Source organism: Streptomyces sp. YIM S03343, assembly GCF_054729195.1.
The window spans coordinates 517188-573733 of sequence record NZ_JBPUKX010000001.1 but is presented as its reverse complement, the minus strand read 5'-3'; the positions used below and the strand labels follow the sequence as shown (position 1 = coordinate 573733).

52 protein-coding genes, 3 pseudogenes and 1 riboswitch (2 of these 56 cut by a window edge) are annotated in these 56546 nt (G+C 70.6%); of the genes and pseudogenes, 16 read left to right on the top strand and 39 right to left on the bottom strand.

The window, feature by feature from the left end; all coding sequences use genetic code 11:
- The 3 genes from ACSYGN_RS02630 to ACSYGN_RS02620 all read left to right on the top strand — a co-directional run.
- On the top strand, positions 1-578 hold the 3' portion of the coding sequence (locus tag ACSYGN_RS02630) for an NUDIX hydrolase (RefSeq protein ID WP_460391366.1). Its footprint begins 91 nt before the window's first position; 578 of the gene's 669 nt are visible here — the last part of the coding sequence; the start codon falls outside the window, past its left edge; the stop codon is at positions 576-578.
- A gap of 261 nt (positions 579-839) precedes the next feature.
- Complete coding sequence (locus ACSYGN_RS02625; protein WP_460391364.1) at positions 840-1370, top strand: ParH-like protein; 531 nt, start codon at positions 840-842, stop codon at positions 1368-1370.
- On the top strand, positions 1363-2598 hold the full coding sequence (locus tag ACSYGN_RS02620) for an MAB_1171c family putative transporter (protein ID WP_460391362.1): 1236 nt from the start codon (positions 1363-1365) through the stop codon (positions 2596-2598). Before ACSYGN_RS02625 ends, ACSYGN_RS02620 begins: the two co-directional genes overlap by 8 nt.
- Positions 2599-2872: 274 nt before the next feature.
- Here ACSYGN_RS02620 and ACSYGN_RS02615 read toward each other — a convergent pair whose 3' ends face one another.
- Positions 2873-4138, bottom strand: a complete 1266-nt coding sequence (locus ACSYGN_RS02615) for an IS701 family transposase (protein WP_460390556.1) — start codon at positions 4136-4138, stop codon at positions 2873-2875.
- Between the two features lie 182 nt (positions 4139-4320).
- The gene (locus ACSYGN_RS02610; protein ID WP_460391360.1) at positions 4321-6711 is read right to left on the bottom strand and encodes a LuxR C-terminal-related transcriptional regulator; all 2391 of its coding nucleotides are present in this window, start codon (positions 6709-6711) and stop codon (positions 4321-4323) included.
- Positions 6712-6916: 205 nt separating this feature from the next.
- Between ACSYGN_RS02610 and ACSYGN_RS02605 the strand changes: the two genes are divergently transcribed.
- Positions 6917-7393, top strand: a complete 477-nt coding sequence (locus ACSYGN_RS02605) for a helix-turn-helix domain-containing protein (protein ID WP_460391359.1) — start codon at positions 6917-6919, stop codon at positions 7391-7393.
- A gap of 65 nt (positions 7394-7458) precedes the next feature.
- On the opposite strand, the gene ACSYGN_RS02600 is transcribed toward ACSYGN_RS02605, so the two are convergent.
- The 9 genes from ACSYGN_RS02600 to ACSYGN_RS02560 form a co-directional block, all read right to left on the bottom strand.
- A complete protein-coding gene (locus ACSYGN_RS02600; protein WP_460391357.1) occupies positions 7459-8145 on the bottom strand; it encodes a 2OG-Fe(II) oxygenase in 687 nt (228 codons plus the stop codon).
- 70 nt (positions 8146-8215) lie between these two features.
- Positions 8216-9889, bottom strand: coding sequence for a B12-binding domain-containing radical SAM protein (locus ACSYGN_RS02595; protein WP_460391355.1), 1674 nt, complete (start codon positions 9887-9889; stop codon positions 8216-8218).
- Between the two features lie 64 nt (positions 9890-9953).
- Positions 9954-13064 carry an adenylate/guanylate cyclase domain-containing protein gene (locus ACSYGN_RS02590; RefSeq protein WP_460391353.1) on the bottom strand — a complete coding sequence of 1037 codons (3111 nt, stop codon included), beginning with the start codon at positions 13062-13064 and terminating at the stop codon, positions 9954-9956.
- A 145-nt stretch (positions 13065-13209) separates the two neighbouring features.
- Positions 13210-14760 (bottom strand): MFS transporter, encoded by a 1551-nt coding sequence (locus ACSYGN_RS02585; protein WP_460391351.1) that lies wholly within the window; start codon positions 14758-14760, stop codon positions 13210-13212.
- Positions 14757-15461 (bottom strand): iron-containing redox enzyme family protein, encoded by a 705-nt coding sequence (locus ACSYGN_RS02580; protein WP_460391349.1) that lies wholly within the window; start codon positions 15459-15461, stop codon positions 14757-14759. The genes ACSYGN_RS02585 and ACSYGN_RS02580 overlap by 4 nt, the downstream gene beginning before the upstream one ends.
- A complete protein-coding gene (locus ACSYGN_RS02575; protein ID WP_460391347.1) occupies positions 15458-16492 on the bottom strand; it encodes a hypothetical protein in 1035 nt (344 codons plus the stop codon). Before ACSYGN_RS02575 ends, ACSYGN_RS02580 begins: the two co-directional genes overlap by 4 nt.
- Positions 16467-17567, bottom strand: a complete 1101-nt coding sequence (locus tag ACSYGN_RS02570) for a radical SAM/SPASM domain-containing protein (RefSeq protein WP_460391345.1) — start codon at positions 17565-17567, stop codon at positions 16467-16469. Before ACSYGN_RS02570 ends, ACSYGN_RS02575 begins: the two co-directional genes overlap by 26 nt.
- A 3-nt stretch (positions 17568-17570) precedes the next feature.
- Positions 17571-18203, bottom strand: coding sequence for a GAF domain-containing protein (locus ACSYGN_RS02565; RefSeq protein WP_460391343.1), 633 nt, complete (start codon positions 18201-18203; stop codon positions 17571-17573).
- Positions 18184-19143: a S8 family serine peptidase gene (locus ACSYGN_RS02560; protein WP_460391341.1), complete on the bottom strand. Its 960-nt coding sequence runs from the start codon at positions 19141-19143 to the stop codon at positions 18184-18186. The genes ACSYGN_RS02565 and ACSYGN_RS02560 overlap by 20 nt, the downstream gene beginning before the upstream one ends.
- Positions 19144-19632: 489 nt before the next feature.
- Here ACSYGN_RS02560 and ACSYGN_RS02555 point away from each other — a divergent pair, with 489 nt between their 5' ends.
- Positions 19633-20052: a hypothetical protein gene (locus tag ACSYGN_RS02555; protein WP_460391339.1), complete on the top strand. Its 420-nt coding sequence runs from the start codon at positions 19633-19635 to the stop codon at positions 20050-20052.
- An 89-nt stretch (positions 20053-20141) separates the two neighbouring features.
- On the opposite strand, the gene ACSYGN_RS02550 is transcribed toward ACSYGN_RS02555, so the two are convergent.
- From ACSYGN_RS02550 to ACSYGN_RS02525, 6 genes are all read right to left on the bottom strand, one after another.
- On the bottom strand, positions 20142-21965 hold the full coding sequence (locus ACSYGN_RS02550) for an ABC transporter ATP-binding protein (protein WP_460391337.1): 1824 nt from the start codon (positions 21963-21965) through the stop codon (positions 20142-20144).
- Positions 21962-22399 (bottom strand): lasso peptide biosynthesis B2 protein, encoded by a 438-nt coding sequence (locus ACSYGN_RS02545; protein ID WP_460391335.1) that lies wholly within the window; start codon positions 22397-22399, stop codon positions 21962-21964. Before ACSYGN_RS02545 ends, ACSYGN_RS02550 begins: the two co-directional genes overlap by 4 nt.
- Positions 22396-22650: a lasso peptide biosynthesis PqqD family chaperone gene (locus ACSYGN_RS02540; RefSeq protein ID WP_460391333.1), complete on the bottom strand. Its 255-nt coding sequence runs from the start codon at positions 22648-22650 to the stop codon at positions 22396-22398. The genes ACSYGN_RS02545 and ACSYGN_RS02540 overlap by 4 nt, the downstream gene beginning before the upstream one ends.
- A gap of 46 nt (positions 22651-22696) precedes the next feature.
- Positions 22697-24547 carry a lasso peptide isopeptide bond-forming cyclase gene (locus ACSYGN_RS02535; protein ID WP_460391331.1) on the bottom strand — a complete coding sequence of 617 codons (1851 nt, stop codon included), beginning with the start codon at positions 24545-24547 and terminating at the stop codon, positions 22697-22699.
- Between the two features lie 26 nt (positions 24548-24573).
- Positions 24574-24684, bottom strand: coding sequence for a keywimysin-related RiPP (locus tag ACSYGN_RS02530; protein ID WP_107102704.1), 111 nt, complete (start codon positions 24682-24684; stop codon positions 24574-24576).
- A 559-nt stretch (positions 24685-25243) separates the two neighbouring features.
- Positions 25244-25816 carry a dihydrofolate reductase family protein gene (locus ACSYGN_RS02525; protein ID WP_460391329.1) on the bottom strand — a complete coding sequence of 191 codons (573 nt, stop codon included), beginning with the start codon at positions 25814-25816 and terminating at the stop codon, positions 25244-25246.
- 597 nt (positions 25817-26413) lie between these two features.
- Between ACSYGN_RS02525 and ACSYGN_RS02520 the strand changes: the two genes are divergently transcribed.
- Positions 26414-27967, top strand: coding sequence for a YjjI family glycine radical enzyme (locus ACSYGN_RS02520; RefSeq protein ID WP_460391327.1), 1554 nt, complete (start codon positions 26414-26416; stop codon positions 27965-27967).
- A gap of 1 nt (position 27968) precedes the next feature.
- Complete coding sequence (locus ACSYGN_RS02515) at positions 27969-28736, top strand: radical SAM protein (protein ID WP_460391325.1); 768 nt, start codon at positions 27969-27971, stop codon at positions 28734-28736.
- A gap of 229 nt (positions 28737-28965) precedes the next feature.
- On the opposite strand, the gene ACSYGN_RS02510 is transcribed toward ACSYGN_RS02515, so the two are convergent.
- The gene (locus ACSYGN_RS02510; RefSeq protein WP_460391323.1) at positions 28966-30693 is read right to left on the bottom strand and encodes an MDR family MFS transporter; all 1728 of its coding nucleotides are present in this window, start codon (positions 30691-30693) and stop codon (positions 28966-28968) included.
- Between the two features lie 38 nt (positions 30694-30731).
- Positions 30732-31349: a TetR family transcriptional regulator gene (locus ACSYGN_RS02505; protein WP_460391321.1), complete on the bottom strand. Its 618-nt coding sequence runs from the start codon at positions 31347-31349 to the stop codon at positions 30732-30734.
- A 291-nt stretch (positions 31350-31640) separates the two neighbouring features.
- On the opposite strand from ACSYGN_RS02505, the gene ACSYGN_RS02500 reads away from it, so the two are divergent.
- From ACSYGN_RS02500 to ACSYGN_RS02480, 5 genes are all read left to right on the top strand, one after another.
- Positions 31641-32798: a LacI family DNA-binding transcriptional regulator gene (locus ACSYGN_RS02500; protein WP_460391319.1), complete on the top strand. Its 1158-nt coding sequence runs from the start codon at positions 31641-31643 to the stop codon at positions 32796-32798.
- A gap of 362 nt (positions 32799-33160) precedes the next feature.
- Positions 33161-34555: an ABC transporter substrate-binding protein gene (locus ACSYGN_RS02495; RefSeq protein WP_460391317.1), complete on the top strand. Its 1395-nt coding sequence runs from the start codon at positions 33161-33163 to the stop codon at positions 34553-34555.
- A 104-nt stretch (positions 34556-34659) separates the two neighbouring features.
- Positions 34660-35574 carry a carbohydrate ABC transporter permease gene (locus tag ACSYGN_RS02490; protein WP_460391315.1) on the top strand — a complete coding sequence of 305 codons (915 nt, stop codon included), beginning with the start codon at positions 34660-34662 and terminating at the stop codon, positions 35572-35574.
- Entirely contained in the window at positions 35571-36515 is a 945-nt protein-coding gene (locus tag ACSYGN_RS02485) for a carbohydrate ABC transporter permease (RefSeq protein WP_460391313.1), read from the top strand. Before ACSYGN_RS02490 ends, ACSYGN_RS02485 begins: the two co-directional genes overlap by 4 nt.
- Before the next feature lie 28 nt (positions 36516-36543).
- On the top strand, positions 36544-38709 hold the full coding sequence (locus ACSYGN_RS02480) for a beta-galactosidase (RefSeq protein WP_460391311.1): 2166 nt from the start codon (positions 36544-36546) through the stop codon (positions 38707-38709).
- An 836-nt stretch (positions 38710-39545) separates the two neighbouring features.
- Here ACSYGN_RS02480 and ACSYGN_RS02475 read toward each other — a convergent pair.
- The 7 genes from ACSYGN_RS02475 to ACSYGN_RS02445 form a co-directional block, all read right to left on the bottom strand.
- On the bottom strand, positions 39546-40202 hold the full coding sequence (locus tag ACSYGN_RS02475) for a DUF3105 domain-containing protein (protein WP_460391309.1): 657 nt from the start codon (positions 40200-40202) through the stop codon (positions 39546-39548).
- A gap of 105 nt (positions 40203-40307) precedes the next feature.
- Positions 40308-40739, bottom strand: a complete 432-nt coding sequence (locus tag ACSYGN_RS02470) for a hypothetical protein (protein WP_460391307.1) — start codon at positions 40737-40739, stop codon at positions 40308-40310.
- 516 nt (positions 40740-41255) lie between these two features.
- Positions 41256-41429, bottom strand: coding sequence for a hypothetical protein (locus ACSYGN_RS02465; RefSeq protein WP_460391305.1), 174 nt, complete (start codon positions 41427-41429; stop codon positions 41256-41258).
- 64 nt (positions 41430-41493) lie between these two features.
- Positions 41494-43143 carry an ABC transporter permease subunit gene (locus ACSYGN_RS02460; protein ID WP_460391303.1) on the bottom strand — a complete coding sequence of 550 codons (1650 nt, stop codon included), beginning with the start codon at positions 43141-43143 and terminating at the stop codon, positions 41494-41496.
- Positions 43133-44053, bottom strand: a complete 921-nt coding sequence (locus ACSYGN_RS02455) for an ABC transporter ATP-binding protein (protein ID WP_460391301.1) — start codon at positions 44051-44053, stop codon at positions 43133-43135. The genes ACSYGN_RS02460 and ACSYGN_RS02455 overlap by 11 nt, the downstream gene beginning before the upstream one ends.
- Before the next feature lie 238 nt (positions 44054-44291).
- On the bottom strand, positions 44292-44987 hold the full coding sequence (locus ACSYGN_RS02450; protein WP_460391299.1) for a methyltransferase family protein: 696 nt from the start codon (positions 44985-44987) through the stop codon (positions 44292-44294).
- Positions 44988-45170: 183 nt separating this feature from the next.
- Positions 45171-45449 (bottom strand): hypothetical protein, encoded by a 279-nt coding sequence (locus tag ACSYGN_RS02445; RefSeq protein WP_460391297.1) that lies wholly within the window; start codon positions 45447-45449, stop codon positions 45171-45173.
- Between the two features lie 713 nt (positions 45450-46162).
- Here ACSYGN_RS02445 and ACSYGN_RS02440 point away from each other — a divergent pair.
- Genes ACSYGN_RS02440 through ACSYGN_RS02430 form a run of 3 tightly spaced genes read left to right on the top strand, consistent with a single transcriptional unit; the run spans position 46163 to position 46961 of the window.
- Entirely contained in the window at positions 46163-46456 is a 294-nt protein-coding gene (locus ACSYGN_RS02440) for an SHOCT domain-containing protein (RefSeq protein WP_460391295.1), read from the top strand.
- On the top strand, positions 46453-46812 hold the full coding sequence (locus ACSYGN_RS02435; RefSeq protein WP_460391293.1) for a hypothetical protein: 360 nt from the start codon (positions 46453-46455) through the stop codon (positions 46810-46812). Before ACSYGN_RS02440 ends, ACSYGN_RS02435 begins: the two co-directional genes overlap by 4 nt.
- The gene (locus tag ACSYGN_RS02430) at positions 46809-46961 is read left to right on the top strand and encodes a hypothetical protein (RefSeq protein WP_460391291.1); all 153 of its coding nucleotides are present in this window, start codon (positions 46809-46811) and stop codon (positions 46959-46961) included. The genes ACSYGN_RS02435 and ACSYGN_RS02430 overlap by 4 nt, the downstream gene beginning before the upstream one ends.
- 200 nt (positions 46962-47161) lie before the next feature.
- On the opposite strand, the gene ACSYGN_RS02425 is transcribed toward ACSYGN_RS02430, so the two are convergent.
- The 3 genes from ACSYGN_RS02425 to ACSYGN_RS02415 all read right to left on the bottom strand — a co-directional run bounded on the left by ACSYGN_RS02425 (position 47162) and on the right by ACSYGN_RS02415 (position 49412).
- Positions 47162-47908 (bottom strand): TIGR03943 family putative permease subunit, encoded by a 747-nt coding sequence (locus ACSYGN_RS02425; RefSeq protein ID WP_460391289.1) that lies wholly within the window; start codon positions 47906-47908, stop codon positions 47162-47164.
- Positions 47905-48942 (bottom strand): permease, encoded by a 1038-nt coding sequence (locus ACSYGN_RS02420; RefSeq protein WP_460391287.1) that lies wholly within the window; start codon positions 48940-48942, stop codon positions 47905-47907. Before ACSYGN_RS02420 ends, ACSYGN_RS02425 begins: the two co-directional genes overlap by 4 nt.
- Positions 48943-49187: 245 nt before the next feature.
- Positions 49188-49412 (bottom strand): HoxN/HupN/NixA family nickel/cobalt transporter, encoded by a 225-nt coding sequence (locus ACSYGN_RS02415; protein ID WP_460403179.1) that lies wholly within the window; start codon positions 49410-49412, stop codon positions 49188-49190.
- A 364-nt stretch (positions 49413-49776) separates the two neighbouring features.
- Here ACSYGN_RS02415 and ACSYGN_RS02410 point away from each other — a divergent pair, with 364 nt between their 5' ends.
- Positions 49777-50097, top strand: coding sequence for a metal-sensitive transcriptional regulator (locus ACSYGN_RS02410; protein ID WP_460391285.1), 321 nt, complete (start codon positions 49777-49779; stop codon positions 50095-50097).
- Positions 50098-50361: 264 nt separating this feature from the next.
- On the opposite strand, the gene ACSYGN_RS02405 is transcribed toward ACSYGN_RS02410, so the two are convergent.
- The 10 genes and pseudogenes from ACSYGN_RS02405 to ACSYGN_RS02360 form a co-directional block, all read right to left on the bottom strand.
- Positions 50362-50991, bottom strand: a complete 630-nt coding sequence (locus tag ACSYGN_RS02405; protein WP_460391283.1) for an LLM class flavin-dependent oxidoreductase — start codon at positions 50989-50991, stop codon at positions 50362-50364.
- Positions 50992-51039: 48 nt separating this feature from the next.
- On the bottom strand, positions 51040-51864 hold the full coding sequence (locus ACSYGN_RS02400; RefSeq protein ID WP_460391281.1) for a DUF1684 domain-containing protein: 825 nt from the start codon (positions 51862-51864) through the stop codon (positions 51040-51042).
- Positions 51861-52247, bottom strand: a pseudogene (locus ACSYGN_RS02395) (ATP-binding cassette domain-containing protein); the annotation flags it as partial. The pseudogene ACSYGN_RS02395 and the gene ACSYGN_RS02400, both read right to left, overlap by 4 nt.
- Positions 52248-52310: 63 nt before the next feature.
- Positions 52311-52625 (bottom strand): ABC transporter permease, encoded by a 315-nt coding sequence (locus ACSYGN_RS02390; RefSeq protein ID WP_460403177.1) that lies wholly within the window; start codon positions 52623-52625, stop codon positions 52311-52313.
- Positions 52622-52909, bottom strand: a complete 288-nt coding sequence (locus tag ACSYGN_RS02385; RefSeq protein ID WP_460403951.1) for a hypothetical protein — start codon at positions 52907-52909, stop codon at positions 52622-52624. The genes ACSYGN_RS02390 and ACSYGN_RS02385 overlap by 4 nt, the downstream gene beginning before the upstream one ends.
- Positions 52854-53345: pseudogene (locus ACSYGN_RS02380) on the bottom strand (ABC transporter substrate-binding protein); the annotation flags it as partial. The pseudogene ACSYGN_RS02380 and the gene ACSYGN_RS02385, both read right to left, overlap by 56 nt.
- Before the next feature lie 182 nt (positions 53346-53527).
- Positions 53528-53647: a putative leader peptide gene (locus tag ACSYGN_RS02375; protein WP_460391279.1), complete on the bottom strand. Its 120-nt coding sequence runs from the start codon at positions 53645-53647 to the stop codon at positions 53528-53530.
- 29 nt (positions 53648-53676) lie between these two features.
- Positions 53677-53786, bottom strand: a riboswitch (SAM riboswitch).
- A 181-nt stretch (positions 53787-53967) separates the two neighbouring features.
- A pseudogene (locus tag ACSYGN_RS02370) lies at positions 53968-54893 on the bottom strand (ABC transporter permease).
- Positions 54880-55677 (bottom strand): ABC transporter ATP-binding protein, encoded by a 798-nt coding sequence (locus ACSYGN_RS02365; RefSeq protein WP_460391277.1) that lies wholly within the window; start codon positions 55675-55677, stop codon positions 54880-54882. Before ACSYGN_RS02365 ends, ACSYGN_RS02370 begins: the two are co-directional and overlap by 14 nt.
- A gap of 39 nt (positions 55678-55716) precedes the next feature.
- Positions 55717-56546: the 3' portion of an aliphatic sulfonate ABC transporter substrate-binding protein gene (locus tag ACSYGN_RS02360; RefSeq protein WP_460391275.1), read on the bottom strand. The gene runs 277 nt beyond the window's last position; 830 of the gene's 1107 nt are visible here — the last part of the coding sequence; its start codon lies off the right edge, out of view; it ends in the stop codon at positions 55717-55719.

Sequence of the window (56546 nt, the reverse complement as noted above, 5' to 3'; positions counted from 1 at the left end):
ACGGAAGGAAATGGTGCATCTGCGGTTCGTGCGGCAGCGAGGCCGGAAGAGCCATCGTTGTCGATCCCCGCATCGCATGGTGGACCGACTCGGACGGCGAATACTGGCATGAGAGTGCCGGTGTATTCGTAAGGGACCCGCGGGGGAGATTTCTCTTCTTCCAGAGAACTGCCTTTCCCTACCGTCTGACTGTACCCGCAGGCCATGTCGAACGCGGAGAGGACCCCGAGCGCGCGGCAGCGCGGGAACTCTGGGAGGAAGTAGGAATCCGCGCCGCGCAAGGGGACCTCCGGCTCATTGCGAACGAGGATCTCGACGGAGACATGTGCAGGAGGGGCTCCGACGCCCATCGCTGGCACGCCTATCTGCTGGACGTCGACGACCGCATGGCAGCCGGAACTCAGGGGGAATTGACCGTGAACGAAGAGGGCGAGGCGCCCCTCTGGCTCACTCTTGCCCAAGCGCTCTCCTCCCAGCCGACGTTCGCCGTGGAACACATGATCGATCGGTATTCCACGACACTCCTGCACGCCGTCGGGCGCCCTCCTCGGGAGGGGACCGCGAAGCGAACGGTGTGACTCCTGGCCGTGAAGCGTGTCCGTTGGCCGGATCTCGTGGGGCGCACGCGGTGTCGTTCGGGCGGGCCGGAGGCGCGTAAGGGGAGCGCGATATGCGCCCTGTCGGCACACGACGGGATGGTTGTACAGTCCAAAAATATGCTCTGATCGTTGAGGTGATCCTTCAGAGCGGATGTCGGGGCGGTCCGGGGGAGGGACGCCAGGCCGCTGGAGGCCAGCAGACGCGGAGCGGCGGTGCCGTTCCAGTGGGAGGGGCCCCTGATGCTCACCGATCGGTCGCACAGACGCCTGTGGCGGAGGGTTCGCTCCCTCTCGGAGGGGCTCGAACTGCCCGACCCCTTCGACGCCGAGACCTTCCTGGCCCTCCTGGCCGAACGGCGTGGCCGCCCGATCGAGGTACTGCCGGTCGCGGTGGACGCGGGGATCCCGTGCGGTCTGCTGGTGACGACCGACCGTGCCGACTACATCCTGTGCACCCCAGGGACCAGCGCACTGCACCGGCAGCACATCCTCGTGCACGAGGCGGCCCACCTGCTCTGCGGGCACGACCGGTCGCCCGTTCTCGAGGCACCGGGCGTACGCGTGCTGCTCCCCGGGCTCTCCCCAAGCCTGGTGCGCCGGGTCATGGGGCGCACCGTGTACGCCGAGCCCGCCGAGCAGGAGGCGGAACTGCTCGCCTCTCTCATCCTGCACCGTGTGCTGAGGGAGGGGCCCGTGGCGGGACGGGACCACGGACGGGCCGGAACCCTCGTCGGGGCACCCTCCCGCCGCCCCCAGCGCCCACGTGTCTGACCTGCTCGCGTACCTCCCGGCCGTCGCCGCGCTGTGGCTGGGCTGCTACGAACTGCGTCTGCTGCACACCGGAAGCGACTCGCCCCTCGCGGTGCGCTGCCTGTGCCGCTTCGGATTCTGCATGGCCGCGGCGATGGTCCTGCTGGCCGCTCCGACGACAGACCTGGAGGGGCTGTGGCCGTGGTTCCCGCGGCTGACCCACCTCCTGGGCCGCGAGATGGAGATGGCCGCCCTCACCTTCCTCCCGCTGGCCGTCATCGAGATCGGCCTGCCCCGACCCCGCCTGCTGACCGGACGGCTGCACATCGGCGTCACCCTCGCGGCCACCGCGCTGTACGCGGTGCTGTTCCTCTCCTCCGGTGTACGCACCCGGCACGGCTCGCTTCTCGCGGAGGGGACCGGAGCGGTGCTCCTCGCCTCCTGCGACACGGTCTTCACCGGCTACAGCCTGTGGTGCCTGGCCGTGTTCCTGGTCCCGGTGCACCGGTTCACCCGGGGGCTCGGTCCGGGCGTGCTTCGCACGGGCCTGCGGCTGATCACGGCCAGTGCCACGGTGGGCCTCCTCTGGGCGCTGTGGGGTGTGTCGTCGATCGTCATCATGGCCGCGGACCACCGGCAGGGCGCGGGGCTCCACCCGGTTGGCCAGGCGCTCGGTCTGTGCTGTCTGGTGCTGGGCGTCCTGGGCGGCACCGCCGCCGGCTGGGTCTCCGTCACCACCGCGGTCGGGCGGCGGCTCTGGGCCTACCGGACCTACCGGGCCCTGGAGCCGCTGTGGTCGGCGTTGTGGGCCGTCTCCCCCGGGACGGCCCTGGACGTGGGCTGGCCGACGGTACGTCTGTTCTCCCTGCACCGCTCCGAGTTCGCGCTGTATCGCCGGGTGATCGAGATCCGGGACGGCTACCTGGAACTCCGCTCCTTCGTTCCCCCCGACGCCCGCGCACTGTCGGCCGCGGCGCTGGACCGGTTCCCCGTACCGCCCGCGTGCCGCGCGGCCATGGCCGAGGCCGCCGTCATCGCCGCCGCACTGGAGTCCGCCAGGATCGGCGCCGTCGGCCCCGGTGGCCCCGATGTCCCCGGCGGCCCCGGTGACCCCGGCGACCAGGACGTCGCGCTCGCCTACCCGGCCGACTGCTCGGTCGAGGAGGAGGCGGCGTGGCTGGTCCAGGTGGCCGAGGCACTCACCGTGGCCGGGCTTGTGGAGCACATGCGCCACCGGGTGGTTCGCTAGGGCCTGTCCGGCGGATCATGACGGACAGGCGGGGGCCGGCTCCCCCGAGCTCTGCGAGCAGGGGGCACCTCCACCCTCGAACCCTCCCGCACGAGCGAAGCCGGGCGTGGAGGAGCCGTGCCAGGCGTCGCGCGCCCGGCGGGAATTGTCAGACCCGCCCTAGTAGTGCTTGGTCAGGTTGGTATCGCCGTGGGTATGTCGCGGTGGCAGGTGGGGCAGGCGCCGGTCCAGAGGGCGAGGAGTGTCTGCAGCTCGCGGACGACTTGGTAGAGGCTCAGGCCGGCGCCGTGTCTTTTGGGGATCGGTTCAGCCGCTGCAGGGTGCAGAAGGCGTGCGCGACGGAGACGAGGGTGACGTGGTGGTGCCAGCCGTTCCAGGTCCGGCCCTCGAAGTGGGCCAGGCCCAGGGCCTGCTTCATCTCGCGGTAGTCGTGCTCGATGCGCCAGCGCAGTTTGGCGAGCCGGACCAGCGTGGTGAGCGGGGTGTCGGCGGGCAGGTCGGACAGCCAGAACTGCACCGGCTCCGGTTCGGTGGCGGGCCATTCGGCCAGCAGCCAGGACTCGGGCAGTTCCGGGCCGTCGGTGGCCTGCCGGATCTCGCGCCCGGCAGGCCGGATCCGCAGGGCCACGAAACGGGAGTACATGCGCCTGCGGCCGGAGCGGCCGGTGCCGGGACGGGATCCCTCCCGCCACTGCACCGGCCGTGCGGCCTTCCGGCCCGCGGCGAGGACCAGCTCTTTCACCGACCGGGCCGGGTCGGGGTACTTCGCAACCGGCGGGCGTCCGTGCCCCGAGTACGGCTCGCACACCGGGACCGCGTCGTCGGGTTGCGCCGACATGGTGGTGGAGATCCCCACCACGTAGCGAAGACCCCGGGCCTGCAGGCCGAGCCGGAAGGCCGCGGCGTCGCCGTATCCAGCGTCCGCGACGGCCAGCGGCACCTCGATCCCCCAGGAGCGGACCTCGTCGAGCATGTCCAGGGCCAGCTGCCACTTCTCCACGTGCCCGACGTCCGGCGGGATGCCGCAGGCGGTGCGGCGGGCGATCTTGCACGGGTCGGCCTTCGGTGAGGCCGGGTCCCAGGTCTCGGGCAGGAACAGCCGCCAGTCGACCGCAGCCGAGGCATGGTCGGAGGCGAGGTGGAGCGAGACGCCCACCTGGCAGTTGGTGACCTTGCCCGCAGTGCCGGTGTACTGCCGCGACACACACGCCGAGGCACTCCCGTCCTTCAGGAACCCGGTGTCGTCGAAGACCAGGGCCCTGGGCTTGATCGCCGCCTCCATCCGCCAGGCGAGCCGGGCCCGGACGTGAGCCGGGTTCCAGGGGCTGGTGGTGATGAAGTTGGCGAGAGCCTGACGGTTGCCGTCAGCCCCGAGCCGGGCGGCCATCGGCTCGATGGACTTGCGTTTGCCGTCGGTCAGCAGTCCCCGAAGGTAGACCTGCCCCCACCGGCGCTGGTCCTTGCGCGCGAACGGCTCGAACACCTCCTCCGCGAACGCCTCCAGCTCACCACGCACCACAGCAATCTCGTCCGGAGTCACACCCCCTCAACACCACACCGGACCCGAAGGACACGCACCAGCCCCATCAACCTGACCAAGCACTACTAGGAGTGTCCTGAAGATCTTGGAATCACGCCCGGTGTGCACCGCTTTATAGCGATTGACATTTACCGGCAATCTCGGGCGAGCCGGGCGGCCAGAGCAAGATCTTCAGCGTTCTTCTAGGACGGAATGAGCGTCGGCCCGGCCAGGGCGGAGGCGGACGGTGGAAGGGCCGTGCGGAGGAACAGGGGCGGTTCCGGTGACGGGCGCAGCCCGGAGTGGTGCATCCAGCCCGCTATCTCCACTCGGGAGGAACAGCCCAGCTTCTTCATCGTGTCCCGGATGTGATTGACCACGGTCCACTCCGAGATCGCCAGCCGGTGGGCGATCTGCCGGTTGCTCAGACCGGCCGCCACCAGGCGCGAGACCTCGGTCTGGCGCGGTGTCAGCGGCCCGATCCGGGTTCGGGTGTCCGGGGGTAAGGGGTCCGCCGGCGGGGCGGCGGGAGGGGCGGGTGCCGGGACGAGTGAGGCCAGGAGGTCCGGGAGCGATGCTCTGGAGCCCTCGATCAGGGCGCGGGCGAAGGCGGCCTCGCCCAGCAGCTCCCGCACCGGTTCCTCCAGCCGGGCCATGGCGAAGTCGGGTGTGCCCGCGTCATCGGGGAACGCGCCGCGCCAGGTGTGGAAGGCACCCAGGCCGCGGGCGGTGCCGGTGGCGCGTTCGACGACGTCGGGCAGGGCGGGGCTGCCCAGCGTGGTGGCGATGGCGCTCAGGACGGCCGTCGGGCCCAGGGCGCGCAGCGCCGACAGGGCCCGCTCGCAGTAGTGGGCCGTGGCCTGCGCGCGTCCCTCCGCGGCCGCGAAGACGGCCAGGTGGAGCAGAGCGGCACCGGCGACGAGCGTGTCGCGCCCCTGCTGGGCCGCAGCCAGCACCTGCAGTGCGGTGGCCGCGGCGGCCGCCGTGTCGCCGAGACGGAATCCCGCGAATGCGGCCTCCAGCGACACGTAGCGGGCCTCGTGGTGGTCGCCGTCGGACCGGTGCCGGCCGGCCGCCCCGACGAGCAGGGCAGTGCCGCGGCCCGGGTCGGCGGCCAGCGCGCACAGGGCCCGCAGTCGTGTCACCCGCGCGGACAGCCCCGCGGCCTCGGCGGCATCCGCGGTGATCCGGTCCAGCAGGTCCGTGGCAGCCTCGGGCTGGCCCGCCAGGATGCCCGCCTCCGCCAGCAGCAGGTCTCTGCGGATCCGGTCGCGGTGGCCGGCCGGAGTCCACGACGACTCGGGGAGAAGGCGCCCCTCGGTCCAGGTGCTCCAGCCGCCCGTGGCCCGCCAGTAGACCCGGATGCCGTCGACGAGGTCGAGCGCCTCGCCGGTTCGCCCGTGGCGGACCAGCGTCTCCAGTGCCGTGCGGAGGTTGCGCTCCTCGCTCCAGAAGGCGGTCAGGCCCGAGCACTGGTGCCCCGAGACGATCCGGTCGGCGGCGGCGTGGGCCAGGTCCGCGTAGTAGCGGGCGTGTGCCAGCCGGGCCGCGGTGTCCTCGGCCGGCGGGAGGCGGCGCGCGGGTCCGTCCGGCGGCAGCCGCAGCCGGAACCGGGCCGTGCCGTCCAGGCGGCCGGACGGCACGGTGGAGGCGGTGAGCTGATGGCCGCGCAGCAGGGTCTCCAGCGCCGAGGAGAACTCCTCCGGCGCGACGGCCGTGATGTGGCGCAGTGCCTCGGGGCCGAAGCCGCCGCTGAAGACCTGGCAGTGTGCCAGCAGCCGGATCGGCGCCCCGTCGGCGTCCCAGGGAGGGGTGCCGCGCGGATCGCCACCCGGTGCCGTCGTGGGGTCGCCCTCCTCGGCGTGGAGCGGCCGCGGGACGGTCCGGGCGCCCAGCGAGGCCCACGCCACCTCGGGGCTCTCCAGTGCGGCGACCCGCGCGATGCGGCAGAGTGCGCCGGGGTTGCCGCCCAGTTCGACGCAGGTCCGGGCGATCACCTGCTGATTGTGCAGTTGCAGGGAGAATGCGGGGTTGATCGTTCGCAGGCAGGCCAGGTACACCTGCACCGAGGGAACGCGCGCCAGCGCGCCGAGATCCAGCGCCGAGCAGTCGAGCGGCACGGGCAGCGGGTCCACCGGGAAGGGGACGAGGCCGTGGGCCGCGGGGGGCTGGCGGGCCGTGCCGAGGACCACGACGGACGCCACCGCGCAGGCCCGCAGCAGTCGGTGGTGGTCCGAGCGGTCGAGGTCGTCGACGAGCAGGAGCGGCCGGGCCCCTCCCGCGTCCCGGTCGGCGGTGAGGGCGGCGATGAGGCCGAACACGCTGTCCGCGTACGGCTCGGCCGAGGCCTCCACGCGCACGGTGGTGGCGCCGGTCGACGCGCTGTACGCGGCGGCCGTCTCGGCCGCGAGCCGCGTCTTGCCCGCACCGGGGACACCGGTCAGCAGCACTCCAGGGGTCGACGGATCCGTCAGCAGCTCCGACAGCGCGGCGGTCTCGTTCTCCCGTCCGACCATGTCGGCGGGGAACGCGGCGGGCGGGCGCGGAGCGGGTGGGCGGGCGTTCTGCACAGGTGAGGGCACGGGGATCGTCAAGGACGGCTCCGGGAGGTGGACCCAGGCGGGCAGGGAGAACCAGGCGGTTCAGCTGGGATGAAAAACTGTTGCGCAGTTTTCATATCCGTTGACCATCTCAGCATGGCCGCGGACTCCGGGGGTGTCAACTAAAGTGAAAATCAACGGACTTGCTTTCACCTGTGCGGGTAGGCGTACTGGAGGCGGCGACAGAAGGGAGTAGGTGGTGACCGACGCGGAACCCACGCCGTCGTCACTGGGCTGGAAGATCGACAGACTCTTCCGGCTCACCCGCAGGGCCGACGGCCAGCCGTTCAGCAATGAGGAGGTCGCCGCCGCGTGCCGGGAGGCCACCGGGGTGTCCTTCTCGACCACGTACCTGTGGCAGCTGCGCACCGGGCGCAGGAACAACCCGACCAAGCGCCATCTGGAGGCCCTGGCCGACTACTTCGAGGTCCCGGTCGCCTATTTCTTCGACGACGAGCACGCCGCGAAGATCGCCGCGGAGATCGAACTCCTCGGCGCCCTGCGGGACGCCGGGGTGCGCAGTGTGGCACTGCGCGCGGTGGGGCTCTCCTCCGAGGCGCTCGGCACCGTCAGTGACCTCATCGATGTGATCGCCGTCCGCGAGGCGGCCGCCCGGCGTGCCCGGGGCGCGGGGGAGGACCTGCCCGCTGCGGCACTCGGCGACGACCGGGTCTGAGGGACGACCGTACGGTGCGGGAGGCCCGTACCGGCGGCGGACGGGTGCGGGAGCCGGGGGCCCGGTCAGTGAGACCGTTCGGCGGGGCGGCGCAGGAAGAAACCCGCGACGGAGCCCCGGACATGGTCCCCGGCGTGCGGCTCCACCTTCTTGATCATGTGCGGTACGCCCGACCGCAGGACGACCAGCCGGTTGGGGCGCGGGGCGACGTAGTGTCCGACCCGTGAGGTGAGGTGGGCGTTCTGGTCGGCCGGCCGCGCCCCGGGCGTTCCGCCGGCGACGAGCAGTTCGGCGCCCCAGGACGCCTGCCACTCGGGGTGCGCGTACAGCACGAACGAGGCGGCCCGGTCGCCGGAGTCGTCGTGCCAGGCCAGTCCGGAGCCCTGCGGGTAGAGGAAGGGGCGGCAGGTGAAGGCGTGCCAGTCCGTTCCGAACCGCCCGGTCCACGGCTCGATGCGGGTCGCCTCCTCGGCCAGCTGTTTCACGACGGCATCGGTCGGCCCGCCGGACGGGTGCCGAGCGTGGTCGGCGAAACGTCCCGTGAAATGGCCTTCCGGGTCGTTCAGCATGCCGGGCCCGCTGAGGGGACTGCCGTCCAGCAGTCCGTAGATCTTGTTCCACGACCCGTCCCGGCGGCCGTGCACGAAGTGGTAGTCCTCGGTGCGCAGTTGCTCCCACAGCGAGGCCGCGGCCTCGGGGGCGAGGAAGTCGTCGAAGACGGCGAAGTCGTCCGTGCTCAAGGTGAGTTCCATGGTGTCCTCCGTGGATGGGAAGGCGGTACGGCGGGGGAGGGGGCGGGGTGTGAAGGCGGGTCGGGACCGGTCAGGCGGTGGCGGTCCGTACGCTCCCGGTGCCCACCGGGACGGGTGGCCGTGCGGCCGCCTCCCTCAGAAGCCGCTGCGTCATGCCCACCGCTCGCCTGTCGCCCGAGCCCAGCACCAGCCGCAGCATCTCGGCCGCGGGCCCCGGACGCCCGTGCGCCAGGTGCACGGTGGCCACGTTGAGGGGGCGCAGCCAGTCCGGCTGCCGGGCCTCCTTCACCGGCCCCTCGTCGATGAAGGTCACTCCGGGGCAGTCCGACAGCCGGTCGGCGAGGTGGGACGCCAGCTCCCGGGGCGGCATCGGTTCGCAGTACACCAGCGGTGTCAGCAGGTCGGCCGCAGGGACGGTACGGGGTTCGGCGGCACCGCTTGCACAGAGCGGCCCGTTAGCCCGGTACAGGTGCCTGGGGTCGAGGGGGGTGCGGGCCAGCGGGGTGTGCGGATAGACCCGCAGCCCGCAGGAGTAGCCCACCGACACGCCCCGGTCGGCCAGCCTGCGGATGTGGCGGATCGCGTTCTCCAGGGTGCCGGCCGTCTCACCGGGCTGGCCGAACAGCACCCCGATCTGCACGTCCATCCACTCCGGTCGGCGGCGCAGCAGCAGACCGAAGGTGTCCTCGACGTCGGACATCCGGTAGTTCTTGCGGTGCCCGCGCAGCATCCGGTCGTCGAAGGCGTCCACCGAGAAACTCGGACGTACGCAGCGGGACCGGATCAGGGCGTCCAACAGCCGTTCGGAGAACGGCCTGACGTTGAAGTAGCCGTGCCAGCTGATCCTTTCGCCGTGGCGGCTTCCGGCCAGTGCCTCGCACACCTCGGTCAGCGCCCCTTCGTAGGGCAGATTGACCTCCGGGGCGGCCAGGTGGAAGTGGGTCAGCCCGTACCGCTCGACATAGTGCTCCGCCTCGGCGGCGACGGCCTGGGCGGGGCGCGCGTCCACCCTGCCGACGTTCAGCGGATCGACGCAGTACGAGCAGCGCAGCGGGCAGCCCGCGTGGCTGCGCAGCGCGGTGGGGATGCCCCGGGCCTTGGCGAACAGCACGTACTCCGGTGCGATCTGCGGCAGTGCGGTGGTGGGCCGGGACACCACGCCGGGCCGCGGCCCCGGGCCGGGCCGCAGGACTCCGTCGGCGGTGCGCACCAGCCCGCCGGGGAGCGTGCCCAGCGTCTCGGCGACCACCTGCCGCACGCCCCGGGCGCCGCCGTCGGCGACCACGCGCGCCAGCAGGGCGGTGAACGCCGCCTCACCGGGACCGGCGAGGCCGAGGTCCAGGCCGAGCCGGTCCATCACCTCCACCGGGCAGGAAGTGAACGCCGCACCGCCCGCCACCACCGGCAGCCCGGGGTCCCAGGCGCGCAGCGTCCCGGTCAGCTCGGCGATCGGCGCCAGATAGTCCACCACGTCGATCCACCGGCCGTCCGCGCCGGGCGACGTGTCGCAGGCGACCACGGCGTTGTCGATGTTGCGGATCGACAGGGCGACGAGGTCGGGCCGGGTCCGGTCGAGCACGTCGGTCAACAGGCCGGTGTGGTCGAGCGATTCGAGGAACGGGTTGCACACGGACAGCTCGACCGGGAGCCCGCTTTCGGTGATCGCGGCCCGCAGGATCTCCAGGCCGTACGGGCCGACCGGCAGGACCTGGTGGGGGTTGGCGTAGAGCAGGAGGACGCGCACGGGTGGCTGCTTTCTCGGAGTTCGCTCGCGGGGGACGGGTCGTGCGGTGGGACGGTGCGCACCGCTATGCCTGCGGGGCGCGCACGCCCAGGTCCTGTTTGGCTTCGATCGCCCGCCGGAGCGTGCTCAGCGCCCGCCCGGCCACCGGGAGGCCGGTACGGCGGGCGAGGACGGCGCTGCAGAGCAGCGGTGTGATCACCGCGCCGCTGCCGCGCACCGTGCCCAGATGACGGACCACGTCGTCCAGGTGGGTCGCGGCCAGCTCCGGGTCGTCCACCCGCAACGCCCGTACGGCGCGGGCCTGCAGGGCGACGGTGTACTCCGCCCAGGCCTCGGGGGGCGGAACGGCCACCTCGTCGAGCGCTGATCGGCCCGGCGCGCCGCCGGACCGCGCTTCGCCGGACGCCTCCCGGGCCAGCTCGGCCTGGAGGCCGGACAGCGACGCCTGGCGGACCATGCCGAGGGTGGCGCAGCGGTCGCCCTGGGCGGTCCACCAGTCGGCCGCGGCACCCCAGTCGCCGGACCGGGCCGCCAGGACGGCACGCCAGCCCGCGATGGTCGCGGCCCCGGTGCCCTGCCCCAGATCGCGCAGCACCCCCTCGGCCTCGCCCATCGCGGAGTCGGCCGCCGCCCGGTCGCCGGACATGTGGCGCACCAGCGCCAGCGCGACGCCGGTGGCCGAGCTCAGCAGCCGGGAACCGGCGACCTCCTGGTGCAGCCGCTCGCAGTCGGCGAGTGCGGCGGGGACCGGGGTGTCGCCGTTGACCAGGGCCATCGCCAGGTTGGCGTAGACCTCGGTCAGGCCCAGGCAGGTTCCGGCGCCGTCGGCCGACCGCAGCGCGGAGCGCAGCGCCCGCTCGGCGGCGGGGTGGTCACCCGCCCGCAGGGACTGGAGCCCGGCGTACAGGTGCGCTCCGACCCGGGCCTCGGGATCCGGGGAGGCGACCGCGGCGAGGTAGTGCGGATCGTCCGGTACGGCGGGCGCGTCGCCGGTCACATAGGTGCGGGAATACAGCGAGTTGAGGCGGGCGTGGATCCGGGCGGCCGGGGCGGCCCGGCCCGGGTCCGACAGCACACGCTCGACGCGTTCGAGGGCGGCCTGCGGCATTCCCTGGCTGCCGAGGGCGTACGCCTCCAGGACGTCCAGGTCGTGGCCCTGCGCGCGGTCCGCCTCCGCCAGTGCGCGGGCGCGTCCGGTGTGCGTCAGCGCCAGTTCGGGTCGCCCACGGGAGAGGGCGAAGCGGGCGGCGACGCCGAATGCGGTCACGGCGGACTCGGCGGCCCGGGCCGTCCGGTCGGAGCCGGGCTCCACCCCGCGCAACGCGGTGTGCGCCGCCTCCCAGTGCCCGGCCAGCAACTCGGCGACGGCGGGGCGCCGTTCGGCCAGCGGTTCCAGGGAGCGCGCGAGCCTGGTGTGCGCGTCGGCGGTCTCGGAGCGCGTCAGCCGCCGCAGTGCCACCTCGGCCACCACCGGGAAGGCGGGGGCCAGGCGGCCCTTGTGGGCGTCGGCGGACTCCACCAGTCCGGCTTGGAGGAGGTCGGCCGCGGCCACGGCGACCCTGTCCGGGGCCATCAGGGCGCCCAAGTCCTCCAGGGACAGGTCCCGGCCTGCGGCGGCGAGCAGCACCAGGAGTTCCCGCGAGCCGGTGTCCAGCCGGTCCAGCCGGGCACCGAGCGCGGCGTGCGCGCTGGGTGGCGCCCAGTCGTCGCCGGGCTGGGCGAAGCTCCGTAGCACGACCATCTGTTCGATGTAGCGGGGGATGCCGCCGGCCCGCGAGGCGATCTCCTCGGCGGCGGAGCCGGGGTCGGGCGGGGCCGAGTCGTGCCCAGGGGCGCCGGTGGGCCGGAACCGGTAGTGGTCGGCGGTGGACGGGTCGTGCTGCGCCGTGAGCAGCCGGTGGGCCAGCCGCCGCGCGTCGGGGCGTCCGAGCGGCGGCACCGTGAGCCGGTGGTCCCCGCGGCCGGCCAGCGCCTCGGGGGCGGAGACCCCGACCAGCAGCACCACGACCGGCCGCCCCGGTGCGGCGGTCAGCTCGTCGAGCAGGTCGGCCAGTGCCCCGGGGGTCCACTCGCTGTGCTCGACGACCAGAAGCAGGGGCCGCGAGCCCCGCAGACGGTCCAGTGCCGCGGTGAGCGCGCGGCCCAGCTCGCCGCGGTCCTGGGCCAGGGCCTGCTCGGCGCGGGTGGAGGCGCCGGTCAGCTGCACCGTCACGTCCACCTTGTCGCTGCCCTGCCGTGCGGCGTTCTCGATCTCTTCCAGGAACAGACAGCAGGCCAGCAGGCCGAGTCCGGTCCCGGCGGGTGGGCAGCGCAGGACTGCTGTGGCCAGGCCGGTGCAGCGGTCGAGCGCCTCGGCGACCAGCCGGGACTTGCCCACCCCGGAGGGGCCCGCGATCAGGATCAGCGTCGGGCCGGCGGCGGTGGCGGCCGCGCTGATACGGGCGGTCAGTTCGCCGACCAGGTCGGTCCGTCCGACGGTGCCCGTCCCGGGCGCCGGGGCGCCGGCCGGACCGACGATCCAGGCCGGGACGGACCGGGCGAAGCCCTTGGCCGTGATCGGTTCGATCGCCCGCAGCGGAAAGTGGTCCGGCAGTTGGAGCCGGGTGGCCAGGTCCACGATCACCCCGTCGTCGGGGGCGTACTGCTGGAGCCGGGCGGCCCGGTTGAGCACCGAGCCGATGACGAAGCTCGACGTCCGCCCGCTGACCGCGACATGGCCGGAGGCGACCGCGCATCGCACCGGGAAGTCGCCCAGCAGGAGTTCGCCCAGGCCCTGCGCGTACTCGCCGGTGCGGTGCGCGATGGCGGTGGCGGCGGAGACGGCGGTGGTGGCGGCCGACTCGCCGTGCCCCTCGACGCCGAACACGGCGACGACCGCGTCGCCGATGAACTTCTCGACCTTGCCGCCGTACTGTTCCACCAGCGAGCCGACCAGGGAGAAGTAGCCGTCCAGGACGGCCGCCCACCGGTCGGGTTCGAGCGAGGTGGCCAGTTTGGTGGAGCCGACCACGTCGCAGAAGATGACGGAGACGAAGCGCAGACCGCTGCCGGGAGTGGCGGGCGGGCCGATCTCGGCCCCGCAGGCCATGCAGAAGCGGGCCGCCGACGGGTTGTCGACACCGCAGCCGGTGCACAGGCCCGCTGTGGTTACGATGGGACCGGTGGGCTTGCTCATGCTGTTCTCCCCGTTCACTGAGCGGCAACCGGGTGGTTCACGACGTCTGCCCCGTCGTGAGCCACCCGGTCTGTGCTACGGCCCAGACGTCACCGGTCCGGGTGGGTGACCCGGCCCGGGTCCGATCCCTGGACGAGGGTCGGCACTACCAGAGGTAGCCGCCGCTGGGGTCGGAGACCGAGTGGCCCTCCAGGTCCGAACCCGCGGCCTCCACCCGGGACTTGACGCTCAGCAGGACGTTGACCTCGTCCTCGGTGAGGGCCTTGAGCACCGCCTGCTGGGCTTCGGTGGCGTCGGTCAGGGAGAAACCGGCCTCGGCCAGCTTGTCGATCTTGTCCGCCATGGTGATCTCCTCGGTTGACGAGCCCGCGCGATTCCCGCACGAGGTTCTGCTTTCCCGGTGCGGCGCACCGGAGTTCAGGGGGGCCGGGCCGGGCGTCGGCTCCTCGGCCCGTCCGGCACCGTCGTCCGCGGCGGACGACGGATCGGTGTGCGGTACGCGGCCGAGCCGGACGGCGACCACGACAGCGGTGAGCAGCAGGGCGGCACCCGCCATCAGCAGCAGGCTCCCGAGCCCGGTCCACACGACCAGGGCTGCCGCCAGCGCGGGGGCCAGTACGTTCAGGACGGCGGGCACGGAATTCATGAGCGCCCATACCCGGCCGGTCAGTTCGACCGGCGTCTCGGAATGTACGACGCTGGGGAAAGTGACAAGAATTCCGGCACTTGCGATTCCCAGAAGGAAAATAACACACAGCCATATGGTGGAGTCAATATGTATTTCCTGGACAATGGCGATCCCGATGACGACGATGATGCAGCCGATCACCAGGACCGACCCGGCTATGGTGAGGAAAGGTCGCAGCCGCGCCGCGAAACGCCCCATGAGCAGCGAGCCCGCAACCCCTCCCAGTCCGACGGCGGACACCATGTAGCCGATGTAGGACGTGCCCATTCCGAGTGCCGGCACGATCAGAGCGGACATCGAATCGTAAAGGAAGACGACGAACATCAGGCTGCACATGACGAACAGCAGGGAACGCAGAAGGCGTGATCCGAAAACGTGCTGGAATCCTTCTCTCAGCTCTTTGAAATAGTGCAGATCTGTATTCCGGGAAGGTGACGACGTGGTGCGCAGGGCGCGGGCGGTGATCACCCCGACGAGAAACGTGCACGCGTTGGCCGCGAACACAGCCCGGGGCGACATGAAGGCGACCAGCAGACCACCGAGCGCGGGCCCGAGGATCTTGACCGACTGCATCGCGGTCTGGAGCAGCACGGTGGCGGCCTGGACACCGTCGGGCGGCACCGAGACCCGTAGCTGGATCTGGCTCGCGAGCCCGCCGACCGAGCCCAGCGCCGAGCGGACCAGCACCAGCCCGGCCGCCCAGTACACCCCGGGGGCGACCACCAGACCCAGGGTGAGCCCCGCCTGCGCGAGGTCGGTGAGGAACAGCACCCGGCGCGACTGCCGGCGGTCCACCAGCACCGCCAGGAACGGGGTGGCCAGCAGCGGCAGCATGCCCGCGGCCACCACCAGGGCCAGGTCGCCCGCGCCGCCGTGCCAGGCCGTGGTGACAAGCACCAGCAGCGCCACCTGGTCCAGCCAGTCGCCCAGACCGGAGACCACCGTGCTGGTGTACAGCAGCCGGAAGTCGTGGCCCGCCAGCGGGCCCGGAACCCGCGCGCGGCTCATCCGGACAGGGCCGCCGGGGAGCGCCGGTGGACCCGGTCGAGGACGTCCTCCATCACCTCGATCAGCCCCCTCAGGGAGTGCAGCGCGCTCACACCGAGCAGTTCCTCCTGTGCCGGGTCCAGCGGCAGCCGGTCGATCAGCCGGTGCACGTCGTCGCGGTGCTGCACGTCCAGCTGGGCGTGCCGGGCTATGGTGCGGAACGACTCGTCCGGCAGCCCGGTCCGGACCGCCAGGTCACCGGCCAGCCCGGGACCGGGCGGGTGGCCCTCCAGCACCGCGATGTGTCCCATGAGCGCCACCGGATGCACATGGCGCACCCAGTAGTACTGCGAGCCGACCAGCGAGGCGATGGCCGCCCCCGGTAGCGTCGTGCGCAGCGCCTCGGCATCACCCCCGGCCACCACGTAGTCGTCGGCCACCCACTGGTCGTGCCCGTACTCCTCACGGATGTGCTTGGCCAGATAACGGCCCAGCAGATCGGCCACCGGGTCGCCCTGACGGGCCGTGCACTGCTCAACGGCCGCCAACATCAGCGGCACCGTGGCCCGGATCGTCCCGTGCAGCGCCTTGAGCCACTCCAGGTACACCTGGTCGCTGTGCGGATGGGCCCACATCTGCCGGGACGCGGCGTCCACCGCCGGCATCAGCAGCCCGATCTTGTGGCGCAGCGCCTGCGACCTCGTCTGCTCCTCCACCGTCATCCGCCTTCCCTCAGGGCCACGCCCAGTGCTGTCACGGAGTCCGCGGCCCGCCCCGGGCGTCCCGCGATGTCGTACGCCTTCCAGCAGCCGCCGCAGACGTTCTCGAAACGTTCCTCGCGCAGGGCCTCGAAGCCGGGCAGGCCGGCCGCCGCCCCCGGGCCGAGCTGTCCCACCACCCTCAGCAGCGGGTCGTCCCGGAACCCGGTCAGCGCCCGCGCCACGCCCTCGGGCCGCCGGGTCGGGGCACGCAGCGCGGACGGCCCGTGACCGGTGATCAGCCCCTCGTTGCAGCAGGGGATCACCACCCCGTCGTAGCGGACCGTGGGTGAGCCGAGCAGGGTGCACGCCGCCAGTTCCCCCACCTCGTGCCGGCTCTGGAGGGCGAAGACCCCCGAGCCCCGCCCGTACCGCAGGGGGGTGATCAGCTTGGTCTCCGCCTCGTCGGCCCACCGCGGGCCGAGCGCGTCCAGCAGCAGCCCCTCGGCCACCCGCGTGCCGTCGCCCGTGTCCAGTTCCTGGACGACGATGCGGCAGCCCGCCCGGTGGGCCGCGCGCAGCGCGCCGACGAACCGCCCGCTCGACACACCGCCCTGGTGGAAACCGTCCGTGCTCAGGAAGAGCGTGGAGATCCGCGGCAGCAGCCGCCGCACCCAGCCGGGCGCGGAGCCGCTCTCGCGCGCCCAGTACCCGCTGGTGAAGACGATGGTGTCCAGCCCGGCGTCGGCGAACGCGCCGATCGCGTACGGCAGCGCCCGCTGCTCGGCGAAGGGCTCGCCGCCGGAGACCGCCACCGACCGCAGGCCGGGCAGCGCGACGATGCCGGAGACGACGTCGTGGAACGCCTCCCAGTCGGTGACCTTGCCGCCGTCCGCGCGAGCGTCCACGGAGCAGTGGGCGCAGCCGACCGGGCACTGGTCGGTGATGTACAGCAGGACCGACTCGCCGCGGCGGCGGCGCATCGCCTCGGTGTCGGCCAGTGTGGGGCGGTTGCGCACCGCCCCGGTGTCAGCGGGCGTAGGACGGCTGTTCACGGTCCGCCTCCCGTCCCAGGGACACCAGGCCCCCGTAGCGGCCGGAGCGGCGGTCCGAGAAGGCGGTCCCGTCCACCTGCTCGACCATGCGGCGGGCGGCGGCCTCCACGTGCCGCCCGGAGTCGGTCCGCAGGTACTCCGTCACCCGCCGCTCGGCCGCGGCGTCACCGGACAGCGCGACGCAGTTGCCGCACATGCCCTTGTCGCACGGTCCGTCCGAGAACCGGCTCGCCACAAAGCTGGGTCCGAGCACACGCAGTGCCCGGTACAGCTCCCGGCGCAGGAACTCCTCGCGCAGCTCGGGCCACGACTGGCGGGACGCATGGCCGAGGATCAGGTGCTCCGGTACGCGCCGCTCCACCAGGTCCTGGTTGCAGCAGGCGTAGACGGTCCCGTCGTAGGTGACCAGCGGCCAGGTGATCCGGTCGCACGGGTCGACGGGCGCGACCGGGACGCCGGAGGAGGGCGTGGCAGTCAGCCCGCCGAGCTGGCGGCCGCGGCCGATCGGACTCAAGGTGCCTACCAGGATGGGCACTTGGTCGTCGAACTCGCGGCGCACGTCGTCGATCAGGCCCCGGAGGTAGGGATCGTCGTCCCCGCGCCCGGTGAGCTGGAAGCTGACCTGCGGCACCAGTCGGCGTATGCGGTGCATCGCCCGGAAGACGTCGGCCCGGGCCACTTCGCGTTCGTGGAACTCGTCGAGGCTGGCTGCGAAGTGGTCCACCTCGCGGATCGCCGCGGACACCGGGGCGGGCAGCCGCCGGTTCTCCCGGGCGAACCACATGCCCGACAGCACATACGAACGGCAGCCCACGGACCGGGCGGTGCGCGCCAGATCGGCGACGAGCGCGGCCCGCAGCAGCGCTTCACCGCCGGACATCAGCAGCAGGTCCGGGCGGGTCTCGCGGTCGAAGGACTCCACGAGCCGGCGGAACGGCGTCTCGGGATGCTGTTCGCTGGTGCTGGAGGAGTCGGTGGAGCAGTGGGCGCACGACAGCGGGCAGCGGCGGGTCAGGGCCAGATAGAGGCCGGCGGCGGGCTTGTTGCGGATGGCGCCGATGTCCAGCAGGTGCATGGATCACTCCCTCCTCGAGGACAGGGCGTTGGCGATCTCCTCGAGCGAGGCGAGTGTCCGCGAGGCCTTCGGGTCGTCGGTGCTGGCCAGGTCGGCCACCAGGGTGGTCAGCCGTTCGGCGGCAGCCGCGTGCCGTCCGGCAGGGCCGGGCAGCGGGCCCGCCAGCGCCAGGGCCGCCGCGCACTGGCGCGCCAGCTCCGAGACCAGTTCCAGGCCGGAGGTCGTGCTGCGCGGGCCCAGCACCGGGTCGAGCACCTCCAGAACGCCGAAGACGGACCCGCCGGTGTCCAGCGGCGCGGCGATGATGGCTTTGGGTATCCGGCCGGTGGCGGCCGCGAAGTCCCGGTTGAACTGGGCGTGGTTGTCGAGGTCGTCGGCGATCACCGCCTCCCCGCTCTGGAAGACCCACCCGGCTATGCCGCTGTAGTCGGGGATGGTCCAGCCCACCAGGCTGTCCTCCCGCGGGTCGGAGATCGCCTCCAGGACGAGTGCCTCGCCCGCCGCGTCGTGCAGGAAGACCGACGAGGCGGGAGCGCTGAAGATCAGTCGGGCCAGCCGTACGGTCGAGCGCAACACCTCGTCGCGCCGGGACAACGGAGGGCCGCTGAGGGGGGCGTCATGCGCCGGATTCGTCATGGCCGGCTCCTTCGGCGGACGGGGTGGATGTGGCGGACGGGACGGGTACGGCGGATACGCCGGACCGGGCGGGTTCGACGGGCGGGTGCGGTACGGCGGAAGCGGTGACGGGGGTGGGGGCACGGGGCGGGTCGGACACGTCGGTGACGTTGTCCGAGAGGGAGGCGAGAACATGCTTGACCTCGCTCACCGGAAGACATGGATGCTTTCCGAGGATGCGGGCCACGAATCCGGTGACATGCGGGGTCGCGAAACTGTTCCCGGAGAGGAACGAACGGCCGCCGCCCACCCAGGGGACCTCGATGCCGACACCGGCCGCGAAGAACTCGACCGGGGGCTGCGGACTGACCTCGATGCGCTCCTCGTCGGCAATCTCGTGCGACCCGACGGAAATCACCGAGGGAAAGATCCAGGGATAGCTGCGGACCGGGCTGTTGTGCGCCGAGGCCACGATCGCCACCCGGTTGAAGTACGCCTCGTCCGCGATGTCGTGCAGTGAGGCCTTGAAGTCGCCCTTGCGTGAGGAGAGGCTCAGGTTGACGACATGGAAGCGCTTCGCCACCGCCCAGCGCAGGGCTGCCAGCAGCGCGTTGCCGTCGCCCGCGAGCCGCGGCCCCAGGATCCGTACGCTGGTCAGGCTCACGTCCGGTGCGATCCGCCGGATGATCGCGGCGCACGCGGTGCCGTGACCGGCGGCGTCGCCCTGGTCGTCCGCGACGATCCGGTGGCTCGGCCGGCCGTCGCCCGCGGGGTCCTGCTCGACGCGTTCCACCGCGTACGCCCCCTCCAGGGGGCCGATCTCGGGATGTTCCGGCGTGACTCCGCTGTCGATGACGCAGACCCGGATTCCCGCACCGCGCGACCCACCCCAGGCCCATTCCCGGTCCACCGCCGTGGAGGCCGCGAGGCAGGACCGGTCGACGAGTTCCCCGGCATTCATATGGGCGAATCGGATCGTTGCTCGACGAAACCCTGTGGTGGTCAATGGAGCCTTCCGGTCACTGGTGGCTCTCTCGGACGGCGTGATGCCGAACCGTCGGACTGCCGGACCGTCCCGCTGTCGAACAGCTGAGCGGCGCCCGCGGACCGATTCTGTACGAGGTTCCCGGCCCTCGGACATCCCAGTTGTCTGGGGTGCTTTCCAGCCGGTCCTGCCCCTGGCGGCACGGAAACTGACAGTTCTCTGCGTTGTCGGCCGGCTCGGGTGGGGAGAGGGGGGAGGAGGGGGCCGTGGGTTCGAGCAGCCGGCCTTGTAGGACTGCTGGAGAGCCGTGACGGCGAGGCCCGTCGTGACCATCGTGAGGATGCGCAGGGAGATGCTCACCGACCGGCGCCCGGTGTCCCAGGAGAGCAGGAAGCCCGCGGGCACGGCCAGGCCCGGTTACGGGCTTGGAATCCGCCCGTCCCGGCTTGGTCCGCGCCGTCGCCGGTGTCGAAGGGACTGAGTTCCGCGCCCTCGGCGAGGATCTACGCTCTGCTCGACCCCGGCCGCTTCCACGCCCGCGCCGGGCACCCCTATCAGCTCCGCACCACCTTCGCCTGGGCGGGCTTCGTTTCACCGTTCACCGGCAGACTCGCCGGCTACCGCGGGCTTGAACGCGTTCGTTCCCTGGAGAGCTTCCGTGACATGACGGTGTCGGCCGCGCCGGGAGCCCGCATCACCGCCACCGTCGACGACGCGGGGTATCCGGTGAGGGCCACGCTGTCCCACCGGGTCGGGGACATCGTGCTGCGCGACCTCAACACCGTGCGTTATCTCGACGGCGCCGGGTTCTATGTCATGGCGGTTCCGGGCATCGAGGAACCGCAGGTACCACCCGGACGGGTCCGGCCTGATCCTCTGAGCTGAGCTGAGCAGGGCGTCGGTGATGTCGCCGCGCCGGCGTTCGACCGCCAGTACGGCACGCTTCAACCGCCCGCCCGTCCCGGGCTGTCGCCTCAGAGCTCACCGCCCGGCCGGAGCATCTGGCTCGCGGCCAGCTCGCGATAGAGGGCACTGCCGGCAAGCAACTCCTCGTGGCGTCCGCCGGCGGCGGCGCGGCCGTCCTGCAGCACCACGATGTGGTCCGCGTGCTGCACGGTGGACAGACGGTGGGCGATGACCAGCAGGGCGCACTCCTGGGCGATGTCCTTCATGACGGTGGTGAGCGCCGATTCATTGATCGCGTCGAGGTGGGAGGTGGGCTCGTCCAGCAGGAGCAGCGCGGGGCGGGCCAGCAACGCCCGGGCGAGGGCGACGCGCTGCCGTTCGCCGCCGGACAGTGTGCTGCCGCGTTCGCCGATGACGGCGGACAGGCCGCCGGGCAGCCGGTCGACGACTTCTTCCAGTCTGGCCAGTTCGATGACGCGCCGGATATCCGCTTCGGTGGCGTCGGGCACGGCGTAGGCGATGTTGTCGTGCAGGGTGCCGTGGATGACGTGGGTGTTCTGGTCGACGACGGCGATGCCTCGGCGGCATGCCTCACGGGTGAGTCCGGTCGCGGGCCGCCCGTCGAAGAGCACGGCCCCCGCGTCGGGCTCGTAGAACCTCGCCACCAGGGCGAACACCGTGCTCTTGCCGGCTCCGGACCGGCCCACCAGTGCCACGTACCGCCGGTGCGGGACGGCGAATGAAACACCACACAGGACAGGCCGCCGCGGGTCGTAGGAGAAGTGGACGTCGTGCAGGGCGAGGGCGGGGTGCTCGCGGGTGAGAGGCGGCCCGGTCGGCAGCGGTGTGGGTGCGCGGTCCGCCGGGATCCGGGGTGCGGTGGGCTCGACAGCCAGGTGGAGCGCCTCGTCGATGCGCCGGTAGGCGCCCATCCCGCGTTGGACGAGGCCCACCGCGCGGAAGACGGAGGACAGCGGCAGGACGAGGTACGAGGCGTACAGCAGGAAGGCGACGAGGTCGCCGAGGGAGCCGGCGTGGCCGCTGACCCGCAGGCCGCCGACGACCAGCACGATGAGGAACGAGCCCTGGACGGCGAGTTCGACGGCGGAGCTCATGACGGCGGCGAGCTTCGCCGTGTGCACCCCCGCGCCGTAGGCCTCGTCGACGCGGACGCCGATGCCCGCCGCCTCGCGTTCTTCGGCGCGGTGCACACGGACCATAGGCAGGGAACCGAGGGCGCGTTCCAGGTCGGCGGCCATGGCACCGACCGAGTCCTGCATGTGCTCGGACGCGCATCTGATACCCGTGAGCAGTGAGGCGACGACCACGGCCGCCGCTGCCACGGTCACGGCGACCAGGAGCAGCAGCAGGAGGTCGAGCCACGCCATGAGGATGATCGCGCCGGCGGCGACGAGGCTTCCCGTCACCAGATCCACCAGGGCCTGTGACACGACCTCCCGGAGCAGGGTGGTGTCGGCCGTCACCCGGGAGATGAGGTCGCCGCCGCGGTGCCGGTCGTACTCCCTCATCTCCAGCCGGAGCAGCCGCCCCACCAGCCCGTGACGCAGTTGCCGTACGACACCTTCGCCCATCTGCTCCAGAATGAAGCGCCCTGTGGCCCCAGCCGCCGCCTCGACGAGGAACAGCGCGCCGAGGAGCACCAGCAGCGGCCAGACGACCTGGCCGCGGCCGGTCGCGTCCACGACGTCCTTGGCGACGAGTGGCTGGGCCAGTCCCAGCGCGGAGCCCACGAGGGTCAGTACGGTGGCGACGGCGATGGCGCTCCGGTGCCCGGCGGTGAGCCGATACATCGTGGCCACCGCCGCCCGGGTCGACGTGTCGCCCTCGCCGGCCTCGGCCCGGCCGCCGGGCGGGATCGTCGTGCCGGTCATCGGTCCGTCGGCCGTGGCAGCGGGCCGACGGCCACCAGCCGGGCGAAGTAGCCCTCCGGCACGCCCTCGCCGACGGGACGGCCCTCCGCCTCGATCCAGGCATGCGCGGTGAAGGGCGGGACGACGCGTACGCCGGTGCACCAGGTCGGCCAGGTTCCGCCGAGACGGCACATCAATGCCGCCCCCAGGGAGCGCGGCAGGCACCCCTTCGGTCCGGCGCAGCGCAGGCTGGCGGCGCACATGGCGTCGCGCGCGTCCTGGGCCTGTGCGGTGGAAGCGGGCGCGGCGCCGCGCCGCAGAACGCCGAGCACGGTGCGGATGCGGTGGGGCGGCAGCAGGGCGAGGGCGACGGCGGGGAGCAGGACGAGGCGGGCGGTCAGACGCCGGGACAGGGGCACGCCGCTGGGACGCTCCAGCGCGCTGGGCGTCGTCATGAGGCGAGCCCCGAGCCGCGCAGCTGTCGTACGAGCGCCTCGACGTCCCGCAGGGCCTGTGCCTGGTCGATGTCGAACTCCTGGACCAGGGCGGCGGCCGCGTCCGCCTCCTCGCCCCCGCCCAGCAGCGTCCGCACCACCAAGGTGGCCGTCGGGTTCAACTCCCAGTAGGTGCCGACTCGTTCGTCCAGCAGCACGGTGCCGTAGTCGGTCTCGGCCGTGGAGACCTTGTCGCCGAACCGCAGGGGCATGTGAGGACCTTTCTGACGTGTCTGACGTGTCTGACGGAGGATGCGGTCAGGGTTGCGGGATACGGGTACGGCCGCGGGCGCGTCCCCGCAGCCACACCTCGGCGGCGATCGTGGAGTAGAGGATGGCTTCGGTGAGCCCACGGGAGGCGGGCCGCAGGGCGAGGCGGCGGAGTTCGGCACCGTCCACCAGGCCCAGCTCCGCCAACCGTGAGTCCTCCCACAGGGCCAGCAGGTCGGCGCGGTGTTCGCGCAGTCCGTTGGCGGCGTCCATGGAGGCCGTGGCCTTGTTGCTCCGCCGCAGGCACTCCTCGGGCACGATCCCGCGCATGGCTGTGCTCAGGACGGGCTTGTACCGCCAGGGCGAGACGCGCTCGCCCGGATGCACGGCGAGACATGTCTCGATGACGCGGTCGTCGAGGAAGGGAGAGGCCATCGGCAGACCGGCGCGGGCCGCCATCCGGTCCCACTGCCGGATGACGCGGGTGCAGGAGCGGATCTGCTCGAGGTCCGAGTGCAGTCCACGGTCCGGATGCAGCGGCGAGGCCGTCGCCGCTGCATCGAGCAACGCCCGGCGGGCCATCCGTTCGGCCTCCGGAGTCACCCAGTCGAACAGACGCGGGCCCATGCCCCAGCCGAGACCAGTCGCGACGGGCGAGGGCGAGGGGCCACGCAGGTGGCCGGCAGCGTCGGCGAGCCACTTCCCGTACGGCCGTGCGTCGGCGAGAGCGCGGACCGTGCCGCCGAGCGGCCACTGCCACAGCGCCCGGAACCCACGCACCTGACGCAGGGAGAACAGCGGACGGGTACGCAGCAGCCGGTGGTAGTACGCCTCGGAGCACCATGCCACGTGGTCGCCGCCGATGCCGGTGAGGTGCAACCGGCTGCCGCGTGCGGCGAGGCCAGGCAGGTGGTGCAGGACCCGGGATCGGTCCATGACGCCGATGGTGGGCTCGTCGAGGAGGTCGTCGATGCCGAGCAGGTCCTCGTAGACCAGCGGCGAGGCGTCGGCGTCCCAGACGACGTGTTCGACGTCGGGGAGGTGCCCGATCGCCCGCTCCGCCCATTCCAGGTCGGTGTCCGCCGGATCGCGTCCCGGCCATGTACTGGCCACCACGCGGGCGGGGGAGCGGTCGGCCAGGAAGCAGACGGAGGTCGAGTCCAGGCCGCCGGACAGGTCGCAGCTCACCACGCCGCCCCGACGGGTACGCGCGTCGACGGCCTCCTCCAGTGCCTTCCGGATCAGCGGCGCCGATGCGGCGAGCGGCCGGACCGGCTCCGGCGGCGTCCACCACCGGGTGTGCCGTACGGTGCGCCCGTCCGCGGCGACCACCATGGCGTCCTGCGGAGGAACGGCGGTGATCCGACGCCACATCGATGTCTCGAACAGCGGATACGGGGCCGGCCACAGCAGCCTTACGGCCAGTTCCTCCACGTCGGGGTCGAGGCCCAGGACGGTGGCGAGCGTGTCGGCCCGGGTCGCGGCCACCCGCACGCCGTCGATCTCCGCGTGGAAGACGAGGCGCAGTCCGGAGGCGGTGCCCTGCACTCTGATCCGTCCGTCGAGGGCGCCGACGAGATGGAAGCTGCCGGGCAGGGAGCGGGCCAGTGTGTCGAGCTCCGCGAGATCACGCAGCCGTGCGGCCCGGCGCCGCAGTTCGTGGGCGTCGATCGGGCAGCAGCCGACCACGGCGACGGAAGCGCCGCCGGCGTGTGCCGCGAGGACCTGGTCGTGGTGCCAGTGGCCGATCAGCCAGGGCCGGCCCGACGCATGCGCGAGGATCCGGCTTCCGGGGTGGGCGAAGGAGCGGGCCACGGCGGCCGCGTCCGCACGGTCTGGGAAGACCGCGAAGTGCGCGTCGCCGGAGCCCGTCCCCGCACTGTCGTGCAGTTCAGTCATGACGTCGGGTCAAGGACCGCCGGTCGTCAGTTCTTGCTCAGGATCAGGCGGTCGTTGCCGGAGCGCCCCAGGAGCCCGGTCTCCTTCCGGAACGTGCCGAGCCGGACGAGCGTCGGTGCCTCGTAAGCCTTCTTCATGCCCACTCCTCACATGCAGGTCTCCGACCACTTCCCTTGTCGGACGGCCCAGGCTCGTCTGGAGCCCGGGCCGGGAAGCGGCCGCAGCACATAGCTAGCTGGGCAGCGTGAGGCCGGGGCAAGAGTGCCAAGGAAGGTCGGATAATGTGAAAAATCCGAATCACTCGGGTTGTGCACCCCTCTCGTCCCGACCGTTTCCAGTGCCGCATTCGCGTGCGATCCGGGTGTGCGCATGCTCAAAGAAACGTTTTGACCTGCTGCCCGGTAGCTGATTGCCGCACTTGTCGGACACACCTGCCGGTGGCCGCGGGCAGGCGCCGCCGGGCGCTCTCCCCGCCCCTGGGTGTGCTCCCCTCCTGTCACTTCACTCCGAGAAGCGCCCCGGACATTTCACCGGCGGCCATCCGCATGAGAAGCCCGCGAATCGGGCTCCGCTGCGAGCGGACCCGCGGTAGGCGCCTTCTCTGATCCGCCCGATGATCCAACGTCCGCCGAGCAGGTCCGTCCGACGAGTCCCACGTCGGGGGGACGCGACGGCAGGGCGAATGCGTGAACCGTGTCAGCGGACGACGTCGAAGACGTTCTTCTGCAGACCGTTGGCGTAGACCTCGTGCTCGACGAGCTTGAGCTTCTGGGTGTCCTTGTCCGTGGCGCTGAAGAGCCGCTTGCCCGCCCCGAGCAGAAGCGGGAAGACGAGCAGGTGATAACGGTCGATCAGGCCCGCGTCCGAAAGGGCCTGGTTCAGGGAGGCGCTGCCGTGGACGATGATCGGGCCGCCCTCGGTCTCCTTCAGCGCGGCAACGTCGTCGAGCGAGCGCAGGATCGTCGTCTCGCCCCAGTTCGACACCAGGTCGCCCTCGGCGAGGGTGGTGGAGACGACGTACTTCGGCATCACCTTGTAGTCGGCGAAGTCCTCCATGTCGGGCCACACCAGGCTGAACGCCTCGTAGCTGATCCGGCCCAGCAGCATCGCGGTGGCTTCCCTCTGCTCCCGGCCTTTGATCTCGTACGCCTCGGGGAGGAACTCGATGTCCTTGAAGGTCCACCCGGTGTTCCGGTAACCGGGCTCGCCGCCCGGGGCCTCCACGACGCCGTCGAGCGAGATGAAAGCGGTGCTGATCAGGGTACGCATCTCTGGTTCCTCGGTGTCTCGTGTCCGGTTCTCGGCGGATTCGGTCGGTGCACGCTTCGATCACACTCGCGGCTGCAGCGCACCAACCATGACTTACGACTGCGGATCACGCAGAAACTCATTGCCCGTCGCATGCCCCTCCGGGCGGCCTCGGCCATCTGGATCATCTAGGGCGTGTTTCGAAAGTCCCGCCTGCCCTGCGACGCCTGGCACGCACTCCCCCAAGCTCTGACGAGCAGGGGGTGCCCCCGGCTGTGTTGTCGGGATCGCCCACGTACGCCCAGTACGAGGGCGACCCTCCGCCTTGCGATCGCACGCACCAGACGCCGCAGGGCCCGCCCTTCGGGCGGCCGGCGCTACTTTCGAAACACGCCCTAGGGGGGCCACACATGTGCCCGACTGCGGGACCTAGCAACAGCGCAACAGCGACGAGCGGTGCATGATCCGCCTCAACCGATGACACGGCATCTTGATGTGGTCGGGCTCGGTGATCCAAACACCCGACCATCCTGCCGTGCCATCCACGGTCAGTGGTGTGAGACACGAGGCTTTCCCTGGCGGCGACAAGAGACGTTGCACGGTATTACCGTTCCCTATATGCAGATGTCGCAGTTCACCACCCGTGCCCGGCTGCTCGTGGACAGCCCGGCGCTCACCTACCGCCAGCGGGTCCAGGCGCTCGCCGGCCTGGCCGAGGAGGCGCTCGACGCGCCGAAGGTGTCGGCCGCCTGTGCCGAGGCGCTCGAGTCCGGGCTGATCTGCGATATGGCGGAGGGGCACGCGCCGTACCGCCCGCGCTATCTGCTGCCGGACTACCGCCGCGCCCTGACGCAGGGGTCGGAGTTCCTGCAGCTCGAGCCGCCGAGCGACCTGTTCGAGGCGGTCGCCTTCCTGCTGTCGATGTACTCGCAGGTGCCGTCGATCACCGGCTACCCCGTCTACCTGGGCGACGTCGACCGGCTGCTCGAGCCGTACGCGGCCGACGTCGACGACGAGACTCTCACGCGGCTGATGCGCCTCATGTGGGTGACGATCGACCGCTCGCTGCCGGACGCGTTCACGCACGCCAACCTCGGCCCGGACGACACGCGCGTCGGGCGCACGGTGCTCGCGCTGGAGCGCGAGCTGCTGCAGACGGTCCCCAACCTCACCCTGCGCGTCGACGTCGACCGCACACCGGACTCGCTGCTGCTCGACGCGGTCCGCACCGTCTTCGCCTGCGGCAAGCCGCACTTCGTCAACGACGCGATGATGCGCGACGACCTCGGCTCGGACTACGGCGTCGTCAGCTGCTACAACTCGCTCAAGGTCGGCGGTGGGTCGCACACACTCGTGCGGCTCAACCTCGCCGAGTCGGCACGCCGGCACCACGGTGACGTGGAGTCGTACCTGGCGGCGACGCTGCCCCAGCACGTCGCGCTCAACGCCGAGCTGATGGCGGCGCGCATCACGTCCCTGGTCGAGGAGGCGCGCTTCTTCGAGCACTCGTGGCTCGTCGACGAGGGCTTGCTGTCGCTCGACCGGTTCTCGGCGATGTTCGGCGTCTACGGTCTCGCGGAGTGCGTCAACTCTCTTGTCGCCGCCGCCGGCGGCAGTGGCACGTACGGGCACGACACCGACGCCACGGCCCTCGGGTGGAGCATCGTGGAGCGGGTCGCCGACCTCGTCGCCGGCTCGCCGCTCCCCTACTGCGAGGGCAACGACGGCGTCGCCTTCCTCCACTCGCAGTCGGGCATCGACTCCGACGTCGACGTCACGGCAGGATCGCGCATCCCGATCGGCACCGAGCCGCCGCTGCACGAGCACCTGCTCGCCGTCGCGCCGAACCACAAGTTCTTCACTTCCGGCGTGAGCGACATCCTGCACTTCGACGACACGGCCGTGCGCAACCCGCAAGCGGTGGTCGACGTGATCCGCGGCGCGATGGCGGTCGGCATGCGTGACGTCACGTTCAACCTCGACAGCAACGACTTCATCCGCATCACCGGCTACCTCGTGCGCAAGTCCGACCTGGCCAAACTCGAGGCCACGGGCGTCGCGCGGCACGGCAGCGACGTGCTCGCGGCAGGCTCGGTCGCCGGCTCGCACGTGACCCAGCGCGTGGTCAAGCGCGTCGTCAGCGCAGAGTCGTCGCCCGGCCTCGGTGTCTGACATGCCGGCTGTCCCGTCCGCCGCACCCGGCGCCGTCCCGACCGCGGCGCCGAGCGGACTGCTCGCCGACGTCGTCCGCTTCTCGTGGGTCGACGGGCCGGGCAACCGCTACGTGGTGTTCCTGCAGGGCTGCAACCTCGACTGTCTGGCCTGTCACAACCCGCACACCATCCCGCGTGCGACGCCGCGGGCGCGGGTCGTCACCGTCGAGGAGACCGTGGCCGACGTGCGCACCTACGCGCCGTTCCTGTCCGGCATCACCGTGTCCGGCGGGGAGTCGACCCTGCAGGCGCCGTTCGTCGCCGCACTGTTCGAGGCGCTGCGCGACGACGCGGCCACCTCGTCGCTCACCCGTCTCGTCGACAGCAACGGCTGCGCGTCCGACGACGACTGGGACCTCCTGCTGCCCCTGTCCGACGGCGTCATGCTCGACCTCAAGGCGCTCGACGTCGACGTCCACCGCGAGCTCACCGGCACGGACAACACACCGGTGCTCCGGTCGATGGACCGCATCGCCCGCGAGGACAAGCTCACCGAGGTCCGGCTGCTCGTGGTGCCCGGGCACAACGACAGCGAGGACCAGCTGCGGCGCACCGGCGACTACCTCGCGACGCACGCACCGGGAGTGCCGGTCAAGGTCATCGGCTTCCGCCCGCACGGCGTGCGCGCCGCCGCGCGCCACATCCCGGCACCGAGCGACGACCAGAGAGCCGAGTACGGACGCTGGGTCGCCGCCCGGGTCGGTGCCGAACTCGTCACAGTCGTCTGACCACTCGGCCACGCCGGTCCGGGCCGCCGCGAGGCGTCACGGGGCTGGCAACAGGGGCAGGCCATCGCGCAAGTCTCTCTGGCGAACTGGCAGTTCGACCGGAGAACCACGCGATGGCCTTGTCCGACCATGGGCACGGCACGCACGTGAAGGCCCGTCCCTGCCGGGGGCTGACGAGGACGGGGAAGCCTCGTTCGGTCGTGCCCGGCAGGGACGGGAGTCGGGTGGGTCAGCGAGGTGCAGAGCCTGGGTGGCCAGTGCGGATCACGTCTGCCGCCAGGCACGCCAAGGCCGGGACGGGCGCGAAGGGGGCGGCCACATCGGGCCCGCCCCTTCCGCTTGCCGGCGATCCGGTCAGGTCAGCGCGGTCACTTCGGTGTCCGTTCGTCCCGTTCCCTGGTCCGGGGCGGGCGGAGTGTCGGGGGCCTTTCCGTCGGCGAGCTTCTTCTCCGGGAGGAGCAGGGCCAGGACGAGGCCGACGGCGAACACGGGTGCGAGGTAGCGGAACACCGGTGTCAGGGCGTGCTGGTAGGCGAGGATCACCGCGTTCTGGAGCGCGTCCGGGAGGGAGTGGACCAGGGCGGGGGTGAGGGAGTGGGTGTCGCCGACCGTGCCGGCCGTGTCGGCGGGCAGGCGGGCGGCGAGCTGTTCGGTGAGACGGTGGGTGAACACCGAGCCGACGGCCGCGGTGCCGAGGGTGGCGCCGATCTCGCGGAAGAAGTTGTTCGCGGAGGTGGCGGTGCCTACGTCGGCGGCGGGGAAGTCGTTCTGCACGGCCAGGACGAGGGGCTGCATTGGCGAGGCCCAGTCCTGAGCCGAGCAGGAAGACGTAGACGCCGACCAGGACGAGGGAGGTCTCGGTGTCCAGGGTGGACATCAGCATCGCTGCGCCGGCGACCAGGAGGGTGCCGATGATCGGGAAGATCTTGTACCGGCCGGTGCTGCTCATCAGCCGTCCGGAGGGGATGGCCGTGGCCATGATGCCGACGACCATGGGGATGAGCAGCAATCCGGACTCGGTGGCGCTGACGCCGTAGACCATCTGCAGGTAGGTCGGCAGATAGCCGAGGACGGCGAACATGCCGATGCCGATGACGAGCAGGCCGGTCAGCGTGGCGGTGTTGAAGATACGGCTGCGGAACAGCCACAGCGGGATGATCGGCTCCTCGGCCCGGCGCTGGGAGAGGAAGAAGAGCACCCAGGCCAGCAGGCCGCCGCCGGCCATGCCGAGGATGACCGGGTCGGACCAGGCGTAGTCGGTGCCGCCCCATTCGGCGACGAGGACCGTGCAGGCGACGGCTGTCGCCATGAGGGCGAAGCCGAGATAGTCGAAGGTGACCCTGGCTGCCTTGCGCGGTAGGCGCAGGGCGAAGGTGCCGATGGCGAGGGCTACGGCGCCGACGGGCAGGTTGACCCAGAAGGCCCAGCGCCATCCGATGCTGTCGGTGAACCAGCCGCCCAGCAGCGGCCCGGCGACGGAGGAGAGACCGAAGACGGCGCCGATCGGGGCCATGTAATTGGCGCGCTGCCGGGGCGGCACGAGGTCCGCGATGATCGCCTGCGACGTGATCATCAGTCCGCCACCGCCCAAGCCCTGCACGGCCCGTCCGATGATCAGCATGGTCATGTTCTGTGCCGCTCCCGCGACGACGGAGCCGGCGAGGAAGACGCCGATGCCGCCGAGGAACAGGGCCTTGCGGCCGATCAGGTCGCCGAGGCGGCCGTAGACGGGCATGGCGATGGTGGCCGCGAGGATGTACGCGGTGGTCACCCAGGCCATGCGGTTGACGCCGTTCAGCTCGCCGACGACGGTCGGCAGCGCGGTGCTGACGATCGTCTGGTCGAGAGAGGACAGCAGCATCGCGGCCATGAGAGAGGCGAATATCAGGCCGAAGTGGCGGGGAATACCGGAAGGGTTCTCCTCCCCCGGTTCCATGGCGGGGGTCGAGTCGCTCAACGGGGGCTCCTTGCAGGGGTGATGAGGCGGGGGAGGCGTCACGAGGTCAGCAGGGTGCGCAGGAGTTCGGCGGACCGTTCTACGTACGGGACCGGGGAGTCCTCGCCGTCTCCGGGGTCTTCGTCGCCGGCCCAGCGCTCCAGGCCGGTGCGCACGGCGGTCAGGGCCAGTGCGGCGATCAGGGTCGGGATCTCGCCCGTGGACTCCTGCCCGAGGCGCCTGGCGACGGCCTCGGCGACCGACTGCTGGAAGCCGTCGAAGCGCGCCAGCATCACGGCGAGCAGCGGAGGATGGTCGCGCGTCAGCGCGAAGGTGGCGTGCATCTCCTCGCGGACGGGCGCGTTCTCGGCCAGGTTCCGGACGAGCAGCCGGGTCAGGTCCGTGAGCACCTCGCGGGGGTGTGCGTCGCCCAGCGCGGCGAACTCCTCGGCCAGCGCGGGCGGCAGTTCGGCCGGCGGCGCTGCCAGGACGGCCTCTTCCTTGCTGGGGAAGTAGTTGAAGAACGTGCGCGGCGAGACACCGGCCGCCGCGCTGATCATGTCGACAGTGACCTTGTCGAAGCCATGCTCCTGGGCCAGTCGCAGCGCGGCGACATGGATCTCTCGACGGGTCTGACGGCGTCGCCGGTCGCGCAGACCCTCACTCGCGGAAACCATGGAGCCGATTATTGCACTCTGTGCAAGTTTTGCGCATCCTGCAAAATTGGCGGACAGTGCACGTGGCCCGGGAGTGGGGCCTGAAGCCTCAGGCGTCCATCTCTCACGGGGCCTTCGCGGTGGTGCCGTCCAGTGGCATCCGGGGTGGTCGGTCATGTGACCGTGTCATCACGAATGTGGTCCAGGCTCTTGACGGCCACCGTCTGACTGCGTAGACATGTCTGCGTAGTCAGAGGGGACTACGAGGGGACGAGTCCTCCGTCGAGGGCTTGCGGCCGATCGGGAGACATCATGAAGCCATCGCAAGGACGGGCCGGCAGTTCCGGTGCGCCCCGGAGCGTGGATGTGGCACGGTTGGCCGGAGTCTCGCAGAAGACGGTGTCACGGGTCTTCAACGACGAGGCGTACGTCTCCGCCGAAGTGCGGCGGCGCGTTCTCGAAGCTGCTGAGGAACTCGGTTTCCGGCTGAATCACGCCGCTCGGGCGCTCGCCTCCGGACGCAGCCGTTCCATCGGTGTGGTGACGCTCGGAACGGCTCTCTACGGGCCCGCGTCACTGCTGATCGGCATCGAGCGGGCCGCCCGGAACACGGGGTACGCGCTCCACGTCGTCAACACCTTGGAAGGCGATCCGGGCGGCGTCGGCGGGGCCATCGACTCTCTCCTCAAGCAGGGAGTGGACGGCATCGTCATCTCCGAGCCGATCGATGAGGGAGACGAGGGAGACGAGGGAGGAGACGGCGGACCGGTCTCCATCGGCGTCGACGTGCCCATCCTCGTCCTCGGCTCGCCCGCGGCTTTCGCTGCCGCCCGCACCGTGGTCTCGGGGGTCGGCGCCGACCTGCTGGCCCGGGCAGCCACTGAGCATCTCCTGGATCTCGGGCATACGACGGTCCATCACCTCGCCGGCCCTCAGCGGTGGTACGCAGCGCGGGAACGCCTGGAGGCGTGGAGAGCCACACTCGCCGCTCACGGCAGGGACGTACCAGCGGTCGTCGAGGGCGACTGGTCGGCCGCGTCCGGCTACCGGGCGGGACATGAACTGGCTGAGGACGGTGCCGTCACCGCGGTCTTCGCGGCCAACGACGACATGGCGATCGGCCTGGTCCGAGCACTGACGGAGGCGGGACGACGGGTTCCGGACGACGTCAGTGTCGTCGGCTTCGACGACATTCCCGTCGCCGCCTATGTGACTCCTCCCTTGACCACCGTGCGCCAGCCGTTCGACGCCGTGGCGCAGGACGGGCTCATGCGTCTCGTGCACGCCATCGAGAATCCGGACGCCGATCTCCTGCCACGGAGCGACCCACCGGTCGACCTGGTCGTCCGCGCCTCGACAGCGCCGCCGCCGAGCCGGACGATCCCGGCTCCCGGGCGGCGTACCGCCTCCGGTGCCGAAGGCAGCTCCCATCGGCCGCTCTCGAACGGAGGCCCGGCCACGCACCACTGAACACCACCGATCCACCCGGGCCGCACCTTGCACAGCCGTGCGGGTGATCCCGAGCCGAGCCGCTGAGCGCGTCACGCCCACGCGCTGTCCCCGCAAAGCTTGTCCCGGGTGCCGCCGCCCTGATACGCGGCACCCGGGACAGGGCTCCGCCCCTGCCTCCGCGCTGCTCCTTCAGGCCGTGACTTTCGAGGCCACGGCACCAGCAGACACGCCAGTGCCCTGTTCACGAAGACGTGCGTCCACTCCACGTCCGCGTTCGGGCCCGAGTCCGTGTCCGTGTCCGCGCATCCCCTCCCTTCTCCTCACCATGCTGCGCGCCCACTCAGGCGTGCCACGCTCTGCACTTCCGGCGGGAGTTCACCATGCCCAGAAACACCACCACACCCAGCGCAAACCCGATGAGCCGACGGCTGTTCCTCGCCGCCACGGGAGCCGTTTCTCTGGGGGCCGCCCTCACCGCCTGCGGTGGCGGTGACTCCGGCGGCTCCTCCTCCGCCTCGGCCAAGCGCGTGAGCCAGGCCGACATCGACAAGGCCATGAAGACCCCGACCGAGCTGACGTTCTGGACCTGGGTCCCGAACGTCGACAAGGAGGTCGCGCTCTTCGAGAAGAAGTACCCGGCCGTCAAGGTCAAGGTTGTCAACGCCGGTCAGGGCACGCCCCAGTACACCAAGCTGCGTACGGCGCTGAAGGCCGGCAGCGGGGCGCCGGACATGGTCCAGATCGAGTACCAGGCCATCCCGACCTTCACGATCACCGACAGCCTGCTGGATCTGCGGCCGTACGGGGCCTCGGCGCTCAAGCCGACGTTCGTGGACTGGACCTGGGGCCAGATCAGCGGCAGCAACGGTGAGGTCTGGGCGATCCCGCAGGACACCGGTCCGATGGGCATGCTGTACCGGCACGACATCTTCGAGAAGCACGGCATCGACGTCCCGGGCACCTGGGACGAGTTCGCGGCCGCCGCACGCAAGCTCCACAAGGCCGACCCGGACGTCTTTCTCACGAACCTCGCGGCCAACCAGGTCGCCGCCTGGCACGGGCTGCTCTGGCAGGCGGGCGCCAAGCCCTATGTCACCTCGGGCAAGAGCGACATCACCATCAGCGTGGACGACTCCGTCTCGCAGAAGCTCGGCGCCTACTGGGGCGGGCTCGCGAAGGAGGGGGTCATCGGTGTCGAGCCTGACTTCACCGACTCCTGGTACGCCGCCCTCAACAAGGGCAAGTACGCCACCTGGATCACCGCCGCCTGGGGTCCGGTGTTCCTGTCCGGCTCCGCCAAGGCCACGGCCGGCAAGTGGCGGGCGGCCCCGCTGCCGCAGTGGGACGCCGCCAAGCCCAGCTCCGGCAACTGGGGCGGCTCCACCACCGCGGTGATCCGCTCCACCAAGAACCCCGTCGCCGCGGCGATGTTCGCGCAGTTTCTCAACAGCGACCCGGCCAGCGCGAAGATGTTCGCCACCGAGCAGTTCTTCTTCCCCGCCACCAAGGCCCTGCTCACGGACGCGTCGTTCACCGGGGACGCCCCCTCCTTCTACGGCGGACAGAAGGTCAACCAGGTCTTCGCCGACATCAGCTCCACGGTCAACTCCTCCTTCCAGTGGCCCCCGTTCCTCGACCAGGCGGCGACCGACTGGACCGAGACGGTCGGCAAGTCCCTCGCGGACCAGACCGACACCGTGCGGGCGCTGGGCAGTTGGCAGTCGCGGCTGACGACGTACGCCAAGAACCAGGGCTTCACCGTCAAGACGTCGTAACGCCCCACCGGGTCCCACGCCCGCGGCTCCATGCGCGCCGCACACGGTGCGGGACCCGTCATCCATCCCCACTGACCAGTCCTCGCCTTCAGAAAGGGCCGACGATGACTGCCACAACCACGGCCTCGCCCAAGGGCCGACGCCGAGACGGGCCGACACGGCGGGCGGCAGGGCCCCTGTTCATCGCACCGTTCATGGTGCTGTTCCTTCTGCTCTTCCTCCTCCCGCTCGGCTACGCCGCCTACCTCAGCCTCTTCCGGAGCCGCTTGATCGGCGGCACCGTCTTCGTCGGCCTCGACAACTACACGCAGGCCCTGGAAGACCCGCAACTCCTGCACGGCGTCGGCCGGGTGGCCCTGTTCTTCGTGATCCAGGTGCCGGTGATGCTGCTGCTCGCGCTGCTTTTCGCCCTCGCGCTCGACAGTGGTCTGCTGCGGCTCGGCCGCGTGATCCGGCTCGGCATCTTCGTGCCGTACGCCGTGCCGAGTGTGATCGCCGCGCTCATGTGGGGTTACCTGTACGGTCCGGACTTCGGTCCGTTCGCCCAACTGAGCCGGAAGATGCACCTGCCCGTCCCGGACTTCCTCAGCGACGGCTGGATGCTCGGCAGCCTGGCGAACATCGTGACCTGGGAGTTCGTCGGCTACAACATGATCATCCTGTACGCCGCCCTGCGTACGATCCCGAGCGAACTGTATGAGGCCGCCGCGATGGACGGCGCCGGCGCCTTCCGTATCGCCTGGTCCATCAAACTTCCCGCGCTCAGGCCCGCGCTGACCCTGACGCTGTTGTTCTCCGTGATCGGCAGCTTCCAGCTGTTCAACGAGCCCAACCTGCTGATGAAGGTGGCCCCGGACGTCATCAGCAGCTCCTACACCGCCAACCTGTACGCCTACTCCCTCGCGTTCACCGGCCAGCAGGTCAACTACGCGGCCACGGTGTCCTTCCTCCTCGGCCTGGTCATCGTGATCGTGTCCTACGGCTTCCTGCTCACCGCCAACCGCAGGAGGACCCCATGACGACCACGGTCACCCCGCGAGCCTCGGCGGCCGAGGCACCCGGCCGTACTCCTCGCTCGATCAGGCGCGTGCCCGGCAGGACCCGTTCCGCCCAGCGCCGCAGTACCCCGCTCACCATCGCCATGCTGGCGGTGCTCGCGTACTTCCTCCTGCCGTTGTTCTGGCTTCTCGTCGCCTCGACGAAGAGCACCCAGGACCTGTTCAACAGTTTCGGCCTGTGGTTCTCGCACAGCCCGCAGTTCCTGGCGAACATCAAGGCGACGTTCAGCCAGGACGACGGGGTGTTCGGGCGCTGGCTGCTCAACACGATCCTGTACGCGGGGGTGAGTGCGTTCGGCGCCGCTCTGCTCGCGGCCGCCGCGGGCTACGGCTTCGCCAAGTACCGCTTCCGCGGACACCGCGCCGGGTTCAACCTGGTCCTCGGCGCCATCATGATCCCGACCACCGCCCTGGCGATCCCCACCTATCTGCTCTTCGCCAAGGCCGGCCTGGTCAACACCCCGTGGGCGGTCGTCCTGCCCTCGCTCGTCAGCCCCTTCGGCCTCTACCTCATGCGCATCTACGCCGAGGACGCCGTCCCCGACAGCCTCATCGAGGCCGCCCGCATGGACGGGGCCGGGGAGGCCCGGATCTTCTTCACCATCGCGCTGCGGCTGCTGGCACCGGGTCTGGTGACCGTCGTGCTGTTCACGCTCGTCGCGACCTGGAACAACTACTTCCTGCCGCTGATCATGCTCAACGACCCGAAGCTGTACCCCATCACGGTCGGGCTGTCCACCTGGGCCGCCCAGGCACAGAACGGCGGGGCCGGCGCCAGCAGCGACATGCTGGCCCTGGTGGTGACCGGGTCGCTGGTCTCGATCGTCCCGCTCGTCCTGGCCTTCCTCATGCTCCAGCGGTACTGGCAGAGCGGCCTGGCCACCGGAAGCGTCAAGCAATAGCCCCCCTCACCCTCCCGGAGGTTCCATCATGGCGGTTCTGCCCGCCCGCGTCCTGTTCGGTGCTGCCTACTACCACGAGTACCAGCCCGTCCATGACCCCGAGTTCCGCCCGGCCGAGCGCCTCAAGACCGACCTCGACCTCATGACCGAGGCACGCTTCACTGTGATCCGGGTCGGCGAGTCGGTCTGGTCGACCTGGGAGCCGGAGAACGGCCGCTTCGACCTCGACTGGCTCGGGCCGGTCCTCGACGGCGCCCACGAGCGCGGCATCTCCGTCATCCTGGGCACCCCCACGTACGCCGTCCCGCCGTGGCTGGCCCGGCAGTACCCGGAGATCACCGGCGAGCGCAGGACGGGTGAACGGATCGGCTGGGGCGCCCGGCAGGAGGTGGACTTCACACACCCGGCGTTCCGGTTCCACGCCGAGCGGATCATCCGGAAGATCGTCGCCCGGTACGCGGATCACCCCGCGGTCATCGGTTTCCAGGTCGACAACGAACCGGGTCTGGAACTGTTCCACAATCGAGGCGTCTTCCAGCGGTTCGTGGACCATCTGCGGGCGAAGTACGGGGACGTCGAGACCCTGAACCGCGAGTGGGGGCTGGTGTACTGGTCGCACCGGCTGTCGACCTGGGCCGATCTGTGGACCCCGGACGGCAACGCGCAGCCCCAGTACGACGTCGCCTGGCGGGAGTTCCAGGCCCGTCAGGTCACCGAGTTCATCGGCTGGCAGGCGGACATCGTGCGTGAGTACGCCCGCCCCGAGCAGTTCGTCACCACCTGCATCTCCTACACCCGCCCTGCGGTCGAGGACGACGAACTCACCGACCGTCTCGACATCGCCACCGGGAATCCCTACTACACGATGCAGGACGGCCTGCTCCTGCCGGACCCCACCCCCGACGGCCACGAGCAGCAGTGGAAGACCACCGGCACCTGGGCCATGTACCAGACCGCCGACTGGATGTTCTCCTCCCGGCAGGCGCCGTTCCTGGTCACCGAGACCAACGCCGGCTCGATCGGGTTCCCCTGGGACAACCGGCCCGCCTACGACGGCCAGTGGCGCCAGGCGGCCTGGGCGCTGGTCGGGCGCGGGGCCCGCATGATCGAGTACTGGCACTGGCACACCCTGCACTTCGGCGCGGAGACCTACTGGGGCGGGATCCTCCCGCACACCGGCCGCCCCGGGCGCACCTACGCCGAACTCAGCCGTCTCGGCGCGGAGTTCGAGACCGCGGGAGTGCTGGTAGCCGGTCTCGAACCCGATGCCGACATCACGATGCTGTACTCGACGCCGAGCAAGTGGCTGATGCAGAAGTACCCGCCACTGGCCAAGCCCGACGGTGAACCCGACACCGCTGCATACCACCGCATCTTCGACCCCTTCTACCGGGGCGCCTTCGACGCCGGCCGCCAGGTGCGCATCGTCCACGAACGGCAGTTGCACGACCCGCGAGGGGAGCGCGAGGGGCTGACGCCCGAGGAAGCCGCCCGGCGTCACCCCGTGCTCGTCGTGCCGGCGTTCTACATCGCCGCCGACTCGACCCTCGACTGGCTCGCCGCCTATGCCCACGCAGGCGGCCATCTGGTCCTCGGCCCCCGCACCGGCTACGCCGACCACGAGGCTCGCGCCCGCACCGAACCGGTCCCCGGCCGGCTGACGGACGCGGCCGGAGTCTCGTACGACGAATTCAGCAACCTCGTCCAGGAGGTCCCCGTGCGGTCCCTGCCCGGTGGATATCTCGATCTCCCGGACGGCGCCACGGCGACCCTGTGGGCCGACGGGCTCATCCCGGCAGATGCGGAGGTGCTTGTCACCTACGACCACCCGCACTTCGGCCGCTGGCCCGCGGTCACCACCCGTCGCCACGGGGCGGGCCGGGTCACCCATGTCGGCACGGTCCCGGGCCGCGGCTTCGCCAGGGGACTCGCCCAGTGGCTGACGCCCGTCGCACGCAGTGGGTGGGAGGACCTGCCGCAGTCCGTCACGGCCACCACCGGCACGTCCGCGGACGGCCGCCGGGTCCATATGATCCACAACTGGAGCTGGGCGTCCGTCACGGTCACGCCCCCGGAGGAGCTGACCGACGTCCTCAGCGGTGATTCCGTCGCCGCCGGCGCGGCACTGGACCTGGGCGCCTGGGACGTCCGGGTGTTCACCACCGGCGGCAGCGCAACGGCCGCCATGGGCTGAGGTGCCCCGGCCGAGGGGCAGGCCCGGGCAGGCAGTCGGTCCACCGGGGCCTGGCGACGTCCTCACTCTCAGGTGGGCCCGACCACATCGTGGGGTGCAGATAAGGGCGCCTGACCGGTATATGGCCAGGTCAGGCGCCTAGTTCTGGGCCTGGAAGAAGCCCGGCTTCTCTCAGTCCGCGTCTCGACGTCGTGGTCAAGCCCCTCCAACTGCCGTCGGAGTTCGCGGCCCGCAGCCGCGGTCACGAACGACCAGGGAAACCCGCCCCTCGCGGCCTTCGGGGGGCGCGCAGTGGTCGGCTGGCTCCGCTCGTATCCCGCGGGTCGCCGAACGCTGGTGGCCCGACCTCTTCGCGAAGCGAGAGGGCGGTCGATGAAGGGCGACGGCAGCAGGTGGGAGTTCGAGACGCGTCGGGTGCACACGGGCGCCGTACCGGACCCCACCACCAGCGCACGCGCCGTGCCGGTCCACCAGACCTGAGATGGGAGATGGCCGGATTGGACGCCACCGGGCTGAAGACGGCCTACATCTGGGCCAGGGCGAGCGCGCGATCGTACTGCTGCGGGGGCCGGCCGTCTGCGGACCCACTGGAAGATCCGCAGACGGCGTCCACGAGGCACAATTCGCGCTCGCCCGCATGCACATCTGCCGGCCGCCCGCGAGCCGCTTTCTGCCAAAAGCTCTGATCTGATCTAAGTGGCGGTCCATAGAGGCTCTCGCGACCCTGCGCGATCCGCGCACGCCGGCTTTCCAGCGTGACGCAGCCCGGTCCGGGCTTCTATGCCGCGACGCGGCCTCCTCCTGTCGACGGCTTCATAGCCAACCGTTCAATTGCTTCATGGGGTTGTCTGTCCGCCGCTGCAGGCGGCGCCCGGCTCGGGAGTCTGTGCGCCCTGGACGTACTTGTTCAGGAACTGCTCGACCCGGGAGTCGGAGGCCTTTGAGACGCTGAGCTGGTGGCCCCAGGCGGAAAGCATGACAGGGCCGGACTGCGTCTTGTACGGGCTCATCAAGGTGTAAGAGGTCTGGGAGACCCTGTCGCTGAGGGTCTTGATGTCGGCTGCGCTGGCCTTGGCGTTGTACGTGACCCAGACCGCGCCGTGCTCCATCGAGTGCACGGCCTTGTCGCTGGCGACCGGCTGGGTGTAGACGGTGCCGTCGCAGTTCATCCACGTCTCGCTGTGGTCGCCGCCGACCGGCGGGTTGGTCGTGTCATCGGCGTTGCCGGTCACGTGCGAACGGCCGAGCTTCTTGGCGTCCGAGATCTCCTCGCCGCGGATCGGCTTTTTGGCCGCGGCGGCCTTTTGGTCCTCCTTCTCGTTGGCGCTGTTGACGGCGTACGTGCCCCAGCCGATCAGGCCGGCGGTGATGACCGAGCTGATCGTGATGATGAGGATGCGGTTGCGGCGATCCCGGGCCTTTTGGGCGCGGCGCATCTCCTCGATTTTGGCCTGGCGCGCGGTGGTGGCCTGCTTCTTACTGGTCTTGCTCATGATCGTGTCATCCTCGTCCCCGCCCTGTGTCGTCGGGCGGCGGTGGCTGCAGGGTGTGGATGCGCGGATGCCGGGCGCGTGAGCGCACGGCAGCGTGGCATCCGTCTAGGTCCGTTGCACCTGGAGGACGTGGAGATCGGGAGCGGGGTCGGTCGGCAGTGGTGGAGCGGCCCGGGAGGACGCGTCCGGCGGCCCTGGCAGGTCCGGCGGCCGGGGCAGGACGGCGGGCAGCGGCGGGATGGGCGCGGCGAGCACGGCTCGTTCGCCCTCGGCAGCCGGTTCGCAGCACACGTCCTGGGAAGGGCAGTCAGCCGGGTGTGTGACCGGGGCCATGTGGTGCCCGTCCGGGACATCCGCCGGGACCACGGGGGCGGACATGGCGGTCATGGAGGCGGTGGTCGGGTCGCCATGCCCGTGGGAGAAGTACCCGAGACTCATCACCATCACGGCGAGCACCAGCAGCAGAGCAGTGCGGAACGCCGCGGTATGCGTGGTCCACCGCGATCCGCGGACTGTGTGCTGGGTCCGGTTCTCCATCACAGTTGATTTTAGGCGGTTCCTGTGGCTCGCTCGGACGCTCAGTGGCCGTGGCCGTCCTCGTTCGCCGCTGACACCGAGGGTCCGGCGGGTGACGTTGTGGTGGTCGAGAGCCGTCAGGGTCTCGTGCAGGGTGGGGCCGGTCTCGTCGAGGGTGATGTCGAGTCAGGTGGCACGCTCTGGTTCCTGTGGGAGGAACTGGTCAAGAACTTCAAGGACTCACCCCGGGCGTCCCCATCCGGCTGGGGTGAGTCCTCACCCGCAGCCCCGGCCGCACCGGTCGGCACGGCTGGGCATCATCGTGGAGGTGACCGTCGCTGCTCCGCTGCTTCCCCTCCTGGTGGCGTGCGGGCCCTGACTCCTGCAGGACCCGCACCATCCCCAATCAATTGCGCTTTCGCGCGGACGGCACCTCATGCCGGGAGCCCAAGTCCTTCCTGAGAACGCCGGGGAGCCCAACGCTCGAACAGGGAAACCCGCTTCGAAGTGCCATGCAAAAGGTTACTACTAATTTCCTTAGCTGAAGGATGATCCTGTCCTGAACCGCAGGGCCGCCGCACGCGTCACCTCCGGGCCGAGATCGCGCAGAGCGGGGACGAGGGCGGCAAGGGTGAGCGGGCCGCCTACCCGGACAGTGGCGGCGAGAACGTACAGGAACATGCGGACGCTGCTCCAACTGGCGGCGAACACAGGAAGATTGTGCCGTGGTTGACAAGGCGGCCCGCACGCCGGACGGCTTTTGGCGTGCAGGTTCTCAGGCACCTTTGAGATCGCGGCGGGCGAACGCCGCCATTCCGGCAGCCGCCGCGACGAAGCCGAGGGCGATGAGGACGGCGACGCTGTCCCAGCGCACGTCGGCGGCCGGGGCGCGGGCGATGTGGTGCAGGACCGAGAGGTCGAGCAGCCAATTGCTCGCGTTGAGACCGGCGCCGACGATCTCGACCAGGAACGACCACGCCACGACGCCGTACGTCACGGCACCGGCGAAGCGAGGCGCCAGGCCGTGCGCCAGTGTCCCGACGCCGAGGACGAAGACGCCGACGGGAACGACGTTGACGCCGGCGGCCAGCAGGTCCGTGATGGTCACGGATGCGCCGGTGATCGTGGCGCCCAGCCAGGTGAACAGACCGGTGGCCACTCCGGCGCCGGCCAGCGCCGCGGCGGCCACCGTGAAACGGCCTGCCAGCCAGGGGATACGTGCCATGGGCCGCGCGAGCAGGTGATCGAGGTAGCCCTCCGCCTCCTCCTCGCGGGTGGCGGTCACGTGTCCCGCGGCGGCCAGGCCGACGAGGACCGCGACGATGAGGAAGAGCAGACCGAGGTAGGCGTCACCGCCGCCGGCCCCGGCGAGGCGCTGGATGACACCGCCGGAATCGCTGTCCGCCCAGATGTTGTCGATCGTCCTGGTGCTCATGCCGAGTACGAGCCCGCCGACCGCCAGGCCTCCGATCCAGCCGAGCGAGGTGCGCAGGCCGAGACGAAGGGCCAGGCCGAGCGGGCTGTTGAGGAGCCGGGTCCTGGCGACCGCCGTGTCGTGCGCGGGCAGCACACTCGCCCCCAGGTCGCGTCGGCCTGCCAGGGCGACCGTCAGCGCAGCCAGAGCTACGACAGAACCGACGATGGGTACCAGCACCAGCGGCCGGCTCGCGGTGAGCGGACGCAGTTCGTCGACCCATCCCAGAGGAGTGACCCAGTGCAGCCACCGCAACGACGTCCCGCTGTAGGCGAGCGAGCGCAGCAGATAGGCGATGCCGAACACGGTCGCCGCGACCGCCGCCGCCTGACGGCGGGTGGCGGCGAGCTGACTGCACAGTGCCCCGACGGCGAGGAACATCGCTGTCGCCGCCACGGTCGCGAGGGCCCCGAACATCCCGGCGCTCACGGAGAACGGCGGGTCGGCGGAGCGGCCGAAGACCACCAGGGCCGCCGCGGTCATCGCCCACAGCACCAGCAGACCGACGCCCAGGCCGGCCAGCATGCCGAGCGTCGTCCGCCGGCGCGTGGTCGGCCCGGCCAGCAGTAGCTCGACCCGCCCGGCGTCCTCCTCGCCGCGCAGGAGACGGGTACTGGCGAGGAGCCCCCACACCCCGCCCATGACGCCGAGCATGCCGGTCATGTGGTACGCGGTGTAGCCGGCCACGGTCCCGAGGTGGTGCGCCGGACCGAAAATGGCCTGCTGGCCGACGTCGGAGCCCATGGTCGCCACCAGCCGCGCCCGGTCAGCCGCGGTCGGGTACGTGTTGGCGAACTCGTTGATGAGCACCCAGACGACCAAGGCGAAGATCATTCCCCAGACCAGCGCCCCGCGGACCATCTGCCGGGCGGTACGCCCGACCGGCACCAGGCCCGGGAACCGCGTCACCGACATACGGCCGTGGACCGTCTCAACGGCTTCAGCGGCCACCGGAGGCCACCTCCTGCTTCGGCCGGGTCGGTTCGGCACCGTACCGGGCGAGGAACAGTTCCTCCAACGAGGGCTCCCGGCTGAGCAGTTGGGTCACACGTGCTGCCGTCAGCCGGTCCAGCAGCGGTTCGACCGAGCCTTGCACCCGCAGCCGCACCCGGTTGCCCTCGACCTCGATCTCGCTCACGCCGGGTACGTGGGACAGATCCGGCGGCGTCGAGGTGAAGGTCGCCTCGATCGCCAGCGCCGACAGGTGCCGCAACTCGGCGAGCGTTCCGATCTCCACCAGATGGCCGCCGCGCAGGATCGCGACCCGGTCGCACAGCGCCTCGACCTCGCTGAGGATGTGAGAGGACAGGAAGACGGTCTGCCCGGCCGCCTTCGCGTCCAGCACGCACCGGCGGAATTCCCGCTCCATCAGCGGATCCAGGCCACTGGTCGGCTCGTCCAGCAACAGCAGGTCCGCGCGGCTCATCAGCCCGGCGATCAGCCCGAGCTTCTGGCGGTTGCCCTTCGAGTAGCTGCGCACCTTCTTGGACGGGTCGAGCGCGAACCGCTCGATCAGCTCGTCCCGGTACGCGGTGTCGACCCGGCCCTGCACCCGGCCCAACAGGTGCAGTGTCTCCCCGCCGGTCAACGAGGGCCACAGGCTGGTCTCCCCGCCGACGTAGGCCAGCCGCCGGTGGGCCGCGGCCATGTCGTGCCGGACGTCCAGGCCGAAGACCGACGCGCTGCCCGAGGTCGGATGCAGCAGTCCCAGCAGCAGCCGGATCGTCGTCGTCTTCCCCGCTCCGTTCGGGCCGAGGTACCCGAGTACTTCGCCTGCCGCGACCTCAAGGTCGAGCGGGGCCAGGGCATCGACGTCTCCGAAGCGTTTGGAGAGTCCTTTTACCCGGATTGCCGTCTCCATCGCCCATCTCCTTTGTTCGCGTGACCTGTTGTCTCAGCGGGCCCCTGCCGTGTCGGCAGGATGGGTGGCGTGCGTCTGCGCGGTGTCCAGGGCGGTGGCGTCGGCGGCAGCGTCGATGAGGGCAGAGCCGTGATGAAGCCGACGCCCCACAGCCTCCAGAGCTCGACGGACACGTGGTCGGCGAGGAGAGGGGCGAGGGGCGCAGCACCGAGGTCCCCGGGAGCGCCGGATCGGGTTGCTACCTCCTGTCGGCGGTCCGGTCCGTCATGCGGTCGTGCTGCCTCGGCGGAACCGTGGTGGTGCTGTGGTGCTTCCCGATGCGCGGCCAGAAGGCGGGGGTATGGGCGGCGTACGCCTCCCAGTCGGCGCCGAAGTGTTCGGCGACCTCTCGCTCTTCGCTGCGGGCCAGCCGCGCGTACACGTACACCAGGATCGGGAACATGATCAGAGTGGGGATGGTGGGCCACTGCAGCAGGAACCCGATCATGATGAGCAGGAAGCCGTCGTACTGCGGGTGCCGCACGTGGGCATACAGGCCGGTGATGGCCAGCCGGTCGTACCGGGCGGCCTCGTGCAGCACCTTCCAGGCGGAGGCGATCAGCCAGAAGCCGGCGCCGAGGGCGACGTAACTGGCCAGGTGGAAGGGGCTCAGGTGCGGGTCACCGGTCCAACCCGTCAGGTCGTTCCACAGGTGGCCGCCGGCATGGGTGTCCTTCAGCAGCGGGAAGCGCGAGCCGAGCCAGCTGCCCAGCAGGTAGATCGTCAGCGGGGTGCCGTACATCTCGGTGAACAGCGCGATCAGGAAGGCGCTGTAGGCGCCCATCGCCCGCCAGTCCCGCTTGCTCTTCGGGTGGAAGAAGCTTACGGCGAAGGCGATGAACAAAAGGGTGTTGAGTACGACCAGTGGCCACAGGCCGTATCCGGCGTCGGCCATCATGTCCTCCTTGTGGTGCGTTCTTCGACAGCGAGGTTGTGCATTCTTGTGCGCGAAGCGGCCGCGTCGATCTGGCCGTGCAGCCGCAGGCCCGCGTCGGGCCGGCACTGACGGCGGGGCACGAACGGCTCTGCCTTCGCAGGGCTCGTGCAGCGGCGGAGGCGGCGTTGCTCCCGCTGTTTCCTAGGCAAGGCCATGGCCGTAAGGGTGTTGGTGACCCGTCTTGCGAAGGGGAACTCGGTCGTCGTCGGCAGACTGGTCGGTGTGGCAGTGCCCGCCATGCGTGCCCTCGCCATGCGTGCCCTCGCCGTGCATGCCGCGCATCATGAAGAACAGCATCAGCGGGCAGCCGGCCAGGAGCCCAAGCCCGATGACGGTGCTGATGGGTACGCCCAGAGCTACGGGCCCGACCACCAGGACGGCCGCAGCGAGGGCGTAGAGCGGTCGCTTGTCGTTCCTCATGACGTCACCTCGTCGGATACCCCTACCCGGTACGGGTGTTCCATCTCGAGCGTGATCCACTCGTCTATCGGCGGGCAGGGGCCAGGCGTGCCGTGCGGGAGGGCCGGTGTTCCCCGGTCGGCGGGGCCGGACGGCCCCTTTCTTGCGCGTCCTGGGCGCCTGGCTGGTCGGCACCGAAGAGCTCGTGGGCCGGATGCGGCGGCTCCTCTTTCCCCGTCGGTCGGTCGCCATTCGTATCCACGTCCCCGACCGCTGTTCGACGACCAGCGCGCCGTGGATCATGTTCATGCCGTAGCGAAGCCGAACGAGCCCACCTGCCCCGGCAGGAGCACGGACGGTGGTGCGCTCGAAGGCCGGTGGCCCCGAGCTGGTCGCCGGCTTCGGGTACACAACCTCCTGACTCCTGCCGGTCGAAGACCAGGACCGTACGTGCCTGGCGCGGGCCGAAGAAGAACCAGCCCAACTCGCCGATCAACGCTGCGGACAACAGGGCCACGGCCAGATCAGCCACACCCATGACGCACCCCTCCGAGCCGGGAAGTGATACGCACCCACCGCGGCCCCGGGTACCCCCACCACGTAGGGGTCACCTCTCCCGCCCACCGGCCGGCCCCTGCGTCCCGTCCACCGCTACGAAGGAGATTGGTAGTACCCCGCCATTACGGTGGGGTAGACGGAGTCCTTCCACCCTTCACTGAGAGAAGGGATCACCCATGATGCTCTGGTACAACGACCACGACATCAGCGGCTGGGGCTGGTTCGGTATGTCCCTCGGGATGGTTGTCTTCTGGGGGCTGATCATCACCGCCTTCGTGCTGCTTTACCGCGCCCTGACCCGGCCGCCCGAACACACCGGCGCCTCCACCCCGCCGTGTGCTCCCCCCGCGTCCGCCACCCCGGAGCAGTTGCTTGCCGAGCGGTTCGCCCGCGGCGAGATCGACGAGGAGGAGTATGAGCGCCGACTGGAGGTGCTGCGCACTGGCGGGCCCACCCTGACCAAGCAGTGACCAGAGCGCTGCCAGGGTCTGGAGCAGTTCGCTTCCGAGAGGAGAAACACCACGCCGGTGATCGCGCGCATCGGCGGGCGGCCGACGAGCGGGCACGCGCCCTGCTGCTGGACGCTCTCGGCGGCAAACTGCCCTCCGCTCCGAAAGCGGGAACGTTTGCGACCGGGACCGAGACCGGCACCAGCGAGATTCTGGGCGAGTTCCGGCCGGCCCGGGGCGTCTCCGGCAAAGGCGACGCCATCCTGCTCGGCCTGGCCGCAGCAGCCACGGCCGGCGGTCTGTGGCTGTCCCACCGGTGGCGACCCCCGCACACCATCCGAGAACTCGAGCACCGCGATGCGGGGGAGGAATCATGACCACCCGTCGGCACTCATCGGGACACGGCACCGCTCGGGCCACCTCCGCCGCGGGTGAGGCGTCCCCCCGGTCCGGCAGGTTCCGCCGCGCCGTCGACGCGGTCGACGAGCCGCCGAGCCCGGCGGACCGCAGTTCGCGCACCGAGTGAGCCCCCGGTCCCCGCTGCGCACGGCCCCGGCAGGCCCGAACCCGCACCCGGCGGAGCCGACGCATGACGGGGACCGCACAAGCGCGGGCGGCCTGCCGGACGGGGCCGAACGGCCTTCTTCGCCACGGTCATGGTCTTCTTGCTGACGTCGACGGTGCTGGTCACGGCGTCACTGATGGTGCAGGCCCTCTGCGTCGGAATCAGCGGGACGGTGTGAGCGGGAGGGTGTCCGTGTACCCGTTGAACGGACGGTCGACCCTCTTGACCGTCTGGGTGTCCAGCGCGACCGGGGCGGAACTCGTGCCCAGGGTCCCGCCCGCGTGCCAGGTGCCGGTGACGGTCACCCAGGTGTTGGCCGGCAGGACCGGAGCCTTGTAGATCCGTACCTGCACCGACTGGGCGTCCGCCGCACAGCAGTTGAGCATGAGCCGGGTCAGGTACCAGCTGCCGCCCTTCTTGTCGGGCGTGACGAAACCGGTCATCTGGATGGTGCGGCCCTTCACATCCTGCTTGCGGTCCTGTTGTACGCGGCTGGTGAAGTCACCGAGAGTCATCGGAACTGGCGAGACCGCTGGCAGCGGGTCGAAGTCTTCCTGCTTCACGACCGCCTTCGGAGCCTGACGTGAGGCGGTGAAGGCGCCCAGGGCGGGCGGGGTGTAGAAGAGCAGGCTCAGCGCGGGGAGGAAGAGCAGCCAGGCGACCTTGGGAATGGGGTGGCCGTGACTGTGACTGTGGCCCGCGCGGTCCGCATGTCGACGTCCACGGCCCGCCTTCCACTGCGTCCAGGCTTCTGCCACGCCGAGCACGAGCAGCAGCACCCCTGATGTGATCAGTAGCGGCAGCATCCTTGGTTTGACGTATCTGAGATAGAGGTCGGTGAAGAGCGAAACGTGCAGCAGGCCGAGGCCGCTGAGGACGAGCAGGGCCGCCTGCAGGGGGCGTTTCACAGCAGTATTCCTCCGATGAGCGCGCTGCACACAATCGCGGCGACCGTCGTGACGGTGGAGAAGCGGACCGCGAAGGCCCGGCCGAAAGTACCCGCCTGGAGGGCGATCAGCTTCAGGTCGACCATGGGCCCGACCACCATGAACGCCAGCCGCGCGACCGGCGAGAAGCCGGTGAGCGAGGCCGCGAGGAACGCGTCGGCCTCGGAACACACCGCGAGCAGGATGGCGAGCGCGGCCAGGAACAGTACCCCGAGCCAGGGTGAGCCGGAGAACATGTCGAGTACGGACCGCGGGACCGTGACATTGAAGGTGGCCGCCGCCATAGCGCCGAGGACCAGGAAGCCGCCCGCGTGCAGGAAGTCGTGCTGGAAGGCGTGGCGAAACTCCGTCCAGCGGCTGTGTCCGTGCTGGTGTCCTTCGTGGCGTACGGTGGGCCGCAACCACTCTTCCCGGCCCAGCCAGAGCCACAGCCAGCCCATCACGGCCGCGGTGGCGAGCGAGGCGAGCAGGCGGGCCAGCACCATGGCCGGACTGTTGGGGAAGGCGATGGCCGTGGTGGTCAGCACGACTGGGTTGATGGCGGGTGCCGAGAGCAGGAACGCGAAGGCGGCGGCCGGGGTGACTCCCCGGCCGATGAGGCTGTTCGCGACCGGTACGGAAGCGCACTCGCAGCCGGGCAGAACGACTCCGGCGATCCCGGCGGCCGGGACGGCGAGCGCGGGCCGCTTCGGCAGCATCCGCTGGAACACCCGCGCCGGCACGAACGCGTTGATCGCCCCGGACACAGCCGTACCGAGCAGCAGGAAGGGCGTCGCCTGCACCGTGATGGCGAGGCACACGGTCCGCCATGCCTGGAACGCCGGCGCGTCCCCCCACAGGCCCATGACGACGACTGCCGTACCGGGGAGGACGGCTGCTCCGAGCAGCAGCAAAGGCCAGTATCGGGGCCAGCCGCGTCCGGGGGCGGCGTCGGTGGCCGTGACGGCCGCTGTGGCCGCGTATGACCCCGCGGCCCGTTCGTGTGTCTTTTGCACGCCGACTCCGAATGTCCGATGGCCGAACAGAAGATAGCGGGCGTCGAGCCGGTTCTGCGAATCAGCTTAGGAGTTGTACGCGTCCGTCGACGTTCGACGGCGGAAGGACACTGAGCCGACCCGGTTGTCCGCGGTTCGCGGCGCGAGCGCCCTCTTCTCCTCGATGCAGCCGTGGCACCAGATCAGCAGCGCGGCCGCCCAGATGACGGCGAAGGAGTACGACGACGTAGCCGACGAGAGAACAATCAGACGGACAGCGGCCGCTGGCCGGCGGAGACCAGCTTGCGAGTCGCGTTGTCGACGACGGCGATGTGGTCGACGTCGAAGACGTGCCGCATGCCGGGGACGTACGTGGTGCCGCCGAGGCCGGCACCGAGGCGCCCTGGCTGCCCCTCTCGACGAAGTGCTACGTACCGGCTGTGCGCCCGAGCCGACAGCGTCCCGCACGCCCGACATGCGGCCCCTTCCACGGCCGTCCGGTCCCGCACTCCCGCACCACCAACTCGCCCTCGGAAACAACATTTTCGATCACGACACCCCGACCTGGTGGACCCACAGGTCCTGGAGGAGCGCTTCAGCAACGGCCGTTCATGATCGCGGATTTGTGACCCTCCGTGGCCTGGCGCTGAGGGCCGCACATGCGGTCAGACCGAGGGGCCGCATGGCGCGTCCATTCCGCCACCGTCCTGTGGCCCGCGGAGTCGCGCCCAGGGGCCTGTCGGCCCCGCGGACGGTACAGCAAGCCCCTACGCGGTAGGGGTATCCCGGGCCAGGATTGAATGTGCACTCTTGTGCAGGCGTGCACGCGGAGTGGCAGAGAGGAGGCGTACGGAGATGGCCACAGCCCTCGGGCGTGTTTCGCCGGTGGTCCAATCGCCCGGCTACCACGACCAGAAGGCCGATCATCTGTCCCGGCTGCGCAAGATCGAGGGCCAGGTGCGCGGTGTGACGCGGATGGTCGACGAAGAGCGGCACTGCATCGATGTCGTCACCCAGATAAGTGCCGTCACCCGTGCACTCCAGGAGGTCGCCCTGGGTCTGCTCGACGAGCACGCAAAGCACTGCGTCCTGGACGCGGCCCGCTCCGACCCGGCCGAGGCTGAGACGAAGCTGGGCGAACTCGCCCTCGCCATGCGCCGGTTGACACGCATGTGATCGAGTACAACTGAGCTGGCCTCGATGCGATGCGGTAACTGCGGTGCTCCTGCGCGGGTCTCGCTGACGTGTTCGGGGCAGGTCTTGATTCGGCAGGGAGGGTTGCGGGGACCGTTGCCGCTTGCGCAGATGGCGCGGATGCCGTCGGCGAGCGGCTCACGGGTGTGGATCTCCAGCCGGACGCACGGCTGCTGCGGATCGGCGTTCATCGGCCCGCCCGGTGGAGCAGCGCGGTGTCGGGCCGCCAGCCCAGCTCGGGCGCGATCAGGTGCCGTAGGTCGTGACGACGTTGCCGCTGAGCAGGTTCAGGCCGTGCTCGGCGGCCCACCGGACCGAGCGCAGACTGCTACCGCCGTACCAGATGCGGTCCACCAGGCCGGGGTTGTGCGGTTGCAGCCGCGGCCGCCGGGTGTTGCCCGGCGACTGGATCACCGCGTCCGGGCCGCCGAGGTAGTCGCCGCGCAGGCTGTCGATGACGCGGACGATCCTGCCGTAGGACAGGTCGAAGCTGCGCCAGTCCCCGTCGTACACCAGGTCGCCGAGGAGTTCGGCATGCGGCATGCCGGTGCTGAAGCCGGCCTGGAGCCGGCCGCGGGACAGCACGTCGGCCAGCGCCAGGTCCTTGGCGAGCCGGAACGGGCTCTCGTACCCGATCGGGATGACTGCGGTCCCCAGCTCGACCCGTTCGGTGCGCTGGCCGGCCGCTGCGAGGAAGACCGCGGCCGAGCCGACACCGTGCTCGAGATGACGTTGCCGGATCCAGGCGCCGTCGAAGCCCAGCCGTTCGCCGTACTCGAACAGCTGCAGCGTCTCCTCCAGGCCGGTGTACGGGTCGTCGTCGGCGAAGTTGCCCGGCGTGAGAAAGGCCAGCGAGCTGATTGCAGGGATGCTCATGCGGTGTTCGTCCCTCTTGGTCGGGGTCCTCTCGGTGGCGCCGGGTACTCAGGAGCCGCCTCGCTCGCGGGGGATCTTCTCCCCGGCCTCGATCGCCACGGGCAGCCGGTTCTCGGCCGGCGGCAGCGGGCAGGTGGCCAGGTCGGTGTAGGCGCACGGCAGGTTCGTCGCCCGGTTGAAGTCCAGGACGACCGTGCCGTCGGCTGCGGGCGGGCCGAGAGCGAGGGCCCGGTTGGCCCCGTAGGTGGTGACCCCTGAGGTCGCGTCGGTGAACAGCACCAGCAGACTGCCCTGGCTGTGTCCGGGGAACGCGGTCAACGCCAGAGGCCGTCCGTCCAGCTCGAACTCCACCCGGCCCGGCGCGTCGTACACGTGCTCCAGGCCCTCGACCGCCGCGCCCACGGTCGTCGGTCGTGGCTCGTCGAATGCCGTGTAGCGGCCGGTCACCGCCCAGCGGGGATGCGGGGCGTAGGCGGGAGTGCCGGTGAAGGCGGTGCGCAGCGGGGTGTCCGGGTGCCGGGGACGGACGATGTCGTGTCCGCCGCGCTTGGCCACCTCGATCACGGCGTCGCCCCAGACCGCGTCGACTTTGCCGCGCTCCGGGAGCACCCCGAAGCGGTGCTCGCCACGGACGGGGGTTCCGTCCACGACCAGTTCCTCATCCTCGTCGAGGACCACGACGACCCCGTCGGCGCCGGTCGACCAGGCACCCGGAGCGTCCGGGAAGCGCTGTGGCTCGTCACCGAGCCAGTGCAGGCCGGTGACGGCGAGGAACCCGTGCGGGTCGGCGAGTCGTGCCTCCTGCCGGGTGTGCCATTCCTCCCAGTCGCGGGTGAACGCGGACAGGTCTGCCATGGTGCCCTGAACGGTCATGCGTGCTCCTTCGCTTCCAGCGGTTCGTATGCGGCCGTGGAGTGACGGCCGCCGGGGATCGCCGCGAGCAGTTCACGGGTGTACTCGTGGCGGGGGCGGGTGAAGAGCTCGTCGGTGGTACCCGTCTCGACGATGCGGCCGGCCCGCATGACGGCGACCTCGTGCGCGATCTGGCGTACGACGGCGAGGTCGTGCCAGATGAACAGGTACGCCACCTCGGTGTCGGCCAGCAGGTCGAGGACCTGGGCCTGGACGGAGACATCGAGCGCGGACACCGGCTCGTCGCAGACCACCAGGTCGGGGAAGAGCGCCAGGGCGCGGGCGATCGCGACGCGCTGCCGCTGGCCGCCGGACAGTTCCGCCGGGCGGCGCTCCAGCGTCGACGTGATGCGGTTGGTGGCCAGCACGGTCGTGGCGATCGCCAGGCCGGGCAATGCGGCGAGCCATCAGGCGTTGCCCAGGTAGTTGCGGCCGTCGGAGATCAACGTGCCCCATTCCGGCGCGGGGGGTGGCGCCCCGTAGCCGAGGAAACTCAGTGACGACACGGCCAGGACGGAGGTGCCGAAGTCGAGGGTGGCCAGGACGATCACCGGGCCGGCCGCGTTGGGCAGTACGTGCCGGCCGAGGACCGAGTACCAGTGGGCCCTGCACGAGCGGGACGCCTCGACGAACACCGCCTGTCGCACCCGCAGCACCTCCGCGCGCGTCACCCGGGCGAAGGCTGCGACGCCAGCGGCCCCGACCGCGACGGCGACCTTCACTGTTCCGTAGCCCAGCGCCGTGACCAGCGCCAGGGACGGAACAGCGCCGGGATCGACAGCAGTACGTCGACGAAGCGCATCAGCACGTCGTCCACCCAACGGCCGACGAAACCGTCGGCCAGGCCGAGCAGACCGCCGACCACGAAGGCGACCGCCACTGCGATGAGCGTGGCCTTCAACGACAGCTGCGCACCGTGCACCACCCGGGAGAACAGGTCGCGTCCCAGCTCGTCGGTACCGAACCCGCACCGTGAGCGGATCGACCACCGTGGTGCTCTCCACACCGCTGAGATACCCCTGAGCCAGCGTCCCCAGGGCGCCGAGCCTCGGCACCGCGTCGAAGTTGTCCTTGACCGCCTGCGCGGTCAGCGGCGTCCCGTCGCTGAAGGTGACACCGGATCTTAGGTGGAAGGTGAAGGTCGTCGTGTCCGTGCTGATGTCCCAGCTCTTCGCCAGCCACGGCACGATCTTGCCGGTCTTGGGGTCCTGGTCGGTCAGGGAGTCGACCACCTGGCGCAGCGAGTAGACGGTGTCGTTGCTGGCGACCTGCTGCGGATCCACGCAGCCGGCGTTGGAACCCACCGCGAAGGTCAGCGTGCCGCCGGACCTGGCCTGGCTGCTGCCACTGCCGGACGAGCATGCGGTCAGCAGCATACTGGTTGTCAGGAGTGCGGTCAGGGCCGCCCATCGGGCAGGGCGGGAATCCGGATGCGATATCACGGAATGAGTTCTCCTACTCGAACGCCGTCATTGCACTTGCCGCGAGGACAATGGAGATGCGTGGATGGCGTTGCTCCCGAGGAAGAGCGACACGGCTAAAGCGGAGTAAGGGGAAAAGATCAGGAGTTTGCGCGGGCGTCAAAACCAGCGGTGTACGTCCTCGGACGGCCGACGGGACGAAGTCAGTCCTGACACAGGCAGCTGGTGGTGCGCTGCAGGTCGATGTGGCGTCGGCGGGAGAATCGGGAGAGAACCGCCGCAGCGATGGAGGGACTTGAGATGCTGCTGTGCCGCACGCTCATTCCTCCATGTTCCAGGCCCCTGCCGCAGGGCCACGCGCTTGCCGGGTCGGCGACCCGGCCGGGCTTTCACCTGGAGCACCCCACCGCGTCGGAGGGTTGCCGGTCAGCAAGCCAGGGCTTGATGCTGACACTCAATGCCAGTTGAAACTTTACCGATCGCCGCCGTAGCTCGTCAATGTCGAGAGGTGAGTCGGAAAACTCACGGCGGCGCGTCGAGTGTGGCGGATCGAGGCTCCGATGTAGATCCAGGTGCTGGGGAATGTCCTGATGATCCACCGCGCCGCGGCTGTTTCGGAGTCACGAGAACGCTGTCCGTTCGTTCAGCGGCTGACGAGCAGGCCCCGGCTGCGCAGTACCCACCGTCCAGCGGGCTGAAGATCAGCAGGTCGATGGCGATACCGACGAGCAGGATCAAGAAGATGGCCAGGAACACCTGCGGCATGCTCGAGTTGTTCCGCCCGTTCTCCAGCAACTGGCCGAGTCCGACGCCCAGATCGGGCGAGGACGCGATGATCTCGGCGGCCATGAGCGAGCGCCACGAGAACGCCCAGCCCTGCTTCAGCCCTGCCAGATATCCGGGCAGCGCCCCCGGCATCACGATGTGCCAGGCCCCGCGCAGCCCGGTCGCGCCCAGCGTCCGTCCGGCGCGCAGGAACAGCGGCGGGATCTGGTCGACGCCCGCGACGAGGCCGTTGGCGATGGACGGGACCGCACCGAGCAGGATCACGGCGTACATCATTGAGTCGTTCAGGCCCAGCCAGATCACGGCGGGCGGCACCCAGGCCACCGACGGCAGCGACTGCAGACCGGACAGGACCGGGCCGATGGCCGCTCGCACGAACCTCACCCGGGCGACCAGCAGGCCCAGCGGCGTCCCGATGACGAGCGCCAGCAGGAAGCCGAGCAGACCGCGCGAGACGCTCGTCCAGATGTAGCCGACCAGCGTGCCCTGCAGCCAGGCGTCACGTAGCTCGCCCCACACGTCGGACGGCGAGGGCAGCTTGTAGTCGGGAGCGACCTTTGCCCACACCAGCAACTGCCAGACCACCAGCACCAGTACGACGGCGGTGACGGGCGGCAGCACCTTGCGTATCAGCGTCTCGCGCAGCGGTGTACGACCGGCCTGCACCGAGTCCAGCGCGTCGAGCCCGGCCTCCAGACCCGTCAGATCGTGCGGATCCCGGGGCTCCCCGGCTCCGGGAGAGCCGTCCTTCTCGATGTCGGCACCGGTGTCAGTGCTGGCCATGGCGGCGGATCTCCCCACGCAGTTCTTCGGTGATCTCGACGGACAGCTCGGCGACCGCGCTGTCCTCGATGCGGCGCGGCTGCGGAATGCCGACCGTCCACTCCCGGGCGATGCGCCCCGGCCGCGAGGAAAGCAGCACTACGCGCTCTGCCAGCCGCACGGCTTCCCGCACGTTGTGCGTCACGAACAGCACCGACAGACCTGTTTCGCGCCAGATGCGGGTCAGCTCGTCGTGCAGTACGTCACGGGTGATCGCGTCAAGGGCGGCGAACGGCTCGTCCATCAGCAGCAGTCGGCTGTCCTGGGCCAGCGCACGGGCCAGCGCGACGCGCTGTCGCATACCTCCGGACAGTTCGTGCACCCGCTTGCGGTAAGCGCCGTGCAGCCGTACGAGGTCCAGCAGCCGTTCCGCCTCCTGCCGGCGCTCCGGCTTGGCGACCCCGCGCAGCTTCAGCGCGAGTTCTATGTTCTTGCCCGCGGTCAGCCACGGGAACAGCGCGTGTTCCTGGAACATCAGGGCGGGCCGGCCGTCCGTGCTGATGGAGCCGGCGGACGGCCGGTCCAGTCCCGCGACCAGGTTGAGCAGAGTGGACTTGCCGCAGCCGGAGGCCCCCAGGAGGGTGACGAACTCGCCCGGTGCGACATCGAGCGTGATGTCGTCCAGGACGAGCTGCTGTCCACCGGGCGTGCCCGGGGCGGGGAAGGACTTCGAGACGTGCTCGATACGGGCGGCGTGCGTCACCGACGTGGCGTCCTCGGCAGCCTTGGCAATCGTGGTGGCCATGGTCGTCACCTCCTGGGTACTCATCGGGTCCGGTCGGCGTTACTGGGCGCCGAGACCGGCGTCGCTGACCTCGGACTTGCCCTCGGCCTTGAGGACCTTGTTGAGCAGGGTGAGGTCGTAGATGCCCTTCAGATCGGGCTTGTCCAGCAGGCCGGCCTTCACCGCGTGCTCCGCCTCGGTGTCGAGGGTCGCGGCCAGCGGGTCGTCGAGGAGGGTGATGGACTTCCAGGCCGGGTCGATGACGGCGGCGGGCAGCGCCTTGCCCGACAGCTTCTCCAGTGCCGCGTTGGCGGCCGCCTTCGCCTTGTCCGGGTTGGCGTTGATCCACGCGTTGGTCTTCACGGAGCCGCGCAGCACGGCCTCGACGACGTCGGGGTGCTCCTTGAGGAACTTCTGCGACACGATGATGTTCGTGATCACGAACTTCTTGTCGGGCCACAGCGACGACTCGTCCAGCAGCGCCTTGCCGCCCTCGGCGACGAGCTTGGACGCGGTCGGCTCCGGTACCCAGGCGCCGTCGACGGAGCCGGACTTGTAGGCGTCCGGGGTGATCTTGTTGTCGGTGCGGACCACCGACACGTCGCCCTTGCCGCTCTCGGCGTCGACCTTCCAGCCCTGGTCGGCGATCCAGTTGAGGAACGCGACGTCCTGGGTGTTGCCGAGCTGGGGGGTGGCGATCTTCTTGCCCTTGACGTCCGCCAGGGACTTGATCTTCTTCGGGTTGACGACCAGCTTCACGCCGCCGGAGGCGGAACCGCCGATGATGCGCAGATTCTTGCCGTTCGACTTGGTGTAGCCGTTGATGGCAGGGGAGGGGCCGATCCAGCCGATGTCGATGGATCCGGCGTTCAGCGCCTCGATCTCGGAGG

Coding starts and splice junctions, on each gene's coding strand:
- ACSYGN_RS02400 (WP_460391281.1), bottom strand. CDS start 51,864: ATGACCGTTCAGGGCACCATGGCAGACCTGTCCGCGTTCACCCGCGAC.
- ACSYGN_RS02570 (WP_460391345.1), bottom strand. CDS start 17,567: ATGCACCTGCTGGACATCGGCGCCATCCGCAACAAGCCCGCCGCCGGC.
- ACSYGN_RS02410 (WP_460391285.1), top strand. CDS start 49,777: ATGGCCACAGCCCTCGGGCGTGTTTCGCCGGTGGTCCAATCGCCCGGC.
- ACSYGN_RS02520 (WP_460391327.1), top strand. CDS start 26,414: ATGCAGATGTCGCAGTTCACCACCCGTGCCCGGCTGCTCGTGGACAGC.
- ACSYGN_RS02480 (WP_460391311.1), top strand. CDS start 36,544: ATGGCGGTTCTGCCCGCCCGCGTCCTGTTCGGTGCTGCCTACTACCAC.
- ACSYGN_RS02525 (WP_460391329.1), bottom strand. CDS start 25,816: ATGCGTACCCTGATCAGCACCGCTTTCATCTCGCTCGACGGCGTCGTG.
- ACSYGN_RS02550 (WP_460391337.1), bottom strand. CDS start 21,965: ATGACCGGCACGACGATCCCGCCCGGCGGCCGGGCCGAGGCCGGCGAG.
- ACSYGN_RS02580 (WP_460391349.1), bottom strand. CDS start 15,461: ATGACGGTGGAGGAGCAGACGAGGTCGCAGGCGCTGCGCCACAAGATC.
- ACSYGN_RS02565 (WP_460391343.1), bottom strand. CDS start 18,203: ATGACGAATCCGGCGCATGACGCCCCCCTCAGCGGCCCTCCGTTGTCC.
- ACSYGN_RS02515 (WP_460391325.1), top strand. CDS start 27,969: ATGCCGGCTGTCCCGTCCGCCGCACCCGGCGCCGTCCCGACCGCGGCG.
- ACSYGN_RS02500 (WP_460391319.1), top strand. CDS start 31,641: ATGAAGCCATCGCAAGGACGGGCCGGCAGTTCCGGTGCGCCCCGGAGC.
- ACSYGN_RS02485 (WP_460391313.1), top strand. CDS start 35,571: ATGACGACCACGGTCACCCCGCGAGCCTCGGCGGCCGAGGCACCCGGC.
- ACSYGN_RS02505 (WP_460391321.1), bottom strand. CDS start 31,349: ATGGTTTCCGCGAGTGAGGGTCTGCGCGACCGGCGACGCCGTCAGACC.
- ACSYGN_RS02470 (WP_460391307.1), bottom strand. CDS start 40,739: ATGGAGAACCGGACCCAGCACACAGTCCGCGGATCGCGGTGGACCACG.
- ACSYGN_RS02535 (WP_460391331.1), bottom strand. CDS start 24,547: ATGACTGAACTGCACGACAGTGCGGGGACGGGCTCCGGCGACGCGCAC.
- ACSYGN_RS02490 (WP_460391315.1), top strand. CDS start 34,660: ATGACTGCCACAACCACGGCCTCGCCCAAGGGCCGACGCCGAGACGGG.
- ACSYGN_RS02430 (WP_460391291.1), top strand. CDS start 46,809: ATGACCACCCGTCGGCACTCATCGGGACACGGCACCGCTCGGGCCACC.
- ACSYGN_RS02625 (WP_460391364.1), top strand. CDS start 840: ATGCTCACCGATCGGTCGCACAGACGCCTGTGGCGGAGGGTTCGCTCC.
- ACSYGN_RS02475 (WP_460391309.1), bottom strand. CDS start 40,202: ATGAGCAAGACCAGTAAGAAGCAGGCCACCACCGCGCGCCAGGCCAAA.
- ACSYGN_RS02495 (WP_460391317.1), top strand. CDS start 33,161: ATGCCCAGAAACACCACCACACCCAGCGCAAACCCGATGAGCCGACGG.
- ACSYGN_RS02405 (WP_460391283.1), bottom strand. CDS start 50,991: ATGAGCATCCCTGCAATCAGCTCGCTGGCCTTTCTCACGCCGGGCAAC.
- ACSYGN_RS02590 (WP_460391353.1), bottom strand. CDS start 13,064: ATGAGCAAGCCCACCGGTCCCATCGTAACCACAGCGGGCCTGTGCACC.
- ACSYGN_RS02455 (WP_460391301.1), bottom strand. CDS start 44,053: ATGGAGACGGCAATCCGGGTAAAAGGACTCTCCAAACGCTTCGGAGAC.
- ACSYGN_RS02365 (WP_460391277.1), bottom strand. CDS start 55,677: ATGGCCACCACGATTGCCAAGGCTGCCGAGGACGCCACGTCGGTGACG.
- ACSYGN_RS02560 (WP_460391341.1), bottom strand. CDS start 19,143: ATGAATGCCGGGGAACTCGTCGACCGGTCCTGCCTCGCGGCCTCCACG.
- ACSYGN_RS02540 (WP_460391333.1), bottom strand. CDS start 22,650: ATGCCCCTGCGGTTCGGCGACAAGGTCTCCACGGCCGAGACCGACTAC.
- ACSYGN_RS02375 (WP_460391279.1), bottom strand. CDS start 53,647: ATGAGCGTGCGGCACAGCAGCATCTCAAGTCCCTCCATCGCTGCGGCG.
- ACSYGN_RS02440 (WP_460391295.1), top strand. CDS start 46,163: ATGATGCTCTGGTACAACGACCACGACATCAGCGGCTGGGGCTGGTTC.
- ACSYGN_RS02450 (WP_460391299.1), bottom strand. CDS start 44,987: ATGGCCGACGCCGGATACGGCCTGTGGCCACTGGTCGTACTCAACACC.
- ACSYGN_RS02530 (WP_107102704.1), bottom strand. CDS start 24,684: ATGAAGAAGGCTTACGAGGCACCGACGCTCGTCCGGCTCGGCACGTTC.
- ACSYGN_RS02600 (WP_460391357.1), bottom strand. CDS start 8,145: ATGGAACTCACCTTGAGCACGGACGACTTCGCCGTCTTCGACGACTTC.
- ACSYGN_RS02545 (WP_460391335.1), bottom strand. CDS start 22,399: ATGACGACGCCCAGCGCGCTGGAGCGTCCCAGCGGCGTGCCCCTGTCC.
- ACSYGN_RS02445 (WP_460391297.1), bottom strand. CDS start 45,449: ATGAGGAACGACAAGCGACCGCTCTACGCCCTCGCTGCGGCCGTCCTG.
- ACSYGN_RS02585 (WP_460391351.1), bottom strand. CDS start 14,760: ATGAGCCGCGCGCGGGTTCCGGGCCCGCTGGCGGGCCACGACTTCCGG.